The sequence below is a fragment of the Exiguobacterium sp. s161 genome, assembly GCF_018619045.1.
Taxonomy (GTDB): Bacteria; Bacillota; Bacilli; order Exiguobacteriales; family Exiguobacteriaceae; genus Exiguobacterium_A; species Exiguobacterium_A indicum.
In genome coordinates this window covers 688,266-745,936 of record NZ_JACSNH010000001.1, presented here as the reverse complement: position 1 = coordinate 745,936, position 57,671 = coordinate 688,266, and the positions used below count along the sequence as shown (strand labels likewise).

54 protein-coding genes, 1 other RNA gene, 1 pseudogene and 2 other annotated features (2 of these 58 cut by a window edge) are annotated in these 57,671 nt (G+C 47.8%); of the genes and pseudogenes, 6 read left to right on the top strand and 50 right to left on the bottom strand.

All coding sequences use genetic code 11. The annotated features are described in order from the left end of the window. The 4 genes in view from KNQ14_RS03565 to cymR are tightly spaced (at most 16 nt apart) and all read right to left on the bottom strand, a layout consistent with a single transcriptional unit that may run on beyond the window. Positions 1-219, bottom strand: partial view of a tetratricopeptide repeat protein gene (locus tag KNQ14_RS03565; protein ID WP_064299569.1) — the 5' portion only. Its footprint begins 447 nt before the window's first position; only the first 219 of its 666 coding nucleotides appear in the window; its start codon is at positions 217-219; the stop codon falls past the left edge of the window. Between the two features lie 13 nt (positions 220-232). Continuing rightward, complete coding sequence (mnmA, locus tag KNQ14_RS03560) at positions 233-1,354, bottom strand: tRNA 2-thiouridine(34) synthase MnmA (protein WP_214859647.1); 1,122 nt, start codon at positions 1,352-1,354, stop codon at positions 233-235. A gap of 16 nt (positions 1,355-1,370) precedes the next feature. Further along, a complete protein-coding gene (locus KNQ14_RS03555; RefSeq protein ID WP_214859645.1) occupies positions 1,371-2,498 on the bottom strand; it encodes a cysteine desulfurase family protein in 1,128 nt (375 codons plus the stop codon). Positions 2,499-2,511: 13 nt separating this feature from the next. After that, positions 2,512-2,919: a cysteine metabolism transcriptional regulator CymR gene (gene cymR / locus KNQ14_RS03550; RefSeq protein ID WP_029342236.1), complete on the bottom strand. Its 408-nt coding sequence runs from the start codon at positions 2,917-2,919 to the stop codon at positions 2,512-2,514. Between the two features lie 60 nt (positions 2,920-2,979). Here cymR and KNQ14_RS03545 point away from each other — a divergent pair, with 60 nt between their 5' ends. Next, entirely contained in the window at positions 2,980-4,317 is a 1,338-nt protein-coding gene (locus KNQ14_RS03545) for a replication-associated recombination protein A (protein WP_047393656.1), read from the top strand. An 11-nt stretch (positions 4,318-4,328) separates the two neighbouring features. Here the strand turns inward: KNQ14_RS03545 and KNQ14_RS03540 are convergent, their stop codons facing one another. From KNQ14_RS03540 to KNQ14_RS03445, 19 genes and pseudogenes are all read right to left on the bottom strand, one after another. After that, complete coding sequence (locus KNQ14_RS03540; protein ID WP_023468920.1) at positions 4,329-5,093, bottom strand: tRNA threonylcarbamoyladenosine dehydratase; 765 nt, start codon at positions 5,091-5,093, stop codon at positions 4,329-4,331. Positions 5,094-5,186: 93 nt separating this feature from the next. Continuing rightward, positions 5,187-5,376, bottom strand: a non-coding RNA gene (gene ssrS / locus KNQ14_RS03535) — 6S RNA. Positions 5,377-5,450: 74 nt separating this feature from the next. Beyond that, entirely contained in the window at positions 5,451-6,635 is a 1,185-nt protein-coding gene (locus KNQ14_RS03530) for a DASH family cryptochrome (protein WP_214859643.1), read from the bottom strand. A 290-nt stretch (positions 6,636-6,925) separates the two neighbouring features. Beyond that, positions 6,926-7,510 carry a DNA-3-methyladenine glycosylase gene (locus tag KNQ14_RS03525; RefSeq protein ID WP_214859640.1) on the bottom strand — a complete coding sequence of 195 codons (585 nt, stop codon included), beginning with the start codon at positions 7,508-7,510 and terminating at the stop codon, positions 6,926-6,928. A gap of 62 nt (positions 7,511-7,572) precedes the next feature. After that, complete coding sequence (gene aspS / locus KNQ14_RS03520; RefSeq protein ID WP_214859638.1) at positions 7,573-9,339, bottom strand: aspartate--tRNA ligase; 1,767 nt, start codon at positions 9,337-9,339, stop codon at positions 7,573-7,575. Then, positions 9,336-10,616 carry a histidine--tRNA ligase gene (gene hisS / locus KNQ14_RS03515; RefSeq protein ID WP_214859637.1) on the bottom strand — a complete coding sequence of 427 codons (1,281 nt, stop codon included), beginning with the start codon at positions 10,614-10,616 and terminating at the stop codon, positions 9,336-9,338. The genes aspS and hisS overlap by 4 nt, the downstream gene beginning before the upstream one ends. A 42-nt stretch (positions 10,617-10,658) precedes the next feature. Further along, positions 10,659-10,880 (bottom strand) — a binding site (T-box leader). Positions 10,881-10,925: 45 nt separating this feature from the next. After that, positions 10,926-11,375 carry a D-aminoacyl-tRNA deacylase gene (gene dtd / locus KNQ14_RS03510; protein ID WP_214859635.1) on the bottom strand — a complete coding sequence of 150 codons (450 nt, stop codon included), beginning with the start codon at positions 11,373-11,375 and terminating at the stop codon, positions 10,926-10,928. Positions 11,376-11,389: 14 nt separating this feature from the next. Further along, positions 11,390-13,588, bottom strand: a complete 2,199-nt coding sequence (locus tag KNQ14_RS03505) for a RelA/SpoT family protein (protein ID WP_023468927.1) — start codon at positions 13,586-13,588, stop codon at positions 11,390-11,392. 141 nt (positions 13,589-13,729) lie between these two features. Further along, complete coding sequence (locus tag KNQ14_RS03500) at positions 13,730-14,248, bottom strand: adenine phosphoribosyltransferase (RefSeq protein ID WP_023468928.1); 519 nt, start codon at positions 14,246-14,248, stop codon at positions 13,730-13,732. Beyond that, on the bottom strand, positions 14,227-16,536 hold the full coding sequence (gene recJ / locus KNQ14_RS03495) for a single-stranded-DNA-specific exonuclease RecJ (RefSeq protein WP_214859626.1): 2,310 nt from the start codon (positions 16,534-16,536) through the stop codon (positions 14,227-14,229). Before recJ ends, KNQ14_RS03500 begins: the two co-directional genes overlap by 22 nt. A 72-nt stretch (positions 16,537-16,608) precedes the next feature. Continuing rightward, a pseudogene (secD, locus tag KNQ14_RS16695) lies at positions 16,609-18,820 on the bottom strand (protein translocase subunit SecD). 153 nt (positions 18,821-18,973) lie between these two features. Then, the gene (yajC, locus tag KNQ14_RS03480) at positions 18,974-19,264 is read right to left on the bottom strand and encodes a preprotein translocase subunit YajC (protein WP_029342244.1); all 291 of its coding nucleotides are present in this window, start codon (positions 19,262-19,264) and stop codon (positions 18,974-18,976) included. Positions 19,265-19,336: 72 nt separating this feature from the next. Then, positions 19,337-20,482 (bottom strand): tRNA guanosine(34) transglycosylase Tgt, encoded by a 1,146-nt coding sequence (tgt, locus tag KNQ14_RS03475; protein ID WP_029342245.1) that lies wholly within the window; start codon positions 20,480-20,482, stop codon positions 19,337-19,339. Then, positions 20,482-21,522 (bottom strand): tRNA preQ1(34) S-adenosylmethionine ribosyltransferase-isomerase QueA, encoded by a 1,041-nt coding sequence (gene queA, locus KNQ14_RS03470; protein WP_023468934.1) that lies wholly within the window; start codon positions 21,520-21,522, stop codon positions 20,482-20,484. Before queA ends, tgt begins: the two co-directional genes overlap by 1 nt. A 4-nt stretch (positions 21,523-21,526) precedes the next feature. Next, positions 21,527-22,522, bottom strand: a complete 996-nt coding sequence (gene ruvB / locus KNQ14_RS03465) for a Holliday junction branch migration DNA helicase RuvB (protein WP_023468935.1) — start codon at positions 22,520-22,522, stop codon at positions 21,527-21,529. Between the two features lie 4 nt (positions 22,523-22,526). Then, on the bottom strand, positions 22,527-23,120 hold the full coding sequence (gene ruvA, locus KNQ14_RS03460) for a Holliday junction branch migration protein RuvA (protein ID WP_023468936.1): 594 nt from the start codon (positions 23,118-23,120) through the stop codon (positions 22,527-22,529). A gap of 163 nt (positions 23,121-23,283) precedes the next feature. Further along, positions 23,284-24,381, bottom strand: a complete 1,098-nt coding sequence (nadA, locus tag KNQ14_RS03455) for a quinolinate synthase NadA (protein ID WP_214746495.1) — start codon at positions 24,379-24,381, stop codon at positions 23,284-23,286. Continuing rightward, a complete protein-coding gene (gene nadC, locus KNQ14_RS03450) occupies positions 24,371-25,222 on the bottom strand; it encodes a carboxylating nicotinate-nucleotide diphosphorylase (RefSeq protein WP_371743320.1) in 852 nt (283 codons plus the stop codon). The genes nadA and nadC overlap by 11 nt, the downstream gene beginning before the upstream one ends. Continuing rightward, positions 25,137-26,606 carry an L-aspartate oxidase gene (locus KNQ14_RS03445; RefSeq protein ID WP_214859622.1) on the bottom strand — a complete coding sequence of 490 codons (1,470 nt, stop codon included), beginning with the start codon at positions 26,604-26,606 and terminating at the stop codon, positions 25,137-25,139. The genes nadC and KNQ14_RS03445 overlap by 86 nt, the downstream gene beginning before the upstream one ends. Positions 26,607-26,704: 98 nt before the next feature. On the opposite strand from KNQ14_RS03445, the gene KNQ14_RS03440 reads away from it, so the two are divergent. Further along, positions 26,705-27,787 carry a cysteine desulfurase family protein gene (locus KNQ14_RS03440; protein ID WP_214746501.1) on the top strand — a complete coding sequence of 361 codons (1,083 nt, stop codon included), beginning with the start codon at positions 26,705-26,707 and terminating at the stop codon, positions 27,785-27,787. A 24-nt stretch (positions 27,788-27,811) separates the two neighbouring features. Then, on the top strand, positions 27,812-28,354 hold the full coding sequence (locus KNQ14_RS03435) for a transcription repressor NadR (RefSeq protein ID WP_058713797.1): 543 nt from the start codon (positions 27,812-27,814) through the stop codon (positions 28,352-28,354). 41 nt (positions 28,355-28,395) lie between these two features. Here KNQ14_RS03435 and KNQ14_RS03430 read toward each other — a convergent pair whose 3' ends face one another. The 23 genes from KNQ14_RS03430 to KNQ14_RS03320 all read right to left on the bottom strand — a co-directional run bounded on the left by KNQ14_RS03430 (position 28,396) and on the right by KNQ14_RS03320 (position 49,060). Then, a complete protein-coding gene (locus KNQ14_RS03430) occupies positions 28,396-29,670 on the bottom strand; it encodes a hemolysin family protein (RefSeq protein ID WP_251055705.1) in 1,275 nt (424 codons plus the stop codon). Between the two features lie 53 nt (positions 29,671-29,723). Further along, complete coding sequence (obgE, locus tag KNQ14_RS03425) at positions 29,724-31,019, bottom strand: GTPase ObgE (protein WP_149427670.1); 1,296 nt, start codon at positions 31,017-31,019, stop codon at positions 29,724-29,726. A 15-nt stretch (positions 31,020-31,034) separates the two neighbouring features. Beyond that, complete coding sequence (locus tag KNQ14_RS03420) at positions 31,035-31,517, bottom strand: Spo0B domain-containing protein (RefSeq protein ID WP_023468944.1); 483 nt, start codon at positions 31,515-31,517, stop codon at positions 31,035-31,037. Between the two features lie 67 nt (positions 31,518-31,584). Further along, positions 31,585-31,863 carry a 50S ribosomal protein L27 gene (rpmA, locus tag KNQ14_RS03415; RefSeq protein WP_012370976.1) on the bottom strand — a complete coding sequence of 93 codons (279 nt, stop codon included), beginning with the start codon at positions 31,861-31,863 and terminating at the stop codon, positions 31,585-31,587. A 14-nt stretch (positions 31,864-31,877) separates the two neighbouring features. Further along, a complete protein-coding gene (locus KNQ14_RS03410) occupies positions 31,878-32,216 on the bottom strand; it encodes a ribosomal-processing cysteine protease Prp (protein ID WP_023468945.1) in 339 nt (112 codons plus the stop codon). A 3-nt stretch (positions 32,217-32,219) separates the two neighbouring features. Further along, positions 32,220-32,528 carry a 50S ribosomal protein L21 gene (rplU, locus tag KNQ14_RS03405; protein WP_012370978.1) on the bottom strand — a complete coding sequence of 103 codons (309 nt, stop codon included), beginning with the start codon at positions 32,526-32,528 and terminating at the stop codon, positions 32,220-32,222. Between the two features lie 15 nt (positions 32,529-32,543). Then, positions 32,544-32,613: a sequence feature (ribosomal protein L21 leader region), on the bottom strand. 74 nt (positions 32,614-32,687) lie between these two features. Continuing rightward, positions 32,688-34,028, bottom strand: coding sequence for a ribonuclease E/G (locus KNQ14_RS03400; protein WP_214746507.1), 1,341 nt, complete (start codon positions 34,026-34,028; stop codon positions 32,688-32,690). Between the two features lie 63 nt (positions 34,029-34,091). Continuing rightward, positions 34,092-34,895 (bottom strand): septum site-determining protein MinD, encoded by an 804-nt coding sequence (minD, locus tag KNQ14_RS03395; RefSeq protein ID WP_029342255.1) that lies wholly within the window; start codon positions 34,893-34,895, stop codon positions 34,092-34,094. Between the two features lie 50 nt (positions 34,896-34,945). Then, positions 34,946-35,620, bottom strand: a complete 675-nt coding sequence (locus tag KNQ14_RS03390; RefSeq protein ID WP_023468948.1) for a septum site-determining protein MinC — start codon at positions 35,618-35,620, stop codon at positions 34,946-34,948. Between the two features lie 3 nt (positions 35,621-35,623). Further along, entirely contained in the window at positions 35,624-36,127 is a 504-nt protein-coding gene (gene mreD, locus KNQ14_RS03385; protein ID WP_023468949.1) for a rod shape-determining protein MreD, read from the bottom strand. Then, positions 36,120-37,004, bottom strand: coding sequence for a rod shape-determining protein MreC (gene mreC / locus KNQ14_RS03380; protein WP_023468950.1), 885 nt, complete (start codon positions 37,002-37,004; stop codon positions 36,120-36,122). The genes mreD and mreC overlap by 8 nt, the downstream gene beginning before the upstream one ends. A gap of 14 nt (positions 37,005-37,018) precedes the next feature. Next, entirely contained in the window at positions 37,019-38,053 is a 1,035-nt protein-coding gene (locus KNQ14_RS03375; protein ID WP_023468951.1) for a rod shape-determining protein, read from the bottom strand. 162 nt (positions 38,054-38,215) lie between these two features. Then, positions 38,216-38,848, bottom strand: a complete 633-nt coding sequence (gene radC / locus KNQ14_RS03370) for a RadC family protein (protein ID WP_214747291.1) — start codon at positions 38,846-38,848, stop codon at positions 38,216-38,218. Between the two features lie 46 nt (positions 38,849-38,894). Then, a complete protein-coding gene (locus KNQ14_RS03365; protein WP_214859620.1) occupies positions 38,895-39,470 on the bottom strand; it encodes a Maf family protein in 576 nt (191 codons plus the stop codon). A 107-nt stretch (positions 39,471-39,577) separates the two neighbouring features. After that, positions 39,578-40,300, bottom strand: coding sequence for a hypothetical protein (locus KNQ14_RS03360; RefSeq protein WP_023468954.1), 723 nt, complete (start codon positions 40,298-40,300; stop codon positions 39,578-39,580). Next, positions 40,297-42,015, bottom strand: coding sequence for a type IV pilus biogenesis protein PilM (locus KNQ14_RS03355; protein WP_214859619.1), 1,719 nt, complete (start codon positions 42,013-42,015; stop codon positions 40,297-40,299). Before KNQ14_RS03355 ends, KNQ14_RS03360 begins: the two co-directional genes overlap by 4 nt. Before the next feature lie 18 nt (positions 42,016-42,033). Continuing rightward, entirely contained in the window at positions 42,034-42,789 is a 756-nt protein-coding gene (locus KNQ14_RS03350; protein WP_214746517.1) for a prepilin peptidase, read from the bottom strand. Between the two features lie 56 nt (positions 42,790-42,845). Further along, the gene (locus KNQ14_RS03345) at positions 42,846-43,316 is read right to left on the bottom strand and encodes a type II secretion system protein (RefSeq protein ID WP_214746519.1); all 471 of its coding nucleotides are present in this window, start codon (positions 43,314-43,316) and stop codon (positions 42,846-42,848) included. 137 nt (positions 43,317-43,453) lie between these two features. After that, positions 43,454-44,671, bottom strand: coding sequence for a type II secretion system F family protein (locus KNQ14_RS03340; protein ID WP_214746521.1), 1,218 nt, complete (start codon positions 44,669-44,671; stop codon positions 43,454-43,456). A 4-nt stretch (positions 44,672-44,675) separates the two neighbouring features. Beyond that, positions 44,676-45,710, bottom strand: a complete 1,035-nt coding sequence (locus tag KNQ14_RS03335; protein WP_200864060.1) for a type IV pilus twitching motility protein PilT — start codon at positions 45,708-45,710, stop codon at positions 44,676-44,678. Between the two features lie 8 nt (positions 45,711-45,718). After that, the gene (locus KNQ14_RS03330; RefSeq protein ID WP_214746524.1) at positions 45,719-47,383 is read right to left on the bottom strand and encodes a GspE/PulE family protein; all 1,665 of its coding nucleotides are present in this window, start codon (positions 47,381-47,383) and stop codon (positions 45,719-45,721) included. A gap of 8 nt (positions 47,384-47,391) precedes the next feature. Next, positions 47,392-47,706 carry a hypothetical protein gene (locus tag KNQ14_RS03325; protein WP_023468961.1) on the bottom strand — a complete coding sequence of 105 codons (315 nt, stop codon included), beginning with the start codon at positions 47,704-47,706 and terminating at the stop codon, positions 47,392-47,394. Between the two features lie 16 nt (positions 47,707-47,722). After that, positions 47,723-49,060, bottom strand: a complete 1,338-nt coding sequence (locus KNQ14_RS03320; protein ID WP_214746527.1) for a G5 domain-containing protein — start codon at positions 49,058-49,060, stop codon at positions 47,723-47,725. Between the two features lie 176 nt (positions 49,061-49,236). Between KNQ14_RS03320 and KNQ14_RS03315 the strand changes: the two genes are divergently transcribed. The 3 genes from KNQ14_RS03315 to KNQ14_RS03305 are packed head-to-tail and all read left to right on the top strand — an operon-like array spanning position 49,237 to position 51,937. Further along, the gene (locus KNQ14_RS03315; RefSeq protein WP_023468963.1) at positions 49,237-49,764 is read left to right on the top strand and encodes a type IV pilus modification PilV family protein; all 528 of its coding nucleotides are present in this window, start codon (positions 49,237-49,239) and stop codon (positions 49,762-49,764) included. Beyond that, positions 49,727-50,347, top strand: a complete 621-nt coding sequence (locus KNQ14_RS03310) for a PilW family protein (protein WP_023468964.1) — start codon at positions 49,727-49,729, stop codon at positions 50,345-50,347. The genes KNQ14_RS03315 and KNQ14_RS03310 overlap by 38 nt, the downstream gene beginning before the upstream one ends. A gap of 18 nt (positions 50,348-50,365) precedes the next feature. Continuing rightward, positions 50,366-51,937 (top strand): type II secretion system protein, encoded by a 1,572-nt coding sequence (locus KNQ14_RS03305; protein WP_023468965.1) that lies wholly within the window; start codon positions 50,366-50,368, stop codon positions 51,935-51,937. Between the two features lie 46 nt (positions 51,938-51,983). Here KNQ14_RS03305 and KNQ14_RS03300 read toward each other — a convergent pair whose 3' ends face one another. From KNQ14_RS03300 to KNQ14_RS03285, 4 genes are all read right to left on the bottom strand, one after another. Next, positions 51,984-52,670 (bottom strand): ankyrin repeat domain-containing protein, encoded by a 687-nt coding sequence (locus KNQ14_RS03300; RefSeq protein ID WP_023468966.1) that lies wholly within the window; start codon positions 52,668-52,670, stop codon positions 51,984-51,986. A gap of 18 nt (positions 52,671-52,688) precedes the next feature. Further along, on the bottom strand, positions 52,689-56,288 hold the full coding sequence (locus tag KNQ14_RS03295) for a DUF5057 domain-containing protein (RefSeq protein WP_214859618.1): 3,600 nt from the start codon (positions 56,286-56,288) through the stop codon (positions 52,689-52,691). Between the two features lie 83 nt (positions 56,289-56,371). Next, positions 56,372-57,604: a bifunctional folylpolyglutamate synthase/dihydrofolate synthase gene (locus KNQ14_RS03290; RefSeq protein ID WP_075642589.1), complete on the bottom strand. Its 1,233-nt coding sequence runs from the start codon at positions 57,602-57,604 to the stop codon at positions 56,372-56,374. 54 nt (positions 57,605-57,658) lie between these two features. Then, positions 57,659-57,671: the 3' end of a valine--tRNA ligase gene (locus KNQ14_RS03285; protein ID WP_075642590.1), read on the bottom strand. 2,624 nt of this gene lie beyond the right edge of the window; the window shows 13 of its 2,637 coding nt (coding positions 2,625-2,637); its start codon lies off the right edge, out of view; it ends in the stop codon at positions 57,659-57,661.

Sequence of the window (57,671 nt, the reverse complement as noted above, 5' to 3'; positions counted from 1 at the left end):
TGCATAATAGGCACTCGCAAACGTATTATCGATCATCAGTGCCCGGTCATAAAAACGAAGGGCACGATCAGCATCGTTCATCGATTGGAGTAATGTTCCAAGATTGACGTACGCTGTCGGATCTTTTGGATTTTCTTCGATCGCGTCGTTAAACGCTTGCGCTGCTAATTCATAATTTCCAGCTTCTAGATGCCGGAATCCTACTTCATTATAGTTCATCTTCTTTTGCTCCTTACGCTAGATACGCGAGGCGTTCGCCTGCTTTATAGGCTGCATCGATCGTCGCACCACCGAGGCAGATGTCCCCATCATAGAATACGACTGCTTGTCCTGGTGTGATTGCTCGTTGACGCTCGTCAAATAAAACATCGAGTCCATCTTCGAGGACACGAACCGTGACGGCTGTATCTTGTTGACGGTAACGGAATTTCGCCGTACAACGGAATGTCTCACCGACCGGACGCTCAGATGTCCAGCTGACATCTGAAGCAAGTAATCCTTCCGAATACAACAATTCGTTATGGAATCCTTGATCGACATAGAGGATGTTCTCCTCTAAATTTTTCCCGACGACGAACCAAGGCTCTCCGTCGCCACCGATACCGAGTCCATGACGTTGCCCCATCGTATAGTACATCAATCCATCGTGACGTCCCATGACGTTGCCGTCAAGTGTCCGCATCTCACCGGGTTGCGCCGGCAGATATTGACCGAGGAACTGTTTGAAGTTCCGCTCGCCAATGAAGCAAATGCCTGTCGAGTCTTTTTTCTTCGCCGTTGCGAGGTTCGCTTCTTCTGCGATCCGGCGCACTTCTGATTTTTCCATGTGCCCGATCGGGAACATCGCCTTCGCGATTTGCTCTTGCGACAATTGATTCAAGAAATATGTTTGATCCTTGTTTGCATCAACGCCTCGAAGCAATTTATGTTCTCCATCCTCATAGACGGCACGCGCATAGTGCCCTGTCGCGACGAAATCGGCACCAAGACGCATCGCGTGATCGAGGAAGGCTTTGAACTTGATTTCCTTGTTACACATGACGTCCGGATTCGGTGTCCGACCGAGTTTATATTCATCGAGGAAGTACGTGAAGACTTTATCCCAGTACTCTTTCTCGAAATTGACCGCATAGTACGGAATGCCGATTTGATTGGCTACCGCGATGACGTCTTCATAATCTTCCGTCGCCGTACAAAAGCCGTTCTCATCCGTGTCATCCCAGTTTTTCATGAAGATTCCGATGACGTTATAGCCTTGCTCTTTTAATAAATGAGCAGTCACAGAAGAATCGACACCGCCCGACATCCCAACGACGACTGTCGTTTCACTCGGGGCTTTCGCTCGTGTATTCATTTATTTCACCTCTTAGTTAATTCTGAAACGATTTTACGACATCTTGCAAGGCTTGTGCGAGTAGTTCGACTTGCGCGAGCTCATTTCCGTGACCAAAACTGATTCGGACCGATGCTCGTGTCCGTTCATCTTCGCCATACATCGCCGATAAGACATGCGAAGGTTCGACGGATCCTGCCGTACATGCACTCCCGCTCGATACGGCCATCTGGCGCATATCAAGCATGATCAAGAACGGTTCGATCTCAATCTGCGGGAAGTAAAGATTGAGGACATTCGGTAATCCTTCAACACCGTTAACTTCGTAAGTGACGCCACTTTCATCCAATCGCGTCAGCAAAACGCTGCGCAGCTGTTTGATGTGGTCCTGTTGTTGATCACGCTCTGCGATCATCAGTTCAAGCGCTTTCGCTAAACCGACGATTCCCGGTACGTTCTCTGTACCAGCGCGACGCTTGCGTTCCTGTTCTCCTCCGAACGTTTGAGGCGCTAACTTCACACCAGTCCGCACATACAACAATCCGATTCCTTTTGGACCATTGATTTTATGACCAGACGCGGATAAGAGATCGACCTGTAACGCTTCGACATCGATTGCTCGTTTTCCGAACACTTGCACCGCGTCCGTATGGAACAAAATACCGCGTTCTCGTAAAAATTGACCGAATGCCTCAATCGGTTGAATCGTTCCAACTTCATTGTTGCCGAACATGATCGAGACGAGTGTCGTATCTTCCCGTACCGCTTCTTGCAAAGCAGCCATTGAGACGACACCTGTATCTGGAACATCGAGATACGTGACGTCATAGCCTTGTTTTTCGAGCTCTTCGAACGCATGTAATACAGCATGGTGCTCAAACCGTGTCGTAATGAGATGACGCCCTTTTTCACGCGCCGCCTCAGCCGCACCGAAAATCGCATAATTATCCGATTCCGTTCCACCACTCGTAAAAATCAGTTCGGTTGGTTTCGCATTCAATTCTTGTGCGATCTGCCGGCGTGCTTTGTCAATTGCTGCACGAGCAGATCGACCAGCCGCGTGGACACTCGATGGGTTGCCATACTGTTCGAGCAAATAAGGCGTCATCGCCTCAAGGACTTCCGGACGCATCGGCGTCGTCGCCGAATGGTCAAAGTAATTCATTCGTTTTCACCTCTCAAATATAGAACATGTATCCTGTATCTTCTTCTTCCGCTAAGTCTTGTAGCGTCGTTGAATCGAGTACTTGATCGACTGCTTGCTGGATTTTATCCCACAGTTTTCGTTTCGTGACCTCGTCACACGCATCGCCTTCGACGACCACGAGTGGTCCTTCAAGCAGACGGATGATTTCACCCGCTGTGATGTTTTGCGCTTCACGACCGAGCTTATACCCGCCGTAAGCACCACGGACACTTTTGACGAGACCTCCATTACGAAGGGGTGCAATCAACTGTTCAAGATAATGCTCAGATAAGTCATACATCTGCGCGATTTTTTTTAGGGATAATGGTTTAGATTCAGCTTCTTTCGCGAGTGCGATCATGATCGTCAGACCATATCGCCCTTTCGTCGAGATTTTCATCATGCGAAGGATCATCCTTTCTAGTATAGTAGTAGCTAAAAGTGGAAGGAGCGTATGTGTATGGCACATTTATTTGAATCCCAGTCACCTGCCGGACCGCTCGCGAATCGAATGCGTCCGCAGAATCTGGATGAAATCGTCGGACAACGCCATCTGATTGGAGAGACGACGCTCCTGCGGCGTGCCATCTTAGCCGATCGTCTCGGAACCGTCATTTTTTACGGTCCACCCGGAACCGGTAAGACGACGCTCGCGCGTGTCATCTCTAGTTATACGAAATCAGCGTTCGAGCAATTGAACGCGGTCACAGCGAAACTGGAACAATTACGGGAAATTCTAAAAGCGGCCGAAGCCCGTCTTCAGTTCGAGGATCAAAAAACGATTCTCTTTCTCGATGAGATCCATCGATTCAATAAGATGCAACAAGACGCCTTACTGCCAGCGCTCGAAGCAGGTACGATCACGTTGATCGGGGCGACGACTGAAAATCCGAGTTTTGAGGTCAACGCCGCTCTCTTATCGCGGGCAACGGTTTTTCGTTTCGAACCCCCGACGGCAGATGACTTACGGATTGTCCTCGACCGGACCCTAAAAGACGAAGAGCGTGGTCTTGGCAAATATCCGATCACGATCACGGATGACGCGATCGATCATTACGTCAAGTTGTCGGATGGCGATTACCGGGCATTATTGAATGCGCTTGAACTCGCCGTCTTAACGACACCGGAAATCGATGGTCAGATCACGATCGATCTCGCTGTCGCCGAGGAATCGATTCAACAAAAAGCATTGAAGTACGATAAGGACGGCGATCGGCATTATGATGTCATCTCCGCCTTCATCAAATCGATTCGGGGTTCCGATCCCGACGCTGCGCTCTACTGGCTAGCTGTCATGATTGAAGCGGGCGAAAGTCCGCGCTTCATCGTACGGCGTCTCTACGTCCATGCGGCAGAAGACATCGGTCTGTCTGATCCGCAAGCGTTATTGATGGTCGATGCCTGCGCACGCGCGTGCGAGTACGTCGGTTTCCCTGAAGCAAGGATTCCGCTCGCTGAAACCGTCTTATATCTCGCGACTGCGCCGAAATCGAATGCTGTCATCTCAGCAATCGATCAAGCATTGACACTCGTTCGCCGTTCAGACGGCGGTCCGGTACCGCCGCACTTGCGCGATGCCCATCATCCAGGGGCAGCGGCACTTGGGAATGGCGTCACCTATCAGTATCCGCATGACTTCGAACATGCCTATGTGCCACAGAATTACTGGCCCGAGAACCTTGCCCGGACAAAACCGGTCTTTTATCGTCCAAGCCCACGCGGTTTTGAGAAACAACTGCAAGCTCGACTTGATTTTTGGAACAAACAAACAGCCACACATCAGAAAAAGCGACCATAAGGTCGCTTTTTTTAACGAACGCGTTCGATCGTCACGCCGGCTTCACGGACGATCTCGTTGATGACGTAGCTCGCTGCGATCAATCCACCAACTGATGGAACGAACGCATTTGAACTTGGCGGCATCTTTGCCTTACGAATTGCAGCCGCATCGTTTCCGACGACTTGACGGACTTCTTCGATGATCTTAACGGGCGGCTCATCAGAGAAGACGACAGGAACACCTTTATGGATGCCGGCTTTCCGAAGTTTCGTCCGAATGACCTTCGCTAACGGATCATAACTTGTATCTTTGATGTCAACGATCTTGATGCGTGTCGGATCCATCTTGTTCGCCATCCCCATGCTTGAGATGATCGGGATGTTGCGTTTCTTACATTCCTGAATCAAGTGAATCTTGAACGAGACCGTGTCCGATGCATCGATGACATAATCCGGCTGCTGTTCGAAGAACGACTCGAATGTTTCTTCATTGTAGAACATCTTCAAGCGAACGATTTCAAGATCCGGATTGATTAACGCAAGACGTTCTGCCATCGCATCGACCTTCGGTTGACCAACCGTCGGAAGCAAAGCATGGATTTGTCGGTTGACGTTCGTGATGTCGATATCGTCCTTATCGACAAGAATCAAACGACCTACACCACTGCGGGCAAGCGCTTCTGCTGAGAACGATCCAACACCACCGATACCCAGAATAGCGACGGACTTGGATGCCAATGCGTCAAGTCCAGTTTTACCGATTGCTAATTCATTACGCGAAAATTGATGTAACATCTCATAACCTCACAATACTCATACTGTTTTACTCGGAATTATATCATAAAAAAAAACGTCATGCGACGTGTCAAACAACAAAATAATAAGACGATGGGACCCGAAGTGCCGTGTCGATACCTTATTTTTGAACCTGCTGTGCAGGTGGGTGTCTTATCCGATTCCTATTCGTACGTCCTCCTGCTGTGTTACGAGGCATGTACTACTAGTTGGAACGTCAAACTCCCTATCAAAAAAGAGTGGCTCAAAGATAAAAGGCGGCTCTCGTACAATTCAGGAACCCCATCTGATGCATTTAATATAGCATCCTCCCCTCTGAAATGCAACTACTTCCCACTCCAGAAAAAGATGCTTTTTTCAGGTCCAATATTTCGTGAAGTGTTGATTCGGATCATACCTTTGTTGTTGGAATGCGGGATCGAATCGTGGTGTGCTTGTTGCATTCCCGACACCCGCGATGAACGCCCAGTTGCCATAGTTCGAAGCGACATCATAGTCGATCAACTGCTGTTCGAAATATCGTGCTCCGATGCGCCAGTCCTGCTTTAATTCATGAATCAGATAACTGGCAACGATCTGCCTGCCGCGATTCGACATCCATCCCGTCTCGCGAATCTCGTTCATGAAGGCGTCGACGAATGGCACACCGGTCTTTCCTTCTATCCAACGTTCGACAGCTAGCTGGTCCGCCTTCCACGTGTATTGTCCTTCTTGTAATCCACTCGACCGGAAAAGACGGCTTCCTGTCTCACGCATCGTCAAATGGAAGAAGTCACGCCATAACAGTTCGAAATACAACCAGTACGTCGATTCATTCGCTCCCCTTTTCCGCTCGGCTTCCTGCAATTCAGCCATGACGCGACGCGGCGAGAGTGACCCGTTCGCTAGCCAGGCAGACAGCTTCGAAGAATCATTTCGTAAGAACCCGTTACGTGTTTCTTTATAGGTGAATACAGGCTCAGCAAGATATTCCTGAAGGCGCGCTCTCCCTGCTGACTCTCCACCACGGAACGGGAACGCGATTTCGGGATCCGCTTCGACCGACTCCTCTTTTATTAGCTGAATACCGGTTGGTGGATCGAGTGGATCGTAGAAGGTCCCTTTCGCCTCGACACGTTTTCGAAATGCCGTAAAGACGCGCTTTAATTCATCGCTTCCGATATCTTCCCGCCGATGTAATGTCTGTGTCTCAAAAGAACGGACGGTATATCTGTCTTCGATATACTGCTCATTTGCCGCTTCTTCTGTTCCGGTCATCTTGTGGAAATAGACTGTATCATCCGCTTGCAGATAAGAATCGAGTGTCTCATTTGTCTCCCCTTCTACTATATCTAACGTAATCCCGATTTGAGACAGATGACTCGCTAAGTTCTCAAGTGTCTCTTGTTCGAACCGTGCTTGTCGTGCACCTCTTTTAAAATCTCGTTTCTTTTGGTCTTTGACATATATGGCACGAATGACGTCCTGTTCTTCACACGCACTCCGAAGTGCCTCATGATCATCGACACGTAAATCATGGCGATACCAAACAACTGCTCCCATATTGATCGACTCCCTTCTCTTTATACTATGACCCGACCAAGGCATATAGAAAACCAATCGATGTGCCGATGAGGTTTTAAGACGTTGTTTTCGTGGAATATGATTAGTACAACAAATCAGAGGAGTGAATGAATCAATGGCAGCAAAACGCGGTAAACTCAGAACACTAATGACGCTCGTAACGACGGTTGGTCCAATCGTCTATAAATTCTATAAAAAACAGCAGTCGAAAAAATCAATCAACAACCCTAAATAAAAAATGGACGTCTCCTTATCGGAGCGTCCATTTTTTAACGTTTACTGACACCTTCACTCGCCTCTACATAAAACCGCCATGGATAGGCTGTCGCTTCTCCTGCGTTCGGAATACCGATCCGTGTCGTCTGGACGATCGCATCGACCGGGTCAGCAACAAGTCGGAAACGGGTTTGATAGAGATCCTGACCTGAATCCGCTGTCGTGAGACCGAATCCTTGGCACAGTTTCGCTGGTCCATTGACGAGATTACGTCGTTGCACCGCTGTCAACTCTGCGTAGGAACAACCAAAACGACGTTCCGCGACGAGGTCGTGCCCACTAATGATTTCCGCACCTCGTAGCAACAGTCCGTATCCTTCCCCTTCGTGTCCACAAACGATATTCATGCAGTGATGCATACCATATGTGAAGTACACATAGAGATGCCCCGGCGGACCGAACATCGGTGCCGTCCGTTTCGTTGGTTTTCCGGAAAACGAATGCGCTGCTTGATCGTGAGGACCGAGATAGGCTTCGACCTCGACGATCCGCATCGTCACCTCATCGACTGTGATCTGTGTTCCTAAGAAATCTGGACCGACTTCAACCGGAGACCGTTCAAAAAAGTGTCGTTCCATCCGTTCACCCTCCTTCATGAAACAAGCGAACCTCCCATATCGGAAGATTCGCTTGTCGTATCTTAAGATTGTTTGACTGCTGTTCGAATCGAGAGATCGTTTAATTGCGCATCCGAGACTGGGCTTGGTGCTGCCGTCAACAGATCACTTGCTGATGCTGTTTTCGGGAAGGCAATCGTATCACGCAAGTTCGAACGTCCTGCGAGTAACATAACGAGACGGTCTAGACCAAGTGCGATACCCGCATGTGGTGGTGTTCCGTATTCGAATGCTTCCATCAAGAAGCCGAACTGCTCGTTTGCTTCTTCTTCTGTGAAGCCAAGCAACTTGAACATCCGCTCTTGGATATCCCGTTCGTAGATTCGTTGTGATCCACCGCCGAGCTCATATCCGTTCAAGACGAGGTCATACGCGACGGCGAGGACTTTTCCAGGATCCGTCTCGAGCAATTCGAGATCTTCACGACGTGGCATCGTGAACGGGTGGTGGTTCGCGTAGAAACGACCATCTTCTTCTTCGAACGTGACGAGTGGGAAGTCCGTCACCCAAAGGAAGTTGAAGACCGACTCATCGATCAAGTCGAGTTCCTTCGCTAACTTCTGACGGAGCGCACCCAAGCTGTCTGCTACGATCGATGCTTTTGCTGCGACGAACAACAATAAGTCGCCTGCTTCCGCATCTGTCGCCGCTGTCAGGCGAGCAGTTGCTTCTTCGTCGAAGAACTTCGCGATCGGACCGTTCAGTCCGTCCGCTGTCACTTTGACCCACGCGAGACCTTTTGCACCGTAGATCGCCGTAAATTCTTGTAACTTATCGATGTCTTTCCGCGAGAAGCGCTCAGCTGCACCTTTAACGTTCAAGGCTTTGACTTCGCCACCTGCTTCTAGTGCCATGTCGAATACTTTGAATCCTGCCCCTTTGACGGCTTCCGCGACATCGATCAATTCGAGACCGAAGCGTGTATCCGGTTTATCCGAACCATACCGGCTCATCGCTTCCGCATATGGCATCCGTGGGAATGGTGTCACGATATCTTTACCAAGCGTTTCCTTCATGACACGCGTCATCATCGATTCCATCATCGCATATAAGTCTTCGATGTCCATGAAGCTCGTCTCGATGTCGACTTGCGTGAATTCAGGTTGACGGTCTGCCCGTAAGTCTTCGTCACGGAAACAACGTGCAATTTGGAAGTACCGTTCAAAACCAGACACCATCAGCAATTGTTTGAACAATTGCGGTGATTGTGGCAAGGCATAGAACTCACCTGGGTGAACACGACTCGGAACGAGATAGTCACGTGCGCCTTCTGGTGTTGATTTCGTTAAGATTGGTGTCTCGACTTCCAAGAAGTCTTGCTCATCGAGGAAGTTCCGCATGATGTTCGATGCTTTCGAACGGAGACGGAATGTCTCTTGAAGCGACGGACGACGCAAGTCAAGATAACGATATTTAAGACGTAAATCTTCTGACGTCTGCTCTGCTTCTTCACTGATCGGGAATGGTGTCATCTTCGCTGCGTTCAAGATGACGACTTCATCCGCGACGACCTCGACTTGCCCAGTCGGGATGTTCGGGTTCGGATTCTCACGGGCGATGACGTGTCCTTTGATGTCGAGGACATACTCTGAACGAATCGATTCCGCAAGGCGATGTGCCTGCTCGTTTTCCGGTTGGAAGACGATTTGGACGATGCCACTACGGTCGCGGAGATCAAGGAAGATCAATCCTCCTAAATCACGTCGTTTTTGAACCCATCCTTTAAGTTGAACGTGTTGTCCGATGACTTCTTCTGTCACCTGACCGTTCATATGCGTGCGTCCGATCATTGTGCTTCCTCCTTTAATTTCGCGACGATCGTATCAGCGACTGCTGATAACGGAACGTCCGTCTGTTCCCCTGTAGCCATGTTCTTCAGCGCTGCTGCACCACGCTCAACTTCTTCATCCCCGAGGATGACCGTATAGCGTGCTTTCAAGCGATCGGCTGCCTTGAACTGTCCTTTGAACTTTCGACCGAGATAATCCCGATCCGCGACAAGTCCTTCGAGACGCATCAATTGTAGGAGACGTGTTGCTGTCTTTTCGACTTCGTCACTTCCTTGCGCGACGATGAAGACATCGATTTGATCGTCGACTGGCGGTAAGACGTTCTCATTCTCAAGTGCCATCAATAAACGCTCGATGCCGATTCCGAATCCGATTCCCGGTGTTGCCGGTCCACCGATCTGTTCGACGAGACCGTTGTATCGTCCACCACCACATAATGTCGTGATCGCTCCGAAGCCTTCTGCTTCTGACATGATCTCGAATGCCGTATGGTTGTAATAATCGATTCCGCGAACGAGCGTTGGATCAACGACATACTCGATGCCGAGTGCATCTAAGTGAAGCAGTACTTCATCGAAGTAGGCTTTTGATGCCGGGTTTAAGTAATCGAGAATCGATGGTGCCGTTGCCATACTCGGGTGATCGCGGTCGACCTTACAGTCAAGGACACGAAGTGGATTCGTTTCGAGACGGTTCTGACAGTCCTGACACAACTCGTGAACGACCGGTTTGAAGTGATCGACGAGTGCTGCCCGGTGTGCGGCGCGACTTTCGTTATCTCCGAGTGTATTGATGACGAGCTTGAGGTGCTTCAATCCGAATGAACGGTAGATGCTCATCGCGAGACTGATGACTTCCGCATCGATCGCTGGTTGTTCACTTCCGAGTGCCTCGACTCCATATTGGTGAAGCTGACGGAAACGACCTGCTTGCGGACGTTCATAACGGAACATCGGTCCAATGTAGAACAATTTCGTCGGTTGGTTCGGTGAACCGAACAGTTTGTTCGTCACGAATGAACGAACGACAGCAGCCGTTCCTTCTGGACGTAACGTCAACTGGTCTTTTCCGCGTTTCACAAGCATGAACATTTCTTTTTGAACGATATCCGTCGTCTCACCAACGCCACGTTTGAAGAGTTCTGTCTCCTCAAAAATCGGCGTCCGGATTTCCTTATAGTTGTAACGCTTACTAATGTCACGTAATTGTTGCTCGATGTACTGCCAGCGTTCGACTGTTCCTGGAAGGACATCAAACGTACCGCGTGGTAATTTCATCTCAAATTCCTCCTTTTTTGAATACAAAAAAGTCCTCGTCCGCAAAGGGACGAGAACTTGAAGATCCCGTGGTACCACCCTGGTTGTCAAATCACATTTGACCACTCGGTGCAGTTAACGCCTGCGTACGACCTTCCCTACTATCAGTTCAGGAAGATACCTCGGAAGGGTCTTTCATCGAGTTCGTCTGTTCGCCCTTCCAGCCAAGGGGCGACTCTCTAAGCAGACAAGGTCTTGATTACTCCTCTTCGTCTTCGGTCGTATGAATCATTTGGTTACGTCTAATATTGCCTCGTCTCTCGGTTCCTGTCAAGCGTTTGCTTCTTTTTCAAGAATCAATGTCACCGGTCCATCATTGACGAGCGCGATATCCATCATCGCACCGAACTGACCTGTCTCGACCGTCAGTCCTTGCGCGCGAAGACGTTCATTGAACGCTTCATACAACGCGTTGGCAAGATCCGGTTTCGCCGCTTCCGTGAACGCTGGGCGACGTCCTTTTTTGACATCACCATACAGCGTGAACTGCGAGACGGATAGAATCTGACCATCGACATCTTGCAACGAGCGGTTCATCCGTTCTTCTTCATCTTCAAACACGCGGAGTCCTGCGATTTTATCAGCTAACCAGTTCACCTGATCGATCGTGTCTTCGTGCGTAACACCGACAAGCAAGAGAAAACCTTGCTTGATTTGACCGATGACCTCCTGATCGACTGTGACACTTGCTTCTTTGACTCGTTGTAATACGACTCGCATGACTCATCCGCTCCTTACGTCATCATGACGCGATGCACAGCATACACGTCAGAGATTTGTTTGATCCGATCGACGACTTTTTGTAAATGGTTGACGTTGTTGATCGCGATCGTCATCGTGATTTTGGCTTGTTTACTGTCGTCGCCTTTCCCGCTGACGGCAACAATGTTCGTATTCGTCGCAGATACCGACTGCAGGACATCGTTCAATAATCCAGCCCGGTCGAATCCAGAAATTTCGATTTCGACGTTATAACTCTTAACGGCTTTGCCTTCGTGTTCCCACTCGACTTCGAGCAAGCGTTCTGGATTTTGTTCATGAATGACGTTCAAACAATCCGTCCGGTGAATCGAGACACCCCGTCCACGTGTGATGTACCCGACGATATCGTCCCCTGGTACTGGATTACAACAACGACTCATGCGAACGAGCATGTTATCGATTCCTTTGACACGAACACCTTCTGGATTTTCCTTCTTCGGACGATCAAACGTCTTCATCTCACTGATCGCTTCGTTCAGTTCAAGATTTTTGGATTCTTTGTCTTTGCGTAACTTTTCCGTCAATTTATGAGCGACTTGGGCAGCTGTCAGACCATGATACCCAACGGCAGCATACATGTCTTCTTCTTGCGCGAAGTTGAACTTCCGCGTCACGTCTTCGAGCGTCTTCTCATTGATGACTTCCTTTGGCTCGAATCCGAGTTTCTTGACTTCTGCTTCGATCAGTTCCCGTCCTTTAGAGACGTTCTCTTCGCGTTGCTGACGTTTGAACCATTGACGGATCTTGTTCTTCGCCTGACTCGACACACAAATCTTGAGCCAGTCCTTACTTGGACCATAGCTGTGTTTTGATGTGACGATTTCAATGATGTCACCTGTCTTCAGCTTATAATCAATCGGTACCATCCGTCCGTTGACTTTCGCTCCGATCGTTCGGTGACCGATCTCTGTATGAATCCGGTAGGCATAATCAATCGGAACAGAGCCTTTTGGCAATTCGATGACGTCGCCTTTTGGTGTAAAGACGTACAACATGTCACTAAAGAAGTCGACTTTGACCGATTCCATGAATTCTTCAGCATCCGCCGTATCCTTCTGTAACTCAAGGATTTCTCGGAAATGGGCAATCTTATCCTCAAAGCCTGATTTCGCTTCCTGTTCCTTGCCTTCTTTATACGCCCAGTGAGCGGCAATCCCGTACTCGGCAATAAAGTGCATGTCCCGTGTCCGAATTTGGACCTCGAGCGGCTCGCCTTTCGGTCCGATGACCGTTGTATGCAGCGATTGATACATGTTCGGCTTCGGCATCGCGATATAATCCTTGAAACGTCCCGGCATCGGTTTATATTGCGTATGAATGATTCCGAGAACAGCGTAACAGTCCTTGATTGAATCGACGATGATGCGCACAGCCATCAAGTCATAAATTTCGCTGAACTCTTTTTTCGAGTTTTGCATCTTGTTATAAATGGAATAAATATGCTTCGGACGTCCATCGACTTCCGCTGCGATTTGTACATCATCGAGTACTTCGTTGACCTCTTCAATGACCGAACTGACGAGCGCTTCGCGTTCCGTCCGTTTTTGTTTCATCATTGAGACAATCCGGTAGTACTGTTGTGGATTGATATAACGCAAACTGATGTCTTCGAGTTCCCACTTGATCGTCGAGATCCCGAGACGATGCGCAAGCGGTGCAAAGATTTCGAGCGTCTCTTCTGCCTTTTGCACCTGCTTTTCCTTGACCATATGTTGCAACGTTCGCATGTTATGCAAACGGTCAGCCAGTTTGATCAAGATGACGCGAATGTCTTCTGCCATCGCGATGAACATCTTCCGGTGGTTCTCAGCCAATTCTTCGCGTTTCGATTTATATTTGATTTTCCCGAGTTTCGTGACGCCGTCAACGAGCATCGCGACGTCGGGTCCGAATCGTTCCGTTAATTCTTCGAGTGTAATGTCCGTATCTTCGACGACATCATGAAGAAGCGCAGCGACAATCGTCGTTGCATCCAAACCAATATCGACTAAGATACCGGCAACTTGTACCGGATGAATGATGTAGGGTTCACCAGAACGGCGGAATTGCCCATCATGTTCGTCTTTCGCGAATTGGTAAGCCCGTTCGATGTCTTTGACTTCAGCTTGCGTCATGTATTCCGCACATCGAGCGAGAAGGTCTTCTACATTTACGATTTGTTTGTTTGTCATCCCTTTTCCTCACCCAGTCCCCGGGATCGTCTGCAACGGAATCCCTAATATATAGTTCTTATTATCGTGAAATCTTGAGAAGATGTCAAAATAAAAAGAAATACCCCCTTGGTCACCATCTACCAAGAGAGTATATATGCTTTAGTCTTCGTAGCGAATCAATGAGAGAACGTCGTATCCTTCGAGTTTCTCACGTCCACCAAGACCATCGAGTTCAATCAAGAATCCGATTCCGGCAACCGTTCCGCCTAATTTTTCAATCATTTGGATCGTCGCTTCGATCGTACCACCTGTTGCAAGCAAGTCGTCAAGGATGACGACGCGTTGTCCTGGTTGAATCGCATCTTCATGCATCGTCAAGACGTCTTTTCCGTACTCAAGACCATACTCGACACGGACTGTCTCACGTGGTAATTTTCCTTCTTTACGGACAGGTACGAATCCGATCTCCATCGCGTAAGCGGCTGGGCAACCAACGACGAATCCACGTGCTTCCGGACCCGCGATGACATCAGCACCTTTACTGCGCGCATATTCGACAAGTGCATCAACTGATTGTTTGTACACTGGTCCGTTTTGCATGAGTGATGTGATGTCTTTGAAGCTGATTCCTTCTTTCGGCCAGTTTTCGACCTCTTTTATATGCTGTTTGAACTCCATGTCTTTTCCTCCTGCTTCGCCGCTTCTACCAAAGTATCAAAACGCTCTTTCAACTGAGCGAGTGACGAATAAATGTATTGTTGCTCGAGCTCTTGACGCGCTTCATGACGCTGATACGTCGGAGCTTCCGTCAGATCTCGTTTTGCAGCATTTGGGTTCACACCCGGCAGCCCGTCCTCCATTGTAACAAGAAAATCAAGTTCCGAGAATACCGAATGCATAAAGTTAATCGATCGTTTCGTCCATTTTCGCGATTTCGACAAACGTACGAGACCAATCCGAAGCTCGTCACGTGGACATTTCGCAAAATACTGGAAGTAATGCTTGAAGTCCTCCCGCGACGGAATCGTCTCAAAATAATAGCCCTCATCCTTAAAGGCACAATAAATCCGCTCTGCCTGTTGGACATATGGATGAAATGCGTCTTCTTCTTCCGGTAGATCGAGAAAGACGATATTTTGACGGATCGGGCCGTTCAACGGACGTTCCGCGTACTTCTCTTTCACCTCATCAGTGAAGGCGACGAACGTCGTCGTCTCATGCGGTAAGGCGAATAGTTCGCTCAGCGGGCGCTTACCACCACGGTAATCAAATACTTGGACATCTTCGACAGCGACATCTTGAATCATCAATTGTGGTTTACGGAACCCATTCCACTCATTGATGTTCAGACTGCCCATCAAGTGAATCTCCGATAATGTCGAGACTTCATCGACAAGGTCGCCGAAGCCGAAGCCGATCGCATCGAGTTCCTTCCCGTCGCCTGATAATAGTGCTTTGACATGCGTCAAATCACGACCGATCCGTTTCATGTCACGGATCTTCGCTTGCTCGATGACGATTCGTGGCGCAGGATTTCCCATCCCGAACGGCGCGAGTCGCTGAATATCCTCAATCAACTGAATCGAGACATCGCTGACCTGTAGACGTAAATCGACATCAATTGTCGCGATGAAGGCATCGTCCGGCAACGTACTAGCCTGTTCATTCAAGCGTTGACGTAACGTCTCGACGTCATCGGAAGAGAGCGTCATACCAGCAGCAGCCGGATGTCCTCCGAAGTGCGGCAAGATATCTTCACATTTCGTCAGTTCAGCGAAGAGATCGAAGGCAGGGATTGAACGTCCAGATCCTTTCGCTGTTCCTTTTTCAGCATCGTGACACAGCATGATGACGGGACGATGATATTTTTCAACAAGTCGCGAGGCGACGATCCCGACGACACCTGGATTCCAGTCTGCCGCATCGACGACGAGCACGCGGTCCTCTTTAAAACGTTCTTCGACAAGCGCCGTTGCTTCTTCCGCAATCTGCTTGACGATATCTTGACGTTGTTTATTTTGTTGGTCGAGTTGTTTCGCGAGATGAAGTGCCTCGTCCTTGCTTTCCGCTAGTAACATCTCAAGCGCTGGCATCGCCGAATCCAGACGACCTGCCGCATTGATCCGCGGACCGAATGCAAATCCGACCGATTCTTCCGTCAGTTCGTCTTCCGTCAAACTACAGACGTCACGTAACGCAAGAATACCCGGACGTTCACTTGCATTCAGCGCCTCGATACCGCGAATCGCAAGCAACCTGTTCTCGCCGACGAGCGGTACGAGATCGGCAATCGTTCCGAGCACGGCAAGATCGAGTAATTCGACCGGTTCCCGGTCAAGCAGTGCATGTGCGACTTTAAAAGCAACGCCTGCCCCAGCAAGTTTTGAGAATGGATAATCTGAGTCGACACCCGGATGAATTAAGGCAAAGGCATCGGGTAACGTTTCTTTTGCTTCATGGTGATCGGTAATGATTAAGTCGACACCGAGTTCCTTGAGGACATCTGCTTCGTGGATTCCGGAAATCCCACAGTCGACGGTGATGACGAGGCTGAAGCCTTCTTCTGCAGCCCAGCGAAACGCGGCTTCGTTTGGTCCATAGCCTTCCGTGAATCGGTTCGGGATATAACACTCTGCCATTCCTCCGATTTCAATCAAGGCGTGCCAGAGAATCGCAGCGGAACTCACGCCGTCGACGTCATAATCACCATAAATCAAAATCATTTCGCCTTCGTTGACGGCACGTTGAATCCGTTCGACGACTTTTGGCATGTCTTTAAAAGCAAATGGATCATGGAATGTCATTTGATCCGTCTCTAAAAAATCACGGGCGGCTTCACGAGTCGTGAATCCCCGTTGGACAAGTAGTTGTGCGACGTGCGGTGAGATCGTGCCATCCGCCGTCAATTGTTCGATTTGTTCTGAATCGATGACTTTATCAAGCCATATTTTTTTAGCATGGTACATCTCAAACCCTCCAATCAACTTCCCCATTATAATAGAAAATCCGCACCAGCGATAGCTGATGCGGATACTCTTTTAAGAAGCACGTTTTGTCCGACCCAGTGTCCGACCTTTCATGACGAGCCAGAGTTGCGCGGCGATGAAGATCGAAGAATACATTCCCATGATCAACCCGACGAGCAGGGCGAGACTGAATCCACGGATTGCTTCGCTACCGAAGATGTAGAGTGCCGCTGCCGTCATGATGACCGTGACGACCGTATTGATCGAGCGAATGATCGTTTGTTGGATCGATTCATTGACGATGTGTGCCAATTCATCAAAAGAGACTTTCCGTCCACCTTTTTCAGCAAGTCCGAGATTTTCTCGTACCCTGTCGAAGGTAACGATCGTATCGTTGACCGAGTAACCGATGATCGTCAAGACGGCTGCGATGAAGTACAGATTGACTTCGATCTGGAATAGCGAGAAGAAAGCGATGATCATCAACGCATCATGTAGCAATGCGAGTACTGTCGCAATCCCGTAGAGCGGTTGGAATCGGAACGAGACGTAGATGACGATCCCGAGTGACGCAAGTAAAACCGCATAAATCGCGTTACGCGCGATTTCCCGACCGACTTGTGCCGAAACTGTCGAGATACTTGGTTCTTTTTTGTATTTGGCTTCAATCGTTTGTTTGATTTCAGAAATTTGTTCTTGGCTGAATTCACCAACGAACGTGACGTTCGCTAACTTTCCGCCTTGAGCGAATTGAATACCATCGATTTCTTCCGCATCAATCCCGGCATCTTCAATGACAGAGCGGACGTCCGCTTCCTTGATTTGATTCTCAGAAGAAATCTCGACGCGCGTTCCTTGCGTGAAGTCGATCCCGAGGTTCAGACCACGGAACGACAACAATAGGACCGACACGATGACAAGCGCGATCGTGATTGCGAAATAGATTTTACGATGTTTGACGTAATCGAATTTCGTAGGATTAAAGCTCACGGATTTCACTCTCCTTTACACCGAACCATGATTTCTTCTTATCGAACCATCGGCTACTGACAAGGAGTTGCATCAGGTAACGTGAGACAAAGACGTTCGTGACGAACGTGACGGCGATCGAAACCATCAACATGATGGCGAATCCTTTGACCGTACTTGTACCAAAGTAGTACAACACACCAGCAGAGATCAACGTCGTCAAGTTGGCATCAAGAATCGTACCGAACGAACGACGGTTACCGGCTTTGAATGCGGACAAGACGGATTTACCACTTCGTAATTCATCCTTGATCCGCTCAGCAGTGATGATGTTCGCATCGACCGCCATCCCGACTCCAAGAACGAGTGCCGCAATCCCCGGTAACGTGAGGACGGCATTGATCCCGTTAAAGAAGATCATGACGAGATAGATGTAGAACAGTAATGTAATGATCGAAACGAATCCAGAGATCCGGTAGAACAAGAGCATGAACAAGAAGACCGCAGCTACACCAATCGCTGACGCGAACAATGTTTGATCAAGTGCATCCTGTCCAAAAGCAGCAGAGACCGACGTCGAGTAAATCTCCTCGAGTTTGACCGGTAATGCGCCGGCGTTTAGGATCGATGATAATTGTTTCCCGTACTCGGCATCGATATCGCCACCAGAAATGATCGCTTTATCCGAATTGATCGGTTGTGTGACCGATGCATCCGAGACGATCTTCGAGTTTGCTTTTTGAATTTCTTTTTCATACGAATCGCCTTTCTCGTAATCGAGCCAGATGACGAGACGATTCGCAGGTGGTTGCATTTGTGAGACTTTTTGTGTCACTTCATAGAATTTCTCTTTTGATTTCATCGTCAACTCGACGAGTGGTTCATTCGTGTTCGGATCATACCCGACTTTTGCCCCTTTGGCTTTTAAGTCTGATCCATCAAGCAACAACTTATCGTTGATGTCACGGAATGACAATTGTGCTGTCGAAGATAGGATTTGACGCGCTTCCGTCTGATCCTTGACGCCAGCAAGCTGAACGCGAATCCGGTTATCGCCTTCGATCCGGATATCTGGTTCAGAGACACCGAGGACGTTGACACGGTTCTCGATTGCCGTCAGCGTCGCACTCATCGCATTTTGATCGATGACGTCTCCTTCTTTCAGCGGTTGTACTTCATACAAGACTTCGAAGCCACCCTTAAGGTCAAGGCCGAGCTTCGTATCCTTCAACAACCATGACGATGTCGTACCAATCAGTACGAGCAACGCGATGACGACGATGAAGAATGTGGCAAGTTTCCCTTTCTTGATCATGCTACATTGTCCTTTCTCTAGTTCCCAGTATATTTTCAGACAACTTTGTTCTCCTACCCTAGCTTACAAAAGAAATGGTAATCTTAGCAAACGTTTTTCTCATATATAAACAGAAAAGACGCTCCGGAATCCGGAAAGCGCCTTTTCAATGCCTTATTCGACAGTTTCGTCGTCCATGACAGTCGTTGATTTTTTCGTCACTTCTGCGACAGCACTTCGGTTGAATGTCAATTGTGCATTACCTGACTTCAATGTCACCGTCATGTCGTCAACTTTTTGGACAACCCCGTGAAGACCACCGATCGTAACGATCGAGTCGCCGCGTGAGAGTTCATTTTGCATCTGACGCACTTGCTTCTGGCGTTTGTTCTGTGGACGGATCAACAAGAAATAGAACACCACGAAGATCAAGATCATCGGGAGGAATGTGATTAAGCCTTCCATCTGATTCAGCTCCTTTTATCATTCAAATCACGTTCATTATACCGTGAAAGAATTGATTTGTCAGACGATTTGTTAGAAATTCTTTGCGTTCGGTAAATTGTAACCGTATTCTTCGAAAAATTCTTCCTTGAAATCGAGCAGACGATCCTCACGAATCGCTTGGCGAACGCCTTCCATCAACTTGACGAGGAAGTGAAGATTGTGTGTCGAACAGAGATGCAGACCGAACGTTTCTTGCGCCCGGATCAAGTGATGGATGTACGAACGCGAGTAATTCTTACACGCGTAGCAATCACATTTCTCATCGAGCGGACGGAAATCACGTGCATATTTCGCGTTCCGGACGACGAGACGTCCTTGTGATGTCATCAATGTGCCGTTTCGTGCGATCCGTGTCGGCAAGACACAGTCGAACATATCGATTCCGCGAATCGCACCCTCGATCAATGCGTCCGGTGAACCGACGCCCATCAAATAACGTGGTTTGTCTTCCGGCATGAGTGGTGTCGTGAATTCGAGCGCACGGTACATGACGTCTTTTGGCTCTCCGACCGATAGACCACCGACCGCATAACCCGGGAAATCAAGGGCAACAAGATCTTTTGCACTTTGACGACGTAAGTCTTCGTATTCTCCACCTTGGATGATACCGAACAGTGCTTGATCGTGTGGACGTTCGTGCGCAGCAAGACAACGTTCCGCCCAGCGGCTTGTCCGCTCGACGGATGCTTTCATGTACTCGTGAGAAGCTGGGTACGGTGGGCACTCATCAAACGCCATCATGATATCTGAACCGAGTGCATTTTGAATTTCCATCGCTTTTTCCGGTGACAAGAACAATTTGTCCCCGTTCAAGTGGTTACGGAAATGAACACCCTCCTCAGAAATGTTCCGGAGGTCAGCAAGTGAGAAGACTTGGAAACCACCTGAGTCCGTCAGAATCGCGCCATCCCAGTTCATGAATTTATGCAGACCGCCCGCTTCTTTGATGACATCATGTCCTGGACGCACCCAGAGGTGGTACGTATTCGCGAGGATGATGTTCGCGTTCATGTCCTTGATTTGTTCCGGTGCCATCGTCTTGACCGTCGCTTGCGTTCCGACCGGCATGAAGACCGGTGTCTCGAAACTACCGTGCGGCGTGTGGACGATTCCTAACCGCGCTCCGGATTGTTTACATGTTTTGATATGTTCGTATGTTACCGCGTGTTTTGTCATTAGTTTCGTTCCTCTCTCGTTAAGAACATCGCATCACCAAAGCTAAAGAAACGATAGCCGTTTGCGACTGCTTCTTCGTAGGCATGCAGAATGTGTTCCCGTGTCGATAACGCGGACACGAGCATGATCAATGTTGATTTCGGTAAGTGGAAGTTCGTGATCAATCCATCGATTCCTTTGACTTCCTGACCTGGGAAGATGAAAATGTCCGTCCAGCCCGTTGCTTCGACGAAGTCGCCATGGTCGCGAATGACCGTTTCAAGCGTCCGTGTCGACGTCGTCCCGACCGCGATGATCCGTCCGCCTTGTTTCCGTGTTTCGCGTAGCAGAGCTGCTGAACTTTCCGGCAGTTCGTAGTACTCACTGTGCATCTTGTGACTATCGACGTCGTCGACCGAGACAGGTCGGAATGTGCCAAGTCCTACGTGTAGCGTCAACGGTGCGATCCGGACACCCTTCGCTTTTAATGCTTCAAGCAATTCCGGCGTGAAATGAAGCCCGGCTGTTGGTGCTGCAGCACTTCCGCGTTCGCGAGCGTAGACCGTCTGATAACGATCTTGATCCTCGAGTTGTTCATGAATGTATGGTGGCAGTGGCATCGTTCCGAGTTGGTCGAGCACTTCATAGAAAATGCCGTCATAGAAAAACTTCAGGATTCGTCCCCCGTCTTCAAGTGCTTCGACACACTCAGCACGGAGTAATCCGTCACCAAACGACAAAATCGTTCCTGGTTTGACGCGTTTTGCCGGTTTCGCAAGTGTTTCCCAAACATCGTCACTCGTTTGCTTCAAGAGTAACAATTCGATCTTCCCACCCGTCTCTTCCTTCACACCAAAGAGACGTGCCGGTAAGACTTTCGTATCGTTGATGACGAGTGTATCGCCCTCCCGGAAGTGGTCGACGATATCATGGAAGTGCTGATGCTGAATCGCACCCGTCTCCCGATCGAGAACCATCAATTTCGAACTCGTCCGGTCGAGCAATGGCACTTGAGCAATTTGTTCTTCTGGTAAATGAAAATCAAATAAGTTTACATCCATTGGTTCAATTTCCTTCTTTCAGTCCTAAATGTTGGCGAGCGAACGGTGTTAAGACACGTCCGCGCGGAGTACGTTGTAAAAATCCTTGTTGCAGTAGATATGGTTCATATACATCCTCGATTGTCTGCGCATCTTCACCGATCGTTGCAGCGATCGTCTCAAGACCTACCGGACCACCGGCAAACCGTTCTGCAAGCGATCGAAGTAAACGATGGTCGACATCGTCGAGTCCAAGCGCATCGACATGTAAGCGATCAAGCGCACTTGTCGCGAGCACGGCATCGATCTCGGTTTGATGGGCGACTTGAGCAAAATCACGGACACGCCGTAACAACCGATTCGCGACACGTGGTGTTCCACGTGAACGAAGCGCGATCGCTTCTGCAGCCAGACGATCCGCTTCGAATCCGAACAATCGCGAAGTTCGGGTCACGATGGCAGACAACTCTGACATCGTATAATATTCAAGCTTCAGCGTCACGCCAAAACGATCACGAAGCGGTGCCGACAGCATCCCCGCACGCGTCGTTGCTCCGACGAGCGTAAACGGTGGTAAATCAATTCGGACGCTGCGGGCGAGTTCCCCTTGACCGATGACGATATCGAGACAATAATCCTCCATCGCCGGATACAGAATCTCTTCGATTGATCGACTCAATCGATGAATCTCGTCGATGAACAGGACATCACCCGGTTCCAGTGATGAGAGAATAGCAGCTAAATCACCCGGTCGTTCGATTGCAGGACCGGCTGTCGTCTTGATGCCGACCCCCATCTCGTTTGCGATGATCGTCGCAAGCGTCGTCTTCCCGAGACCCGGAGGACCGTAGAGAAGCACGTGATCGAGTGTTTCCTGACGAATTTTTGCCGCCTCGATAAAGACGCTCAAGTTTCCCTTAGCTTTCTCCTGCCCGATATATTGCTCGAGCGTCTGAGGACGCAGACTCCACTCTTCTTGATCTTCCGCATGGGCGGATTCTGACAAAATGCGCTCTTCCATGTCCTCACCTCACATTCAATAACAACTGGAGTGCCCGTTTGACATATTGATCCGTCGACAGGACTTCTGCCTGCAACGCTTTTTTGACTTTCTCGACTTCTCGGTCACTGTAACCAAGCGCCGTCAAGGCTTCACAAGCTTCATTCAGCTCAGCATTGCCTTGTGCGAACAAGCCTTCGCTCGGTACGTAATCCGGTGCGAGCTCGGCTAACTTTCCTTTTAGGTCGAGCGTCATTTGCTTCGCTGTTTTCTTGCCGACCCCCGGGAACTTGACGAGATAACTTTCCTTCTCTTGTTCAATTGCTTCAACGAGCGCATCGACATTCCCTGACGCCACGATCGCGAGCGCTCCTTTTGGTCCGATTCCTGTGACACCGAGCAACTTCGTGAACAAGGCACGCTCACGACGGGAACGGAATCCAAATAAGACTTCTTGGTCCTCACGGACATAATGATACGTATATACGATGATCTGTTCGTCTCCGGTCCGATAAAAAAACGGGTTCGGTGCTACGATCTTGTAGCCAATCCCGCCAACTTCTACCGTCACGAATTCCGCACAGACATAAGCGACTTCGCCGCGTACGAATTCTATCAATGTGGAACGCTCCCATCCTTAAACAAACTCTCGTGTTATTGTAGCATACATCTTCGTTTGGCTTCAAAGCGTTCTTCAGCAAAAATCAATACATATGTTCGCTCTCTCAATCCGAAGACAAAAAAGCGTGATCGTTCGCACGACCACGCTCTCCCCCTTTATTTTATGAACGCGCAAGCATCCGTTCGAGTGCCAACACGGCATGCCGCGTCGTCTCTGCATCGACCGTGATGATGTTGACCGGGTCACCTGCTTCGACTTGTTCGAGCGCCCACGCCAAGTGCGGTAAGTCGATCCGGTTCATCGTCAAACACGGACACATGAATGGATTGAGCGATACGATATCGAGTTCCGGATGCGTCGACGCGAGTCGATTGACGAGGTTCATCTCTGTTCCGATCGCCCACTTCGTTCCGGGAGCAGCCTGTTCGATTTGTTGAATGATGTACGCCGTTGATCCGTTGAGATCTGACGCCGTCACGACTTCATGCGAGCATTCCGGGTGGACGAGAATCTTTCGTTCCGGATCCGTCTTGCGGAACTGTTCAATCTGACCGACCGTGAATTTCTCATGCACCGAACAGTGTCCTTTCCATAAGATGACGCGGACGTCCTGGTCCTCCCCATCAAAAACGAGTTCGTCCTTGATCGGATCCCAAATCGCCATCTGTTCTAACGGAATTCCGAGTGCGTGCGCCGTATTTCGACCGAGGTGTTGATCCGGCAGGAAGAATAAGATGTCGCGTTCAGCAAGCGCCCACTCGACCATCTGGACAGCGTTCGATGACGTCACCGTCGCCCCACCGTGACGACCGACGAATGCTTTGATCGCTGCCGTCGAATTGACATACGTCAACGGTAAAATCGACTCCCCAAATCGTTCCGTCAAGATCGTAAAAGCACGCTCCGTTTGCGTATCATTCGCCATATCTGCCATCGAACAGCCAGCACGCATGTCAGGCAAAACGACCGTATGCGACGCATCGGTTAGCATATCTGCCGTCTCTGCCATGAAGTGGACGCCACAAAAGACTGTATATTCCGCTTCTGTCATCTGCTTCGCGACTTGCGCGAGCTGGAGCGAATCTCCCGTCGCATCCGCGAACTGGACAACTTCATCCTTTTGGTAGTGGTGGGCAGGTAAGAATAAGCGACTGCCCATCCGTTCTTTGACCCCTTCGATAATCGCGATCAAGTCTGCTTCTGATTGCTGTAAGTATGACGCCGGAATTCCCTCGTGACGTAATAGATCAAATGACATCTTTTTTTCCTCCTTCGATTTTCATGCTGATATCGAGTGCTGTTGCTGAATGAGTAAGTGCTCCAAGTGAGATGACGTCTGCTCCGCTATCCACGAAGTCCGATAATGTGTCTACCGTGATCCCACCGGATAGTTCGATTGTGATATGCGGTGGAATCAATTGCCGGAGCTGTTTAATTTCTGCTGGCGTCCGATTATCGAGCATGATGATATCGACTTCTGCAGCCACTGCCTCAAGCACTTCCGCTTCCGTCTCGACTTCAACTTCGATTGGTGTCGTATGTCCCGCGACACGTTTTGCTCGCATCACCGCTTCCGTAATCGATCCCGCGACCGTGATGTGGTTGTCCTTGATCATGACCGCGTCATCGAGTCGTCCGCGATGACTATAGCCACCACCGACGCGAACGGCATGTTTTTCTAGCATTCGTAATCCAGGGGTCGTCTTGCGTGTATCCGTGATTCGGATTCGTCCTGCTGCTACCTCGACCGCTTGACGTGTCTTCGTCGCGATCCCGGATAAGCGTTGCACTAGGTTTAAGGCGACCCGTTCTCCGCTTAAAATATCCTGTAACGAGCCAGACCACTCGGCAAGGAGTGTTCCTCGCGTGACGATCGTCCCTTCCGCTACATGAATCGTCACGTCGACTTGTAAGAGATGCGCCATCTCCTGAATGATGTCTACTCCGCAAAAGACACCGTCTTCCTTTGCTAAAAAACGACCGGTCCCGCGTTCTTGTCCCGTCAGACATCCTTCACTCGTGATATCCCACTGTCCGATATCCTCGATTAAAAATGCCTCCAGTTGTTGCCGTAACTGCCACTTGTTCAACGTTCTCATCCTCTCCTGTCAACCGACTTCGCGCCCCTTCAAGCAACAGACATGCCGTTACATGACGTAATCGATTCTCTTCCGCTTCCTGTCCGGATTCGTCTAATGTCCAGCTTTTTAACTCTTCTAAACTATCTTCTATTTGCTTAATATCCATTTCGACACCAATGACCTTTGATAGACGGTCTGTTACGGAACGAAGTGTTCCCGGGCGTCGTTTCACTTGTTTTACTAAAAGTTCCGGTAACAACTCGAGCTGTTCTGCTACTGCTTTCCCCATGACAACACATTCAAGGAGCGAGTTCGACGCCAGACGATTTCGACCGTGTAGTCCAATCGATGCCGTCTCACCGACCGCGTAAAGTCCTTCGACATGTGTCTGCCCCGTCAGATCCGTTTCGATCCCGCCCATCAAGAAATGAATGCCTGGTGCAATTTCAACGAGATCCGGATTTATGTTCAGTTTTTCACATTTTTCAACAAACGTTGGAAACCGTTTCGTCCGGTCGACGACGTTTGACGTATCGAGATAGACTGGTTCACATTTTCGCACCTCATGGATTCGTTTTGCGACTTCATCTCGCGCTGCTAAATCTTGCATCGGATGATCCGCCATGATCCGGTCACCATTTTTCGTTACAAGCGTCGCTCCTGCACCTCGTAGTGCTTCCGTGATCAAACCTTCCGAACGACCAGCATGAACGAGTACCGTCGGATGATGCTGGATATAACCGAGATCACGAATCGTCGCCCCCGCTTCAAAGGCGAGCGCAATCCCGTCTCCTTGAATCAAAGGATCATTCGTCGACGCCGCGAATAATCCACCCACTCCACCGGTCGCAAGAATCGTCGCGCGCGCCACAATCTCGATTGGCTCTCCCTCGCTATATCCGACTGCACCTACTACCTGCCCGTTGACTTGAATCAACTCCGTGATACACGTCTGCTCAAGAATCGGAAATGGTACTCGCGGCATCAACGTCTCCATGATCCGTTTACCAGTCTCGTCCCCGCCACAGTGATAAATCCGCGACAAACGATGCGCTCCTTCACGACCGAGCAAAAACTCTCCCTCGGATTGATCGAATGGAACGCCTTGTCGTAACAAGAATTCCATCGCCTCGGTTCCCGATCGAGTGACGTAATCGACGACGGACGGATTGAAACGCCCTTTTGCTGCTTGGCACGTATCTTCAAAGTGACCACGATGATTGTCTTCTGCATAAGCGGAAGCAATCCCACCTTGTGCTCGAACGGAATTTGTCTCAAACCGCGTACCTTTTGTGACAAGCAACGCTTCCGTTCCGGATGGAAGATGCAGAGCGACCGATATTGCGGCGAGCCCTGTTCCAATGATCAACACATCCGTCTCAAGTCTTTTATGTAAAGACATATGTTTTACACCTCTATATCTAAATGTTTACTATTGACTTGACAATAAGTTTGGCATACTTTTAGCTGAGTGACAAGACGAAAGGACAGGATTTTTTCATGATTTATCTCGATTACGCAGCGACGACTCCGCTGCATCCACAAGCACTCGATCATTATCAACAAGCCGCTCAGTCGTTCTACGGCAACAGTTCTTCTCTTCATGACATCGGTGGCAACGCTGAACGTTTACTCGAACGAGCCCGTCAGTATCTGATGCAACAATTGGCTCAACAAGAAGGAACCGTCATCTTTACAGGGAGCGGTTCAGAAGCAAACTATATCGCTTTGACCCATCTGATGCGACAGAGTAACAAATCAGTTGTCTTGACACTTCGATGTGAACACGACTCGGTCTTGCTTCCGCTTGCGCGCTGGGCACAAGAAACACGACACCTTTCTTTATTACCGGACGGAACGTTCGATTGGGAACAATTCGTCGCAGCTTGTACGGATGAAATCGGTGTTGTCTCGATTCAACATGTCAATTCGGATACGGGTTTTCGCTTTCCGGTCGAACGGATTGCAGCATACTGTCAATCGCGCGAGATTCTGTTTCATTGCGATGGTGTCCAAGGATTTTTAAAGGATGCAATCAACATCGACACTTTTGATGCCTACACGATGAGTAGTCATAAAGTGTATGGACCAAAAGGATTGGGTGCTTTGTATTTACGGCGTCCGCTCTTCAGCCCATATTACGAGGGACATCACGAATTCGGAATCCGTCCAGGCACAGTCGACGTTCCAGGAATTGCTGCGTTCATCGCTGCCTGTGAAGCGTCTCGCTTCGAAAATCCAGGAATCCAAGCTTCAAGCCGTCGATTTCGTGGTATGCTAAAAAAAACATTGTCTTCGTCTCGTTACACGATCATCGAGTCGCCGACGCAACTCGCTTCCATCTGCGCCATTCATACGAAGCAACGCGATGGTCAATACGCATTGCTCGCCTTGAATCGTGCTGGAATCGCGGTTTCCGCTGGTAGTGCTTGTCGTGCTGGAGAAAACGGTCCGAATGCGACATTACGTGCCATCGGCTTTGACGAATCAGCGGCTCATGGGTTGATACGACTCAGTTTTGGAAGACAGACGACGAACGAAGAAATCGAACAGTGCATTGATGTGTTGAACACGATCTCATGACACTGAAGAAAGGTAGGAGACATGATGGGGAAACGCATCTCCGGAGAAGAACGCCGGAAATCATTACTTCGTATGATTGAGGAAAGTGAGCAACCTGTTACAGGAACGGCACTGGCGAAACAAGCAGGTGTCAGTCGACAAGTAATCGTGCAGGATTTATCCTTGTTAAAGGCAAAAGGATATCCTGTCATCGCGACAGCTCGTGGCTATTTGATCAACGATCCGGAAGTCGACGGTTCAAAATTACGTCGCAAGATCGTTTGTCGTCACGGCATCGATCAATTAAAGGATGAGTGTGACGCCATTGTTGACGAAGGGGTCGTCATCCGCGATGTCATTATCGAACATCCCGTCTACGGCTTCATCACTGGAGAATTGATGCTAAAAAGCCGCCGAGACGTCCGTGTACTGCTAGAGCAGTTACATGAGACGCAAGCTACTCCACTCTCGAGCCTGACGGACGGCGTCCATATTCATACGCTTGAGGCGGATCATGAAGACGCACTGGAAGCCGCTATTGCTAAACTCGATCGTCTCGGAATTCTCGTTTCGGAGCTCGATGTCTGAACATAAAAAAACCGCCTATTCCTAAGGAATAAGCGGTTTTTTTATCGTTCAATCGGTTCAAGTCGTGTCTCCGGCATCGTAGATGGCGGATCGAACGTTGCTAAGACTTTGCGGACGCGTCGGTTTTCGATATGCAAGACGGTCAACGTGACACGTTCATAACGCATCGCCGTTCCGACGTCCGGCAATTGTCCGCTCTCCTCCATGATCCATCCCCCAAGAGACTGGGCGTCCGTGTCCGGCATCGTCAATTGAAATTGCTGACAGAAGTCTTCAATGTCATACTCCGCTAGACATTCGTATTGCTCTGGACCAATCCGTTTCGTGTATTCCAACGATTCATCGTGTTCATCCCAAATCTCCCCAACGATTTCTTCTAAAATATCCTCAAGGGTGATCAAACCTGCCGTCCCTCCGAACTCATCAAGGACGACTGCCATATGGGACTGCTTGACTTTAAGTTCCGGCAATAAATCCATCAATCGTGTCTGTGGCACGACGAACGATACCGGTCGAATCCATTCTCGGATATCAAGGGAGCCGTTCTTCACGTATGCACGCAGAAAGTCCCGCTCCGATAAGACACCGATGACGTGATCAATCGAATCCTTATAGACCGGTAGACGAGAATAGCCGCCCTTTTGGACTTCTGCAAGGATGTCTTCGAGCCGTGCATCGATATCAATCGCTTGAATATCCATCCGTGGCGTCAACGCATCCTCGACTGTCGCATGTTGAAAATCAACTGCTTGATGAACGAGTTCAGCCTCTGCAAGCCCCATGATGCCCTCTTCCTGACTGATATCAACGAGTGCCTTGAGTTCCTGTTCGGTCACGAGCGGTCCTTTCGGATCCGCTCCAATCAACCGTAGCGCCAATTGGCGTAAGCGGAGTAACAGGAAAACGAGCGGTCGAAAGCACAGTAAGAAGAAACGCAGTGGACGTCCGATCAATAACACGTAACGTTCCGTATGTTCACGAGCATACGACTTCGGTATCAATTCTCCGAACAACAGCAACAGGAAAAATAGCGCAAGAAAGGCAACGGTTTGTGTTGCGATCGTCTCGACGAACTGGATGATCCACCAGCCACCAAATAAGATAAAGGCGACGTTGACAATCGTATTCCCAATCAAAATCGACGTCAGTGTCTCTTCGTAGCGTTGAAGTAAGCGGAATACACGGGACGCACGCGCGTCCCCTGCTTCCGATTGATGCAACAACCGCAACCGGTTGACACTCGCGAGTGCCGTCTCGGCTGAGGAAAAGAATGCGGATAACATGAGAATCGGAATTAACCAAACGACTGAAATCATGGGCAATGGGTCCACGATGCTTTCACACTCCGTTTCCTAATGGAATGAACCGCTTAGAATGATGACTCGACGAATTCGAACTCGAAATCACGGATACGAACGACATCGCCGTCAATCGCACCAAGACGACGCAACTCTTCGTCGACACCCATTTGACGCAGTGTCCGAGCGAAACGTTTAATCGATTCTTCACGCATGAAGTTCGTCATCGTGAAGAGTTTTTCGATGCGTGGTCCTTTGATGACGAAACAATCGTCTTCATCTTTCGTAATCGTAAAGCCAGCTTCTGGTGCTTCGTAACCGTAGACGACACGTGGTGTCGCAGTTTTCTCTTCGAGTTCCTCAAGACCGAATTCTGGTGTTGCATCGACGAGGTCAGCGATTCGGAATAACAGATCGCGTAACCCTTGACGTGTTGCTGCTGAAATCTCGAATACTTCAAGCTCTGGGAAAGCTTCCTTGAAAGCTTCAAGATGTTCTGCCGCATCCGGCATGTCCATCTTGTTCGCGACGACGACTTGCGGACGCTCTGTTAAGCGCAGATTATAGTCCGCGAGCTCTTTATTGATGATGTTGTAGTCTTCGATTGGATCGCGACCTTCCATCCCACTCATGTCGATGACGTGGACGATGACTTTCGTCCGCTCGACGTGACGCAGGAACTGGTGACCGAGTCCGACGCCTTCACTTGCACCTTCGATCAATCCTGGCAAGTCAGCCATGACGAAGCTACGGCTATCTTCCGTTTCGACGACACCGATGTTCGGTGTGATCGTCGTGAAGTGATACGCGCCGATTTTCGGGCGTGCTGCTGAAACGACCGATAACATCGTTGATTTTCCGACACTCGGGAAACCGACGAGACCGACGTCTGCTAGCATCTTCAGCTCAAGTTTCAAGTATTTCTCTTCCCCTGGCTCACCGTTTTCAGCGTGCTCAGGTGCTGGGTTAGCTGGTGTCGCAAAACGTGTATTCCCACGTCCGCCACGTCCGCCTTTTGCGACGATTGCTTGTTGTCCGTGATGGACGAGGTCAGCGATGACCGCATTCGTATCGTCATCGTAGACGACCGTGCCCGGTGGAACCTTGACGATTAGATGCTCGGCTTTACGACCGTGCATCCCTTTTGACATGCCGTTTTCACCTTGAACCGCTTTAAAGTGACGTTTGTAACGGAAGTCCATCAATGTCCGAAGTCCTTCGTCGACTTCTAGGACGACGTGAGCCCCGTGACCACCGTCACCGCCGGCAGGACCGCCGTCCGGAACGTATTTCTCACGACGGAACGCTACTTGCCCACGTCCTCCGTCACCTGCTTTTACATAAATATTTACCTGATCGACAAACATGTCGGATCCCTCCTCTTACTTCTCTTCCTCAAACGGAAGACTTTCAATCTCAATCACACACTCATTTTCCGTCTGCGACTCGATTTCCATCGGCGTCACTAGATCCTCAAGGCGCGACATATCTAGTAGATCCCGATAGATCTCGATGGTCACGCCCTCGTGGAAGGTCACGGATACTTCTCCTACTCCTACATCAATCATGGCGATGGCTGCTTCGACGAGTTGCTTCAACCGCTCATCTTCCATGTGGGGTGCTCCGATGACATCATACGTCACAGTTTTGCCTGACCATTCAGCTTGCAGTAACGCCAGTGCGGTTTTCGGCAATCCGATTCGCGCTAGACGTCCTTCCCGAGATGCTTGCTCCCGGTACGCCGAACAGATCGACTCGACTGCTTGTTCGTCTCCGATCGCGCCATACGAACGGACGAGTTGTATCCGGTTCAACCACTCGTGACGAAGAGTCTTCAAAAGATCAAGTACCTGCTGTTCCTCCATCGGTCGTTCCCTCCTAAAAAAACAGACCCTAACCCTCGAAAGTGGCTAGAGTCTGCTTCGTCGATCCTTATGCTGGGTAAACGCTGACTTGTTTCTTGTCGCGTCCGAGACGTTCGAAACGAACGACACCAGTTGCAGTTGCGAAAAGTGTATCATCGCCACCACGTCCGACGTTCATACCTGGGTGAATCTTCGTACCGCGTTGACGGTAGAGGATTGAACCAGCAGAAACAGTTTGACCGTCTGCACGTTTCGCCCCAAGGCGTTTCGATTGCGAGTCACGACCGTTCTTTGTCGAACCTACCCCTTTTTTCGATGCGAAGAACTGAAGATTAAGTTTCAACATGTGGAATCCACCTCCTATACTTGTTCAAGTTGGATAAACTCACCGTAACTTTCAGCGATGGTACCAAGTTGGACCAAAGTCGCTTCCAATAACAATTGAGTGCGTTCACTGACATCCGGTGCTAAGTCAGCGTACGGTTCTACATAAAAGTAGCCACCCTCTTGTTGTTCTGCCATTTCAAGGAGCAGGACCTGCCCGAGTAATGCTTCTATGGCATTGTATGCCCCGAAGATCACCGACGAGACGCCGGCACAGACAAGGTCGAGACCTGGTTCTGCGAACTCGGCATGTCCTGTCACTTCGATGGAGCGGACGAGTTCCGCTTCATCTCGTCGAATCTTGACACGTATCATGGCTTACGCTTCGATTTTCTCGATGCGGACCTTCGTGTAAGGTTGACGGTGACCTTGCTTACGACGGTAGTTCTTTTTCGCTTTCATTTTGAAGACAGTGATCTTTTTCGCGCGAGCGTGTTTGATGACCGTTGCTACGACCTTCGCACCTTCTACGAGTGGAGCGCCGACTTTAACATCGTCACCACCAAGGATCAATACTTCACCAAATTCAACTGTGCTGTCGACGTCTGCGTTTAATTTCTCAACGTAGATTTCTTGGCCAGCTTCGACTTTGACTTGTTTACCACCAGTTTTGATAATTGCGTACATTACGTGCACCTCCTCTTAGGAACTCAGACTCGCCATCACGGGCAGCGGATGCTTTAAAACCCGGTCTGTGCGGTTGTAGTCATTTGGGTGCTTCCAAACGAACTAACGTTATTCAGAATACCAAACGTTCTTCCACCTTGTCAATGCTGTTCTGAAGGATTATTCCGATCGTTTAATGAAATCGAGACAGTCCTGTGACGACCCCGTGAACAGAACAGCTGGATCCCCTTCGAGCACATGGACTTCGAGTGGTTGACGGGAGATGAATTCGTCTTGCAACAGATGCCGTGGTGCACGAATCACGACTGCTTCCGCATAGGTCGCGATCTCAAGCAACTTCGGTTCAATCAAGCGATAGACGCTTAAACGTGTCCACTGACCGGATTCCTGTGAACGTTCCTGTAGCGATTTCCCGTGACGTTGTCGTGTCAGCTCGCATAAACCCATCTTCGTAAATCCATAGACTTCGATTTGTTTCGTCTCGAGCGCCGCCCGTTCTTTGAGGAGTTGGGTCACACGTGTCTGACCTTTACTAGAGCCACGGAGGAAATCGATTGCAATCATGCCACTGATGTTGCGCAACCGTAATTGCCGCATGACTTCGACAGCAGCCGCTTCATTGATTTGATCAAACGTCCGCTTTTGTTCCTTGACGGAGATCGTCTTCCCACTGTTGACGTCGATGACAGTCATCGTCTCAACCTCTTCAATCAAGAGATACGCTCCTCCGTCGAGCCAGACGACCCGTTGCATCGCTTTTTCGATTGCCCCGTCGATCGCTTCCATCTCGGGTAAGCGTCCTTTTCGTAGCGAGCGTTCGACGGACAGACCGAGCAATTCCAGGCGTTCCTTTTCCTGACGTGTCATGACGAGTGCATCGGTGACGTGTGGAAGTCGTTTCGCTTCTTGGACGATAAGTGCCTCATCTTGTTCAAGACGCGGCACCTGTAAAAGTTCTTTGTGACGTGTCCGTAATGACTGTAGCTCTTGTTTCAATTCATCGATTGATGCTTTCGCTGCTTCCGTCCGGTAAAGAATTCCTTCTTCTTCTGTCGTCGTCAATTGCTCCGCCAGTTGACGCTGAACGACGAGATCCAGCTTCCGACTGAAACGGATGCGGCGACCGTATGGAAAATAGACAAGATAACGTCCACCATAGGTGATATTCTGCGTCACCTTATGTTGTTTTGGTGCGACCCCTTCCTTGACGACCTGGACAAGTAACGTCTGTCCGACCTGGACGGCTTGTCCAATCGTTGGTACGTCCGGATAGCGGCGAAGTGCTTCCACCGTCTCATTTAGCGGTAAATAAAGCGGTGTACCGTCAGTCGCGATCAAAAAGGCTGCCCCGAGCGTCGGATGCAACCGATCGACCTTGGCATAGACGAATGTGCCGACCCGGATCTCGTCACGCATCCGTTCATGATATTCAATCAATCGACCGCCTTCGACCAATGCTAATCGTTCAAGCGAAGCGGTCTGTTCACTAATCCATCGCATACTGATCCCTCCAAAAAAATTAGACTAGGCACGACGCTGTCGTCCTAGTCTAATTTCCCATTCTTATTTCATCCCAAGCATCTTCTTCAATTTGACGAAGAAGCCTTTTTGCGGTTGTTCGTTTAAATCAAGCAGTGGCACGGATTCTCCAAGAATCCGGCGGGCGATGTTTCGGTATCCGAGTCCAGCCCGGTTATCTGGATTCATCGTCACAGGCACACCACGGTGGGAAGCGGCGATGACTTCTTCATCATCGATGATCAGACCAAGTAGATCAATCGAAAGAATACGCATGATCTCATCGATGTCGAGCATATCACCTGATGCCATCATGTGTGACCGCACCCGATTAATGACGAGTTTCGGAACGATGTTACGTTCTGAGCGCTCGAGCATCCCGATGATCCGGTCCGCATCCTGAACGGCTGCTTTTTCCGGTGTCGTCACGACGACGGCTTCATCGGCTCCTGCGATTGCATTCATGAAGCCTTGTTCGATTCCGGCAGGGCAGTCGATCAAAACGAAGTCGTATTCAAGTTTCAGTGTATCGATGATTGCCTTCACCTGTTCGGGTGTGACGGAGGACTTATCCTTTGATTGAGCAGCAGGCAACAGATACATCTCTTCAAAACGTTTATCGCGGACGAGCGCTTGGTGCAACTTACATTGCCCCGTCACGACGTCAACGATGTTATAGATACTCCGGTTATCGAGACCAAGCACGATATCCAGATTGCGTAACCCGATATCCGTATCGACGAGACAAACGGAATGTCCCATCAATGCAAGTGCTGTTCCGATGTTCGCAGTCGTCGTTGTCTTACCGACACCACCTTTACCGGATGTGACGACGATGGCGCGTCCCATGTTCGTCTTCGCCTCCATATGTACCTGTTCTTTCACTTGTTCCATATCCGTCACCCTCTTTCACTATCAATCGCAAACTGATCCATCCGCGCGAGCGGAACGGTTTGAAGGCGGGAGAATTCGACCCCGTCTTCACCTAAAAATGCACAACCCATATCGAGAGCAGGAATCGGTGCGTCCTCCGGTTCCTCATGGACGGTGCCAGCGACCGCAATCCACTTCGGTTGCAACACGCTCGCCGCGATGACGGCTTCCGTATTGCCACCTTTCCCGGCATGAACGGTCCCCCGTAACGCACCGAGACAATAGATACTTCCTGTCGCATGGACGACCGCTCCCGGATTGATATCTCCGATGATGACGATCGAGCCTTCGACGTCTAATACGTGCCCACTGCGTGCCGTGCCACCGAAATAGTGGAACGTTCGCTCTCCGTACAAGGCTTTTGCCTCGTCCTTCGTGATGCACTCACTGTCATAACCTTTGAAAGAGAAGGAATCATGTCGCGCGACGATAGATTCGACGGCCGTCAACACCCCTTCATCGACATAACGTCGACCGAAGAAGAAGGTGATCGGTACGGCGCGTCCGTTCTCGACGGATTTGTCCGCAAGCGTCAACTCTAAATCGTCAAGAAATTCATCCACACTGCACCTTTCATTCACATAGACGGCGAGGCCACCACGATGACCTTTCATCGTTACATAACGTTTACGCTCAATCATGACTCATCCTCTTTTCTCGTCAAGGGTCGACTGCACGAGTCGGGTCATCGGATAATACAGGATGATGATCCCGATCAACTGCGCAACCAGACTCCTTGGAATGATCTGTGTCGCGAGTTCCTGGAAGGAGACTCCGACACCCACGACCGAAGCCGTGAAGAAATATATATCGAGTTCATACAAAATGGCACTGAACGTGAACGTGACAAGAATCGTTAATACGTTCTCCTTTACATATTTTAGCACGAAGCTACTAAAAAGCGGAATGGCGGATAACGCAAATAAGTAAATGCCGATGATATCCGAATAGACGAAATCATACAACAATCCGAAGACGAGTCCGAATCCGAGTGCCTGTTCGAGTTTTCCATATCGACCAAGGAACATCAATCCGATCAATGTCGCATGAATGACATATGGCGATCCATCTCCAAGAGGTCCTGCGAACAGCGTTCCTTCCAAGATGAAAAGAAGGAACACGGCGAAAAACAACTTAACGTTATTCACGAGTGTCCCCTCCCTTATCGGTCTCAGCGAAAGGTTCCTTCGCTTCGCGTTCAATCACGAAGACATGACCGAACTGTTCGAAGTCTGCTGCCGGTTTGACGTATGCGATTTTTGAAGCCCCATACTGATCGGATTTCACTTCCGTGATTTTTCCGATGACGATTCCACTCGGATACTTTCCACCAAGACCTGACGTCGTGACGGTCTGCCCTTTTTTCAGTTTCGCGTCGTTCGGAATTTTCGTGAACTTGAGTAATTTCGTTTCTTCATCAAACCCCTCGATCGTACCGAAAACACCTTTTCCCTTCGTATCATCAGCCGTTGCCGAGACGTTATTCGTGCGACTCGTATCCGACATCAACTGTACGAGAGACGTATAGGCGCTCGCTTGGATGACGCGACCAATTAGTCCGTCTGCTGTTACAACGGCCATATTCGCCTTAACACCCTTTTGTTCACCGATGTTGATCGTCACGAACCGTTGCCATTCAGATGCCGTCCGACCAATCATCTCTGCCGGTAACAACTTGTAGTCACGGATCGATCCGTTCAGGTCGAGCATATCCTTCAATTCTTTATTCTCACGCTCAAGATCACGGACTTTGACCGCATTACCAGCATAGTCATTCAATCGTGATTTCAAGTGTTCGTTCTCTTTGTACACGTCACGCACTTCTCTAATCGAAGTGACCGTATCATCAATCCAGCCAATCGGTGTCGCGAAAAGGCGTTGACCGACGCCCGCGGTATCACGCACGAAGCTTTGATACCAGTGGGATTGGTTACGCCCTTGCAGCGAAATGCCGATCAAAATCACCAAAAGGAGAAAACTAAGGAGTGTGATGAGCAGTTTTCGATTGTTTAAAAATCGCTTCATCGCTCATCCCGTCCTTATCTTTTTTGCGAGATGCCTGATTTCGAACGAAGAACATTCATCATCTCGAGTGATTTTCCTGTACCGATTGCGACACAATCGAGTGCATTTTCTGCAACGAGTGTCAAAATACGTGTTTCGTCTTCGATGACAGCATCGAGGTTCTTTAAGAGAGCCCCACCGCCAGTCAGAACGATACCGCGGTCCATGACGTCTGCTGATAATTCAGGAGGTGTCTGCTCAAGCGTGTGCTTGACACCCGCAAGAATCGCATCGACCGTATCTGAAAGTGCATCACAAATTTCGGCACTTGTGACTTCAATCTGTTTTGGAAGACCTGTCACGAGATCGCGTCCACGGATCTCCATCGTTTCATTTTCTGATTCTTCATCGATGCGTGCGTAACCGATTGTCATTTTCAACGTCTCAGCTGTCCGCTCCCCGATCATCAGGTTGTATTTCGACTTGATGTAACGAATGATGGATTCATCCATCTCGTCTCCACCGACACGAATCGATTGACTCGTGACGATACCACCGAGTGAGATAACAGCAACTTCCGTCGTACCACCGCCGATATCAACAACCATCGAGCCTGTTGGTTCTGAAACCGGAAGACCTGCACCGATTGCTGCTGCAAATGGTTCTTCAATCGTGTACGCTTCACGCGCTCCGGCAAGTTTCGCTGCATCTTCAACCGCACGTTTTTCGACCGATGTGATCCCACTTGGTACACAGATCATGACGTTTGTTTTTGAAGAGAACAAACCTTTTTTCTTCGAAGCTTGATCCATGAAGTATTTGATCATCGTAGCGGTTGTTTCATAATCCGCGATAACCCCGTCTTTCATCGGGCGTCGTGCTGTCACGTTACCCGGCGTACGACCGATCATGTTTTTCGCTGCGTTACCGACCGCTTCAATTTTTCCTGTATCCGTACGGAAAGCGACGACGGACGGTTCGCGGACGACGATTCCTTGCCCCTTTACATACACGAGCGTGTTAGCCGTACCTAAGTCAATGCCGATTTCACGGCTGAATGATCCAAACATTATTCAAAAAACCCCTCTCTGAGAATACACTTCACTAATTATAACGGAAAAGCCTTCATTGGAAAGCGTTAAAACGTTACAGCTTGTTTACAGTTCGCCTTAGAAAACACACAAAAAAACGTCTGATGGAAAGAAACGAAACTTTCCCTTCAGACGTTATTCTTACATAAATCCGCGCTGTTTCATACTAATATATTGTCCGTGCCCGATGATGATGTGGTCAAGACAACTGATTCCAATGAGCCGTCCTGCCTCAACGAGCCGCTCGGATACCTCGATATCCTCTCGACTCGGTGTCGGATCACCCGACGGATGATTATGCACAGCGATGAAATTCGCAGCCGAGCAGCGAATCGCTTCCCGGAAGACGTCACGCGGGTGGACGATCGACGTGTTCAATCCTCCAATGAATAACGTCTTTTTCGAAACGACCTCATTTTTCGTATTCAAATACAGACAGATGAAGTGTTCTTGTTGATAAAGACGCATCTCTTCTAACAACAGCTCCGCTGCGTCTTCCGGTGAACGAATCGTTGGTCGCACCCACTTCGGTTCGGTGACGAGACGACGACCCAGTTCTAGTCCCGCCATGATTTGTAATGCCTTCGCCTTTCCGACCCCTGGTGCTTTTTCGAGTCCTCCGACTCCCGCCGCCTCGAGTTCGATCAGCGAAGGATAGATATGCAGTAATTCTTCCGCGATTTCAAGCGGTGTCCGGTCCCGTGTCCCACTTCGGACAAGACACGCGAGCAGTTCGACTGTCGTCGCTTGTGCCAAGCCTTTCAACTGAACCATATCCTTCGGCCATTCAATCACAGCATCCGACCTCTCTGTTTCAGAATTACGCAAACATCGGCTTGATTTTAAACGACGCGAGACGTTTCGTGATCTCGTGTATGGGCAATCCAACGACATTATAATAATCGCCCTCAATCGCCTCGACGAATAGCCCTCCCATCGCTTGGATACCATAGCCACCCGCTTTATCGTAAGGCTCGTTCGTCGCGATATACCCTTCGATCCACTCGTTTAACAATGCACCAAAACGAACGTGTGTCGTCACGTCGAACGTCTCCTCCTTTTCACCAAAGCGAATCGTCACGCCTGTCACGACTTCATGAGCACGTCCTGACAGACGCGCAAGCATCGCCCGTGCCTCAGAACTATCTGCTGGCTTCTCAAGAATCATGTCGTCAATCGCAACGACCGTATCCGCAGCCAAAATGACGCCGTCTACCGTAATCGCTCGCGCTTTCTTTTGCGATAGATAACGGACGTACTCATGCGGTGACATCGGAAATGGTGCCTCTTCGACGACATTCGCAGGTACGACTTCGTGAGGGATTCCAATTTGCTTTAGAAGTTCCGTCCGGCGTGGTGAAGCCGAGGCAAGGATCAAGTGTGGTTGCGTTACCATTAGTATCACGTTCTTTCCCATTAATTTCGAATCGGATAATTCGAGTCATCGTTTAGTCTAACAAAAAATAAGCGGTCCCTAACAGAGTAGGAACCGCCAAACTCATCTTAATTTCCTGTCACATCGACAAATGGATCTGACTTTGGTGTTTTTTCTTTAAGCGGCGTCTGTTTATCAGGCGTCAACTTCGTTAAATCCGGACGGTAATACGATTCGATTTCGACTGTGAAAGATAGCATTTCGTTTTCCAATTGAATTGCGCCACCGCCAGGTCCTTGTTCTTCTGGACCAGTCAACTGAATCTGGCGAAGAATCGTAATGCGATCTGTTCGCTCAATTTGTTTCAAGAAGGCCATCAGTTCAAGATATGACGGCGCTTCAATCGTCAAGGAAGCTGGTAACGGTGTCGCATTTGCTGCGGGAGTAGTCGCTGTAGGCGTTGTCGCTTGATCCGATTCGGTCGCCATCGCTCCATCAACAGCTGGTGTTGACGTTACGGGAGATTGTGGTGTCGTCTCTGTCGATTGACCGAAAGTAATCGACTGCACTTTTACTCCAGCAATCTGACTTGCTGCGTTGATCGCATCGATGACATCATCATTCGATGCCGTCACCGGAACTTTTTGCTGTAGGAAACTCGATTCTGCCACGTCCACTTTTTGCTCATTTGCTTTTGCTTGCTCTAACGCCATTTGTTCTCGCTTGAGTGTCGCTTCTTTTTGTTGCAAGGTTTGATGTGTCATATACGTCGTATATCCAAAATACCCAATGCCACCTAAAACGATGAGGATTGATAAAAAGAGAAGGAGGTAGCTACTATATCGCTTCAATTTTCAGGCACCTCCTCAACTTCTGTCGAGATGACTTCTCCCGAAGGATCATCCGGTGTTTGACCGTCCCCTTCAATTTCTGGCTCAGATGGCTTATCTTCTTTCGGTACTGCCAGGTCTGCCTCATTGGTCTCTCCCTTAACAACCTCCTCAGGATTGACATTCATAGAAAACTGACCGATATATCGCGGTTCTTCTGTCTTCGTGTCATCATTCGGAGTAATTTCCGTCGTTGGAATCTCTTGACCGGTCGCCGGATCAACCGTTGTCGTTGTCACGACATCCGTTTTTTCATTCATCGTTTTTGTCGTCACGCTTGCCAGCGTCGTACCGGAGAACACTTTATCGGTCAGCAACTCTCGGTAAAAATCATTCAGCTCATCGAGTGTCTCAAACTGAGCCGTCATAGCAACGGTATCATCCGCTCCATATGCGTACTGAAGAATGTACCCGCGTTCCGGTAAGTAACGTGTGATCCGCTCAAGTGTTGGAACAGCTGGCTTAGGTGCTTCTTCTAGCGACTCGACCGTCTGTTTCAATTGAACGACTTCTTGTTTAGACGACTGATCGGATTCGGATTGTAATTGTCGGACGATTTGAATCTGATCGTCTACGGATTCCACTCGGTTAGCGAACTGATCCGTTTGCCAATATAAATAACCACCAATCAATCCACCAAATAATAATAAAATCAGCGAAGCGACAAGCGGATATTTCGGTGCCTCGTCACTTTCCGGTAAAAGGTTGATTCGATCTGGTCGCGCAGTGGCTAGACCAACGATCGGTAAGTAAATGCGTGGAACCGATTGACTATCGATTGTCATCATGTCCGGTACTTCATCTAACTGAAGATCAAAGTTCGTTCGGAATCGTGTCGCTAATTCATCTCGAAACGGGAAGTCTCCCGCAAGGACAACTGTCTTGATTTCGCGGCTTTCTCGAGCGAGCGAGAAACGGTAAAAGTCTAGCACACGCGAAAATTCTAACAGCATTTCATCCAAGACGAGTTCAACTGTCTGATCATCCGATCGATAGCGATAATGCAATTGATCCTCGATCACGTCTACATCCCAAGCATCTGCCGAAAACGTATCCACTGAGCGAATCAGGCGTGGTACACGGTCTTCGATGATAATCAATTGATGGTTCGTTGCGTTTGCATTCCAAATCAGTAGCGTATCGGTATCTGCTGCTGGATAATGCGCTTCAAGACCGAAGTAGGTAGACAGTGGTTGCGGTTCCGCTGCCACTAATCGAAGATGCTTTTGTTTAAACAATTGCGTATATTGTTTCAGTGCTTCGTTCGGTGCCGCATACAGCATGATTTCACGCTTTTCACCGTCTTCAAGGACAGTGTAGTCGAAGTATGGTTCTTCAAAAGGAAGGACAATGCTATGACCAATCTCCATGAATAGATAACCCCGGATCTGATTCGTCGCAATCGTCTCCGGAATATCGAGTTTCCGCGCAAGGACGAGTGAACCATCCAGCGCAAGAACGGCTTTAGATCCGCGAGGAACTTTCAACTTCGTCAATAGACTATCAAAAATCAGATCGAGCGACGCTTCCGGTTGAAGCCATCCACCCTGTAACGTACCTGCTGGAAGAGATACGACAGCACGTCGTTTCAAGACCCCTTTTTTGACAACCGCACCAAAAATAGCGACGTCCGTAAAATTAAAATAAACATATGTACCTTTACGCCGTTGCGTCATATGTACGTTCTTCCTTTCTTAAAGCAGTAAATCGAGGTACCACGACACCCAATCATCCGCAAAATAATATGTAAGTAATGTCCCGATCGCAATGGAGGGAACGAATGGTATCGGTTGTTTTCGTCTGACGCGTCCCGTTCCGAGTAGCGTCAGCCCGATCACTGAACCAACAAATGCTGAAACAAACAACGCGATGACGACGTGAAGCGGTCCAAGGAAAATCCCGAGTAAACCGAAGAGCTTGACATCTCCCGCTCCCATACCGCGTCGTGATGCAAGAAAAATGACGAACAATAGAACGAATCCGACAATTCCTCCAATAATTGGATTATACCAGTTTTCAAGTGGAGAAAGGTAGCGCACAATCAAGGCAATTGGTAAAAAGAACAGTAAAATTTTATTCGGTATGAGCATATAGGCAAGATCAGACATCGTAAGAATAAACAAGAGACTAGTTAGAGTGAGTGTCAACGCAAATTCCATCGACCAACCGAACTGCCAAAAGGCATACGCATAGAGCATTCCACCGAGTAGTTCAAGCGCTGGATACTTGATTGAAATCGCCTGTCCACAGGAACGACATTTCCCACCGAGTACTACATATCCGAGTACTGGCGTCAGTTCGAGCGGTCCAAGCACATGTCCACAGGTCGGACAATGGGAACGTGGATGAACGATCGACTCCCCGACCGGAACACGCAAACCGACGACATTCGTAAACGATGTGATCAACAAACCTAACAAGAAAAAATATACCGTGAAGACGATCGTCATGACACGACCTCCCTTTCAAAAAAGTTCAGAAAAAAACCCCCGAGGAGGGGGGACGATTACCAACGTTTTAGTTCAGATGGACCTTTATTTGCAAAGTAATCTTCCTCACCTTTAAGGGTTACAGAGTAAGTATACTTCCCACCAGTTTCTGTTACAGATACAAATGCATCTTTATATGGTTTAGGAGAATCGAATGGGTCCTCCATGCTATCGATATATTTATCGAGCACTACACCGTCAGTTGTAGCAAATTTCTTTCCAGCTTTCTCAATCCCCATTACAACCGTTTCTCCTGCTTTGATCGGATTCGAAGAAGTATATAACTTCGCAGCAGATACCAATTGCTTCGCATCCGAAACAACTGCATCTTTACGTGAGTTCTCAATCAATCCACCGATTGCGACGACAGCGATTGCTGCGATGATACCTAAGATAACGACGACGACAAGTAACTCGATCAATGTCAGTCCGCGCTCATCGCGCATTTGTTTTGCATCTAACCAGATTTCTTTTAACCGTTCGATCATTTCATTATGCCTCCCTAGTGCTTTTTTACTGTTCTTGGTTAGTAAGACTTACTATCCAAACGAATACTATTATAGTAGCACCACATTTTTTGTAGTTTATGTCTTTTTTTAACAACAGGTAAATGTTTTTACAATTGTCAACCTGCCTGAATGTCGGAGTAAATCTTAAACATCGGTACGACGACAGCGATGACGATGACACCAACGATTGCGGCTAAAACAACAATCAACAATGGTTCGATGATCGATTTCAAACGATCCGTCGTCGTTTCCACTTCGGTTTCGTAGAAGTTCGCGACTTCCGTCAACATCGAATCGAGCCGACCTGACTCTTCCCCAATAGCAATCATCTGTGTGACAAGGGGCGGGAAATATTTATTTCGCTCCAAAGGTTCGTGCATCGGAATACCGCGCGACATCGCTTCGTTCGCACCAGCAATCCCTTTACGAATGATCCGATTCGTAACGATTCGTTCAGTAATATCAAGTGAAGCTAAAATTGGTACTGACGCATTGAGCAATACAGATAGACCACGTGTCATCAGCGCGATTTGTGATTTTTGAATCAGCGGTCCGAAGACTGGAATCATTAACAAGAAACGGTCAAAAAAGAGACGCTGTCGCTCATTCTTGAGGTTAAAATACAACAGTCCGATCAAACCAAACGCAATTAATAGTAATACCCACCAATAGGCGACAAAAAAGTCGGAGACAGCGACGACGAGTTTCGTAATCAAAGGCAACTCACTACCTAATTGATCAAAAATTGAGGCAAAAGTCGGCACGACATTCATCATTAGGAAGACCACGACGCCGATCGCGACAATTGAGACGACCGCCGGATAGATTAAAGCGGAGATGACTTTTCGTTTGATCTCATATTGTTTTTGCAGCTGTGTCACGATGTTATCTAACGCCTCTTCGAGATTACCACTCGCTTCCCCCGCCATCGCCATACTAACGAAAAACGTATCAAATACACGAGGATGCTTTTCGATTGCCTGGGAAAACTGAATCCCACTACGCAAATCATCTTCCACCTCGACAAGCGCTCGCTCGAGTGGTTTTGATTCTGTTTGTTTACGTAAAATTTCGGTTGCCCTAACAATCGAAACACCGGATCGAACGAGCGTCGCAAACTGACGCGCGTACATGACAAGATGCTCGATTTTCGGTTTAGCACTTAAAAACGTAATCTCGGTATTTAACCCTTTTGATTCTTGTTTCTCAAGCAATGTTACGGCGATTTGATCCGTCCGAAGCCGTTCTGCTGCCTCGCGCTTCGTCAGCGCAGTAATCTTGCCCTTCTTTCGTTTTCCGGCCATCGTTCGACCTTCGTAAATGAATACTGCCATCCCTTCACCCCGATATGTATGGTGTTGCAGCAGATGCCGGGATCAAACCGCGACTGACCAAATCCTGTAAGGCCATCTGCATCGTTTGCATGCCATATTGTTTACCCGTCTGTAAGACGGATTGAATCTGATATTCCTTACCTGTCCGAATCAAGTTGGAGACAGCTGGTGTATCAACCATGATTTCTAAGGCAGCGACACGTCCTGTCCCATCCGATCGTGGCATGAGTCGTTGTGAGATGACACCCGCTAGGACGTTCGCTAGCTGTGCCCGAATCTGATCTTGTTGCTCCGACGGAAATACATCGATGATGCGACTGACCGTTGAAGCTGCTGTTGCCGTGTGCACCGTCGCAAAGACAAGATGACCGGTTTCAGCAGCCGTTACCGCGGTAGCAATCGTCTCAAGGTCGCGCATTTCTCCCAGTAAAATCACATCCGGATCTTGGCGAAGCGCTGAGCGCAATCCTGTCGAAAAACGTGGCGCATCAATTCCAATCTCCCGTTGATCAATTAAGCTCTTTCGATGACTATGTAAGTATTCAATCGGGTCTTCCAGTGTGATGATCCGTTTATACATCGTCTGATTGATTTCGTTGATCATCGCAGCAAGCGTCGTCGACTTCCCGGAACCTGTTGGACCCGTGACAAGGATGAGACCATGTGGCTTCGTCAAAAATCGTTTGATGACTGGAGGAAGTCCTAACTGTTCAAGCGAAGGCACTTCTGTCGGGATCGTTCGAAAGGCCATCGATAATGCACCTCGCTGGTAAAAACAATTGACCCGATATCGCGCTACACCTGTCACACCAAACGAAAAATCAATATCTCGATCCTGCTTCAGTTGCTGATACATGTCTTCCGTGATCAACGAACGAACGAACCCGTCAATGATGACTGGTTTCATCTTCTCAGATCCATATGGTGTCAGTGTTCCATTGATCCGAAACACAGGAGGGGATCCGGCAGTCAAATGAACATCGGATGCCCCTCGTTCCTTCGAGGAACGAAGAATATCTTCGATTTGGGCACGTTCCATCGTTTGATTCATTCTGAAATCACCGTCCGTAAAATTTCTTCTGTCGTCGTGATACCGTCAGCTACTTTCGATAGACCATCAGCTAGAAGGAAACGTTGTCCTTGCGATTTAACGTACGCTGTGATGTCACTTTCCGTCGACTGGTTCATGATCATGCGCCGTAAGACTTCGTCAATCATGATGACTTCCTGAATCGCGACACGACCTCGATATCCGGTCATATTACAAGATGAGCAGCCACGCCCTCGCATGACAGTCGTCGCCTCGATTCCTTCTTGATCAAACAGCTCCTGTTCCCGCGTTGAGAGTGGATGGACTTCTCCGCAGTCCCGACAAACACGGCGGACGAGTCGTTGTGCGATCAACCCACTAAGCGAAGCTGCAACGAGAAACGATTCAACGCCCATATCGATTAATCGTGTAATTGAACTAACTGCTGAGTTCGTATGGAGCGTGGATAGAACTAAGTGTCCTGTCAAAGAAGCACGGATCGATATTTCTGCTGTTTCAATATCGCGAATCTCACCGACCATGACGACGTTCGGATCCTGACGGAGAATCGATCGAAGACCACTCGCAAACGTCAAACCGATCTTCGCATTCACTTGGACCTGATTGATGCCATCGACCTGGTACTCAACTGGATCTTCGACGGTGATGATATTGCGTGACTCGTCATTCAACTCATTTAAGGCTGCATACAATGTCGATGATTTCCCTGAACCGGTTGGCCCGGTAATCAAAATGATACCGTTCGGTCGTTTTAACATTTCTCGGAACTGTGTTTCATTCCGTGAGCTGAAACCAATTTTAGAGATAGAAATATTTGAGTTGGAACTGTCCAAAATTCGAATAACGACTTTTTCCCCGTATACGGTAGGTAGTGTAGAAACACGGAAGTCGTAAGCTAGTCCATTAAACACATATTTGATTCGTCCATCTTGCGGTAAACGAGATTCTGTAATATCAAGCTCACTCATGACCTTGATTCGTGTTGTTAAAATACTTTGAATCTGCTTCGGATAATTATTTTCCGTTCGAAGTTCTCCATCGATTCGAATTCGAATCGTCATCGATGTTTCCTGTGGATCCATATGAATATCGGATGCCCGTTGCGCAATCGCATTTTCTAAGATTTGATTAACGAGACGAATGATTGGCGCATCTTCACGTGTCACCACGTCGCGCGACTGTTCCATCTCCGTCATATCATCTGACTCCAACAAATCGCGCAACGATGAATCGATATCATAATACTTCAAGATCGTTCGTCTGATTTCGTCCCGTGTCGCAATACCTACGTCAATCACTAGACCCGTCTGCATCCGTAAATCATCGATTGCGATCAAGTCCATCGGATCCGCCATGGCAATAAATAAACGATTCCCTTCACGGTAGACCGGAACTAACGTATGTCGCTGTGCTAATTCTTTTGAAATCAATTTCGTTACCGCAACATCGACTGGATAATTATACAGTTGAATGATCGGAATCTTTAATTGATGATGGAGCGCTTCTAGTAACTGTTGTTCCGTCAAATGACCGAGGCGGAGTAACGCGTCACCCAATTTTTCAGTTGGTCGTTTTACAGAAAGTGCTTCATCGATTTGACTCTCTGTCACTAAGCTCTCTTCGATTAACATTTCACCGAGTCGTTTTCGCTTCATCGCCATTTAGTCCGTCATCCTTCCGCATGCCATGATTCGTCTTCAATCATTACAGTTCGCTTTTGTTTCTTTTCATCAATCAGACTCGTAACGCCTCCCGTTACGACACACAGTAATACCATCCCGATCGCTACAAAGGGATTACTAATCCAATCCAACTGAACACTAAAATAGATCAGTGTCACCATGATAATCGCTGCGATGGATAATACTGACTTCGCCTGAATCGAGGTTACATATGGAATCGTCACCGCAAACATCAATCCACAAATGATTGTCGCAAGTCCGATGATAATTCCAAGCTCAATTGCAATCGTCGTCCAATTCATACTCTTCCCTCCTCGTTTAACCGACCGCTTTACCTGTCGATTCATCGTCTACTGGTGAAGCCGGATCCCCTTGATTGTCCTCGTCTGGTACCGTTGGTGAATCTGGGCTGTCCGGTGAAGTAGGAGAATCTGGCGTTTCGACCGTACCGTCCGTTTGCGAATCCTCAGGGTTCGATTCATCCGGCGTTTCAGAATCCGTTCCGTCCTCAGATGGTGTTTCTTCGGTTGGTGGAACCACGATAGGCGCTTGTTCTTCTTGACTACTCTTTGTAATGACAGCTGGGACCGCCGCATAAAAATCTAAGGAAAGTAGCTTTTTCTTTTCGCCTTTAGCTGTTTTCATTACACGGTAGACTTCAATCGATTTTCCCTCTTCACCGGCTTGTGTATCGTTTGTCGTCCCGGCTGAAAGCGTAGCTGAGTAACGAGTAATGGTTCTAAATGGGATTGTCTTTTCTCCTTCCATCACAACAGTCACTGCTTCTTTTATTGGGGCTCCGCGCAGTTCAATCGTTACGTCGCTTCCCTCTTGCGTAGCGACGAGGCGATACACCGATGCTTGCGTATTTCGAACAGCAAAATCTGTTTTTTCGTCAATTTTGACATCGTAACCTAGTGTAATATCATCTGGGAGTGTCGCATGTGGCATGCGTTCCACGATTTCAAATGGTGTTTTTGCGAACAATTCGTATAATTTACTTCCAACGTAAGAAGCAGCGATTGGATCCATACCATACGTTTTCACATTCATTAATTGATCTGGCTTGATTTCGACGTTTGCCATGCCTGTAATCATCTGTTCTTCTGCTGCTGAACGTGTTGAAAACGTGATACTTGATACGACCTCACCTTCAGCAGACGACTCTGATGTTTGTGAAGGATCAAAATTCCCTTCAGCTAATGTCTTGCTTGTATTCGTTAACCATGTTTTAAACGCTTCCGTTTGTTCTTGTGAATAGCTGACAGGTTGCGTAGATAGAAAACTTTGTAGCATTTCGTCATCGATTGAGAGAATTAAGTCTCCTCCCGTTTTCAGAGACGCTTTTTTAACAGATTCCTCAGAATCAAATGTCACCAATTCAGTTGGTACCGGTAACGTTTCTTCTCCTGTACCCGTCGTCAACGGTGTTTTTTTGGACCATTCCGTAATCGCTTTTTGGACTGCGGATTCAGCTTCTTTACGACTCATCCCGCTTACAGGAACAGATCCAACTTTAGCCGTTTCAGAAAAAGTCGTCTGTTCAGTCGCCTTTCCGGTAAAGGAAATTAAGGCGAAAGATGGCACATAAATCAAAACCACGAGTAAGACGAGTAAAAGTGTATGTACAGCAAAACGCTTTGTATTGAGCATCATCTGTTTCCTTTCTGTATGAATTAATCATTTCAGGTGCCTAGTATTTCCATTATAATGAATATCATGATGAAACATAAGTCTATCCTGACAATTCTTTTCTCTAACTGTGAATGTCTGTAGGTTTTTGAACTTCATCCAATTGATGTTTTTTCCGATAGAAATGAAGAGGTGAGCATATGCAACACAAACAAGATGGATTTTCATTAATCGAGGTCCTTGTCAGTATTACGATTCTGTCGATTATCTCTGTCTCATTGATCAGTATCTTTTCGCAATCTCTTTCAGCATCACGCACTAGCACGGAATTGACGTTTGCGAACTATTTAGCTAAAAATGCTACTTCTTACATAAAGCGAGAAGCGATTGAAGCGACAACGAATGAAGCCTTTTCTTTTGTTTCATTATCTCAAGAAGCACTGAAGGCCGTTTATCTGAATGGAAATTATGTGATTCCAGAACCCGCCACTCCTTCTTGTGGTGTATCGGCTATTTGTACGTCAATTTTTACTGATCCTGAAATCAACAATATTTCATTTGATGTGAAGTACAGTGTGACACCTCATAAAATGGAAGGTGAAGTGAATCCGAATCTACTCGATCTTTATGTATACGTGTATGTAGAAGGAACGACTGAACCGATTACGACTTTGAAAGGATCGATTACGAATGCGACGCTCAACCAAAGTTTTCCAACAACAAAGTGAAGGATTCACACTCGTCGAACTACTTGTCTCAATCGTCGTTGCTTCTATTTTCAGTGCTGTCATCTTGACGGTATTCATTTCCGGAACGAAAAGTTTTCGAGCAACTGGTATCATTAGTGAATTACGTAGTGAAGCGGATAGTCGGATCGGTATCATTTTAAATGAGGTCAGTGGCTTTGATGCGATTCGCATCGATGAATCTAAAACACTCTCTTTTTATAAAAGAACGTTGCCTACGCTAAACAATGAGACGGGATTACTTGAACGAGCTAGTGGATTTCAACCGTTCAATGCAACAGAAGAAGCTTCAGCATCCGCCTCTACCGTGAAGCCTGTTACATATACATTCCTGACCGAACAGCAACAAGGCGATAAACTCGTCTATACGTCAGAGCCACAATCAATCGATGAGCAATCCGAACTTTTTCAAACCTTCACATTATCTAGTCCTGAATATCAAACGATCACTGGAAGTACGTATCCTGGTCGTTATGTCATCCATGGTATTTTGACCATCACGACTCGAATCCAGTCAACTGATCAAGAAGAAGTACAGACCTTCACGAGTACGATTGGATTTTAATTCAGAAAGGAACTAATCATGCGTAAATCTGAACAAGGCTACACCTTATTATTCGTACTCGTCACGCTAACGGTACTTTCCGTTCTTGCCATAGCCACGATTGGTATCAGTCTACAGTCCACACGATTAACTGAAATCCGTGAAACGGATATAGATGTCGAGACATCCACTCAAAATGATTTGGATCAAGCCGTTGCTGCATTACAGCAAATCGTCGTCAAGACGACGGGCACTTCACCTACGACATCTTCACAAGCACTATTCAGTAATTTGAATAGCTCAATTATCTTACCTTTAAAATCCATCGTCCCGAGTGTCTCGGTCGAAGTAAACGAGACCGCCTCGAATATCCGAGTTAAAGCATTAGATTTAACCGCAACAGTCGAGAAACAAAAGGGTGATCAGCCTGTGATTCGCAAGACATATCGCCAACGCGTGTATCTGTCTGCTATTCCAAGCTTCTTGTACTATACGCTTGGTTCGGATAACCAAGTCATTATCAAAGGTGCGCCCTTCATCGAAGGTAATATCTTCTCGCGAAATCCTTTAAAAGCAACCGCTACTCCTTATTTTAAATACAATAATGAAAATGGGACGTTCACAAATACACAAGCACTTCCTTATGTCGCTGGTCAAATTCGGGTGTTCCAAGAAAAAAATCTACCTTTGCTGCAATGTGAAGATTATTTATCTTGTGACCGTAGCATTTTTGATCCAAAAGGATCAACGGACCTCGTCTCAACGAAAGAGGCGCTTGTTCCATTCGACTTCAACTACGCTTTGAATGACTTTTTAAAGCTGCCGGTGAATACACCGATTACACAAATTACTACCTCCTTAAAGGACTCGGCTATTCCAAAATCGGTCTTAACAGGTCCGTTTCTGACGGCACTTGATACGAAACGACAGATGATTAGCCCGGCACCGAACACAAATAATACGATCACATTGACGGATGATTTAGTACAAGAGACGCTCGAGCCTTTGATCATCAATGGGAATCTGACAATTTCTTCACTGAATTCCGTTGATCAGCCGTTAGAAATCAAACGGCCGCTTGTCGTCCTAGGTAACCTCCTCGTTCGAGGGAATGTCGGTTTTGCGACAACGATTTATACGACAGGTACAAGTCGTCTCGATGATGCGAATATTCAAGGTCTCACTTCCTCAACGAAACAAAACACGTTAATTCTACTCAGTAAAGGAACACTCGTCATCAACCGGGTGAATAAATTTTCAACACCCCGAACGACTACGCCTGACTTAAATGCTTTCCTTTACAGCGATGACGATCAAATCAATACGATCTACTCTGTCGGGTCGACGATGAACGTACGTGGTGGCATCTTTACGAAAGGGAAACTAGAAGTAAACGCCTATCGTGGAAAACTCGATTTAGCAGAGAATCAGTTCCCTGCCAATGTGAGGGATTTAGAACGACTCATGATTGCCAATAAATCTGCGGATGCTGAGGCTTCTCGATTACGCATGGCCTATGATGCAACCGTTTTGAAAAATCCAACTTCCTTATTACCTTTAAATCGTTCTGTCCAAATGTATGTCGAAACACCAAAACGTATTCAACAGTAATCAGAAGAGCCCCTCATCAACTCGATGAGGGGCTCTTCGTTATTGCTTAGAATGTCGTAGCACGATACATTTTTGCAATCTTCTTTACTTGTTTCGTTTCTACCTTTGCCTTGTGCTGTTTCAACAATTCAAATAAATCTTTTCGATTTTGTTTGACTGTCTCATAGATCGGACGTTCTTTTCCTAAGTTCGGATTGGCACCAGCCCCTAAAAGTAACTCGATGACTGTCTCATTTTGATCAAGTGTGGCATAAAACAAAGGGGTATGACCGTACGCATCGATTCGATTTAAATCTTTAGACGTTGCGCGCTTGACGAGTAAAGCATACGCATCACTGGAACGATTCACACTTGTTGCCACATGAAGAACAGATTGTTTCTTCTGATTTAACTGATTCACTTTTGCTCCCTTTTTTAGCCAAGTAGCCACTGTATCCCGAGGAGCAAACTGCGCCGCATAAAACCAATTCATTTGATTTTGAGATGTCTTAGAATCTAATAGCAATTCAGCCTTTTCAAATGCAAGCGTCTCTTGAAAACGACCAATATAACGATTTTTTTCCGATGTAGACATGTCTGAACTTTTTAACGCGGATGCTAATTCCATAGGCTTTTCTGAACGTAACGCCTGTTCTAGTTCAGTTTTTCGATTCGATTGAATGACGTAACTTGTAACTCCGACTCCAGTCAAAATCACGATCAAAAGGATGACAACGATGCGTTTTCGTTTCATATCCAACTTCCCCACTTTTTAATATACATCTCCATCCAAGTCGGTTGATCCTGAATCTGAACCAATCGTCACCTTGAATGTTGTACTCAAAGGTGTTTTCTTATCATTTTTCAAGACTTCCAACACATCTTTATTTTCTTTTAGCACAGTGACTTTAATGCGAGCCACACCAGGACGTAACGGTTGCAACGCTTGGCCCGTCGGATCGATTTTGACGTACTCTTTCCCTTGCGTCACTTCCATCCGGTAAAATCGTTCAGTCGTCGTTTCCGGGAACCACCCTAAGAGTGGTCGTTTGTTTTCATCCTTCATCGTCATGATTAAATCATCAGCTGTTACGCTGGTCGGGTTCTCACGGACTCGAACGAGTGTCTTTGCTACCGTATCTGGGAAATCCGTCAACGTGAGTAATGCTTCGACAGCTCCATTTGGAGTACCGGTCTTACCTGTAATCGTATAACCGTTCGCTGTTGGTATCAGTTCAATCGCACTACTCAACGTAGACGTCGTAAATGATAACGGGTAATTCGGTTTGAATGTTGCCGTCACATCTTGTGTTGATCCGACCCAGAGTTCAAGATTACTTGGGGCGACCGAAAGTTCCGGTAGCTTCACTTGAATTGTATAGGTCGTAGACTGGGCAAGGTATGTCGAACTTCCTGCTTCTGCCGGAACGACAGCTTTAACTGTGATCGTTCCAGGTGTTTTCCCGGTCAAATCTAATGTGTTTTTCGATAAACCATTCGTTTTGACATGCGAATCATTCGTGATGATCCATTGAATCGGTGTCTCGTTTCCTGAAATCATCGAAGCGAGTCCCGTCATGGATTTCGTTTCACCAACGTACAGTGTATCCGGTACGTTTCTTACAATCAGTCCACCAAATACATCATTGATCACGAGATCAGATGTCGTCGTGAGTTCTTTTCCATTACCTACAGGAACGACTAATTTGATTTGTGTCGTACCGACTTTTTTCGGTTTAATGACTCCTGCTTCATCGATTGAGGCAATCGTCGGATCGACGATCGACCATTTCAACGTTCCGTATTGGCTACCTGTCGGATTAATTTCTGGCAAGACTTTATACGATGGTGTCGTGATATCCATCTTGACGGATGGAATCTTCGCACTTGTCGCAAATGCCGGTGTCAATGCGTAGCCAAGTGTCGGAAATGCTTGTGGATCATTATTTACTGTCGTTAGTTTATCTGAACGATTTGTTTCATTTTTATAGACATTTTTAGTTGATGTTAGCACATTATCTTTTTTATCGAGCGTGTAAATGCCCGCAGATTCTTTAGCTTTTACTTTTACTTTAAATGTTATTTCTGATTGTTTAGCTACCCACTGCCCTTGGTAAATGCCATCAAGTGCTTCATCGTATTCAATGTTTGGTGCGTAGCCTTTTATAGACTGTCCAGAAATAATAGCATCCTTTAACCCACTAGTTGAAACCACTTCTAAATTACTCGGTAATTTTTCATTGAACAGTATATTTTCCATCGTCACAGAAAATTTCCCTTTGATATAGCCATTCTCCCCAATAGCTTCTTGTTGCTTCATAGGTGTTGTTTTAATGGTATATGAAATTTCAGCCGTCTCACCATTAGGAATAGTAGCCGGATCAATAGAACGAGATAATACGAAAGGAGCAGAAACAGCAGGTCGAACAACTTGAACGGTCCGTGTCTCGATTGCCTTAGCTCCCCGCTGATCCTCTGCTTCGATTCGAATCGTAACACTTGTTTTACCTTTTAATTTTGATTCGAAGGATTGACTGACGAACGAGTTATTCTTCAACTTATTGTTTTCAAAGACTTTCTCATTATCAATATAGATCCGTGTCTTTAGCTCACGGTCTTGCAGATCATAGTCGTTGACTTGATACGAGATCGTCAACGGCTCATTCTCAAGATAGCTCGATTTGTCCGTTGGCAAGATATTCTTGATTAATGGCTTGTGGTTCGCACCGATGAAAGCACGATACATCGTATTCGAGAACAATTCTTTTTCTTGTTGTTGATCAAATTTTGTTGTGTGTCCTGCTCCAGAATACGTAACGTTCCCTTTTGTGTACATATAGTAGTGGTTGCGTGCGTCCCCAATCGTTCGACCTGCAGCCTGGTTCGAGGTATTCAGATCTTTTTCACGGATGTTATACCACGGAATAAGGTCCGGTTGCTCAAGATCCAAGCCGAAGTATTGATTGTGGGTCGTTGCTATCGCTACTGTATCTGCCAAAGCAAATGGATAAGAAGTCATGACTCCGGCATTTTGTTTGACTGCCTGCCCTGATGGTCGTTGCGCCCCGTATCCCATATTCGTAAAGTTCTTTTGACCAGCAAGATCAACAAATTTCGTTTCCCAGAATAATTCAGGTTTATCGGTTTGAGCTGGTCTGAAAATCGTGTCGTGTGTCAACATCAATCCTTGACCAGTATTCGTAAAATCAAGGATTGCATTCGATGCAGGATCGCTTAGTGCAGCAGCACCATATGAATCTTGAAACCCGAAAATCAACATGTCATAATTTGTATTTAAATTTTTCTTTTGAAAGTCCGAGTTGAATGTTGTTGCAGATAATACTTCGACATTAAAGTCATATAATCCGTCTTGTTTCAACAATGTACCCGACATGAATCCATTAATAGAGCCGGTTGATCCCGAACGCGTGACTTGTAAAATCTTCGCTTGGGCTACCTGATCCTTCATTAAGAAGCTACCGATCTTATAATCCGAAAGTCCATCTTCACTTACGACTTTAATCATCCAGTTCCGTGGTCCTGTATAACTCGGTGCATCAAATTGATAGGACAAGGAGCCAGAAATCGTCGCTGGTTTTTCATCGACCTTTTCGGATTCCTCAAACTGGTCATTACTATTGAAATCAATATACAATTGAACGCGTGTATTAGCCGTAGTTTGATCAAGCGTAAAATTAAAATCAATTGGTTTATCTGGTGAAGCCGGTGCTGCTTTATCCACCGATGTTAACGATTGACCAGCCTGCGAAACCGCTACTTTGCTTAAACGAGGTCGTTCAATTTTTTCGGATTGTAATCGGGAGACGACCTGTTTTGAATCCGTATAGGCAATCGCAGCACCAGACGTCATGCTTGGCTTAAAAATCGAAGTGAAATTACTCGTTGCATGTGTTAACACATCAGCGTGTAAAAAGACTGGTAATCCTTTTTGAATGTAATTCTTCAAAATTTCATTCGCTTTTAACTTCGTAATATCATTTTCGATGTTACTGGTATTATGCTGTTTGGATTTCGAATCAGATACTGTAATCGAATAACGGTCTGTTCCTGTAAAAATAGATGGATCAAAGACGATCGCATCAAATGCACCATCAAGTGAGAAACGAGACGCATTCAACTCTTTGACCGTCATCATCTTGATTTCGTATTGACTGGTATTCAACTCTTTTAACAATGATAACGACGTGATTGTCGTTCCCGGATCAATCCGGTTCGTCGCCGACCAATCATCACGAATCTCTAAAATCTTGAACTTCTCGCCTGTCGCCGCTTTTGAATGCGGTTCATGTATATACGTAAAGCTTGAAAAAATCAGTAAGCTTGCTACTAACAAACGGACCCACTGTCTCATCGCTCATCGTCTCCTCATCATGTCTTTGAAATCCGGGACTATACTTCCCCAATTTCATTATAACGAGCGAAATCGCATTTTCCCTATTTTGTAAAAGAGTTTGTGTACATTTGACGCACTTCACTGATGAAATAGAGTGATCCCGTCACGACATATGTTCGATTTGCGCTTAAGTGACCTAAGAATGCTTTGACCGTCGTTACGTTCGCGCCCTCTTGCTGCAACTCCTCTCGCGTCCGAGCTCGTGGGAAATCAAACGTCGTCTCGTAAATATCCGGTGTAATGCTACGTAACTGCGCTAGCATCGCTGTCCGGTCTTTGTCACGTAAAATCGAACAGAGCAACGTCACCGGTTTTGATTCCTCTTTTAACCGTTCAACAAGTGCCGTGATCCCTTCCGGATTATGCGCACCATCGAGAATGATCCGTGGTTTGCGTGAGATGATCTCAAACCGTCCCGGATGTTTTGCCTCCCGTAGCCCTTTTCGGATCGCCGCTTTCGACCATCCAAGTCGTCGCGCACAAATGACGGCGTTCGCTGCATTATGGACTTGATGATGACCTTCGAGACCTAAGCGTGTCTCCGGAATCCCATCATATGTCGCCCAAGTTCCTGTCTCTTTCAGACGGTAACGGATGATCGCTTCCTGACTCCATTTCAACGTCGCATTTCGGTCACCGCAATACGCCATTAACGGTACCGTCAGCTCTTCCTGCAGTTTTCCGGCGATGACCGGTGTCCCTTGTTTGATGATCCCGAACTTCTGTAAAGCAATCTCTTGGAGCGTATCTCCGAGAATCGCTTGATGATCGTGCCCGATCGACGTGATGATCGCTGCGACCGGCTTCTTGAAGACGTTCGTCGAATCATACAATCCACCGAGTCCGACTTCATAAATGACGAAATCGGGACGAATCTGATTAAAATAATAGAAAGCAAGTCCCGTTAATGCCTCGAACTCAGTGACCGTACCGAGTGCCGGATCGATATGCTGGATGGCAGCTTGAACAGCGATCGCAGCGGCGACGAGATCATCTTCTGCGATCGGTACCCCGTTCAACATAATCCGTTCCTCGAACTGAATGATATACGGCGACGTGAACGTCCCGATGCGTAATCCTTCCGCAATTCCCATCTCACGTAAGAACGCAACCGTCGATCCTTTCCCGTTCGTGCCAGCGACATGAATCGTCGGAATCGCGTCCGGGTCAATCTGTAATTCCAGTAACATCGCCTGCATCCGTTCAAGACCTGGTTTGACGCCAAATGCTAGTAAGCTCGATAACCAATCCAATACATCTTCTCGCGTCCTCATGTTGTTCGCTCCTTTAAAAAAAGTGGCTCAAGGAAACTTGAGCCACTGCTGTAATTAGTGTGAGAGT

Bases quoted from the DNA above. Each gene is read 5' to 3' on its own strand.
- mnmA (WP_214859647.1), bottom strand. From the start codon at position 1,354: ATGAATACACGAGCGAAAGCCCCGAGTGAAACGACAGTCGTCGTTGGG.
- KNQ14_RS03555 (WP_214859645.1), bottom strand. From the start codon at position 2,498: ATGAATTACTTTGACCATTCGGCGACGACGCCGATGCGTCCGGAAGTC.
- cymR (WP_029342236.1), bottom strand. From the start codon at position 2,919: ATGAAAATCTCGACGAAAGGGCGATATGGTCTGACGATCATGATCGCA.
- KNQ14_RS03545 (WP_047393656.1), top strand. From the start codon at position 2,980: ATGGCACATTTATTTGAATCCCAGTCACCTGCCGGACCGCTCGCGAAT.
- KNQ14_RS03540 (WP_023468920.1), bottom strand. From the start codon at position 5,093: ATGTTACATCAATTTTCGCGTAATGAATTAGCAATCGGTAAAACTGGA.
- KNQ14_RS03530 (WP_214859643.1), bottom strand. From the start codon at position 6,635: ATGGGAGCAGTTGTTTGGTATCGCCATGATTTACGTGTCGATGATCAT.
- KNQ14_RS03525 (WP_214859640.1), bottom strand. From the start codon at position 7,510: ATGGAACGACACTTTTTTGAACGGTCTCCGGTTGAAGTCGGTCCAGAT.
- aspS (WP_214859638.1), bottom strand. From the start codon at position 9,339: ATGATCGGACGCACGCATATGAACGGTCAGGTGACAGAAGAAGTCATC.
- hisS (WP_214859637.1), bottom strand. From the start codon at position 10,616: ATGAAATTACCACGCGGTACGTTTGATGTCCTTCCAGGAACAGTCGAA.
- dtd (WP_214859635.1), bottom strand. From the start codon at position 11,375: ATGCGAGTCGTATTACAACGAGTCAAAGAAGCAAGTGTCACAGTCGAT.
- KNQ14_RS03505 (WP_023468927.1), bottom strand. From the start codon at position 13,588: ATGACAAACAAACAAATCGTAAATGTAGAAGACCTTCTCGCTCGATGT.
- KNQ14_RS03500 (WP_023468928.1), bottom strand. From the start codon at position 14,248: ATGGAGTTCAAACAGCATATAAAAGAGGTCGAAAACTGGCCGAAAGAA.
- recJ (WP_214859626.1), bottom strand. From the start codon at position 16,536: ATGTACCATGCTAAAAAAATATGGCTTGATAAAGTCATCGATTCAGAA.
- yajC (WP_029342244.1), bottom strand. From the start codon at position 19,264: ATGGAAGGCTTAATCACATTCCTCCCGATGATCTTGATCTTCGTGGTG.
- tgt (WP_029342245.1), bottom strand. From the start codon at position 20,482: ATGACAAAACACGCGGTAACATACGAACATATCAAAACATGTAAACAA.
- queA (WP_023468934.1), bottom strand. From the start codon at position 21,522: ATGGATGTAAACTTATTTGATTTTCATTTACCAGAAGAACAAATTGCT.
- ruvB (WP_023468935.1), bottom strand. From the start codon at position 22,522: ATGGAAGAGCGCATTTTGTCAGAATCCGCCCATGCGGAAGATCAAGAA.
- nadA (WP_214746495.1), bottom strand. From the start codon at position 24,381: ATGTCATTTGATCTATTACGTCACGAGGGAATTCCGGCGTCATACTTA.
- nadC (WP_371743320.1), bottom strand. From the start codon at position 25,222: ATGAGAACGTTGAACAAGTGGCAGTTACGGCAACAACTGGAGGCATTT.
- KNQ14_RS03445 (WP_214859622.1), bottom strand. From the start codon at position 26,606: ATGTCTTTACATAAAAGACTTGAGACGGATGTGTTGATCATTGGAACA.
- KNQ14_RS03440 (WP_214746501.1), top strand. From the start codon at position 26,705: ATGATTTATCTCGATTACGCAGCGACGACTCCGCTGCATCCACAAGCA.
- KNQ14_RS03435 (WP_058713797.1), top strand. From the start codon at position 27,812: ATGGGGAAACGCATCTCCGGAGAAGAACGCCGGAAATCATTACTTCGT.
- KNQ14_RS03430 (WP_251055705.1), bottom strand. From the start codon at position 29,670: ATGATTTCAGTCGTTTGGTTAATTCCGATTCTCATGTTATCCGCATTC.
- obgE (WP_149427670.1), bottom strand. From the start codon at position 31,019: ATGTTTGTCGATCAGGTAAATATTTATGTAAAAGCAGGTGACGGAGGA.
- KNQ14_RS03420 (WP_023468944.1), bottom strand. From the start codon at position 31,517: ATGGAGGAACAGCAGGTACTTGATCTTTTGAAGACTCTTCGTCACGAG.
- rpmA (WP_012370976.1), bottom strand. From the start codon at position 31,863: ATGTTGAAACTTAATCTTCAGTTCTTCGCATCGAAAAAAGGGGTAGGT.
- KNQ14_RS03410 (WP_023468945.1), bottom strand. From the start codon at position 32,216: ATGATACGTGTCAAGATTCGACGAGATGAAGCGGAACTCGTCCGCTCC.
- rplU (WP_012370978.1), bottom strand. From the start codon at position 32,528: ATGTACGCAATTATCAAAACTGGTGGTAAACAAGTCAAAGTCGAAGCT.
- KNQ14_RS03400 (WP_214746507.1), bottom strand. From the start codon at position 34,028: ATGCGATGGATTAGTGAACAGACCGCTTCGCTTGAACGATTAGCATTG.
- minD (WP_029342255.1), bottom strand. From the start codon at position 34,895: ATGGGACGCGCCATCGTCGTCACATCCGGTAAAGGTGGTGTCGGTAAG.
- KNQ14_RS03390 (WP_023468948.1), bottom strand. From the start codon at position 35,620: ATGATTGAGCGTAAACGTTATGTAACGATGAAAGGTCATCGTGGTGGC.
- mreC (WP_023468950.1), bottom strand. From the start codon at position 37,004: ATGAAGCGATTTTTAAACAATCGAAAACTGCTCATCACACTCCTTAGT.
- KNQ14_RS03375 (WP_023468951.1), bottom strand. From the start codon at position 38,053: ATGTTTGGATCATTCAGCCGTGAAATCGGCATTGACTTAGGTACGGCT.
- radC (WP_214747291.1), bottom strand. From the start codon at position 38,848: ATGGTTCAGTTGAAAGGCTTGGCACAAGCGACGACAGTCGAACTGCTC.
- KNQ14_RS03365 (WP_214859620.1), bottom strand. From the start codon at position 39,470: ATGGTAACGCAACCACACTTGATCCTTGCCTCGGCTTCACCACGCCGG.
- KNQ14_RS03355 (WP_214859619.1), bottom strand. From the start codon at position 42,015: ATGACGCAACGGCGTAAAGGTACATATGTTTATTTTAATTTTACGGAC.
- KNQ14_RS03350 (WP_214746517.1), bottom strand. From the start codon at position 42,789: ATGACGATCGTCTTCACGGTATATTTTTTCTTGTTAGGTTTGTTGATC.
- KNQ14_RS03345 (WP_214746519.1), bottom strand. From the start codon at position 43,316: ATGATCGAACGGTTAAAAGAAATCTGGTTAGATGCAAAACAAATGCGC.
- KNQ14_RS03340 (WP_214746521.1), bottom strand. From the start codon at position 44,671: ATGGCAGTATTCATTTACGAAGGTCGAACGATGGCCGGAAAACGAAAG.
- KNQ14_RS03335 (WP_200864060.1), bottom strand. From the start codon at position 45,710: ATGGAACGTGCCCAAATCGAAGATATTCTTCGTTCCTCGAAGGAACGA.
- KNQ14_RS03330 (WP_214746524.1), bottom strand. From the start codon at position 47,383: ATGGCGATGAAGCGAAAACGACTCGGTGAAATGTTAATCGAAGAGAGC.
- KNQ14_RS03325 (WP_023468961.1), bottom strand. From the start codon at position 47,706: ATGAATTGGACGACGATTGCAATTGAGCTTGGAATTATCATCGGACTT.
- KNQ14_RS03320 (WP_214746527.1), bottom strand. From the start codon at position 49,060: ATGATGCTCAATACAAAGCGTTTTGCTGTACATACACTTTTACTCGTC.
- KNQ14_RS03315 (WP_023468963.1), top strand. From the start codon at position 49,237: ATGCAACACAAACAAGATGGATTTTCATTAATCGAGGTCCTTGTCAGT.
- KNQ14_RS03310 (WP_023468964.1), top strand. From the start codon at position 49,727: ATGCGACGCTCAACCAAAGTTTTCCAACAACAAAGTGAAGGATTCACA.
- KNQ14_RS03305 (WP_023468965.1), top strand. From the start codon at position 50,366: ATGCGTAAATCTGAACAAGGCTACACCTTATTATTCGTACTCGTCACG.
- KNQ14_RS03300 (WP_023468966.1), bottom strand. From the start codon at position 52,670: ATGAAACGAAAACGCATCGTTGTCATCCTTTTGATCGTGATTTTGACT.
- KNQ14_RS03295 (WP_214859618.1), bottom strand. From the start codon at position 56,288: ATGAGACAGTGGGTCCGTTTGTTAGTAGCAAGCTTACTGATTTTTTCA.
- KNQ14_RS03290 (WP_075642589.1), bottom strand. From the start codon at position 57,604: ATGAGGACGCGAGAAGATGTATTGGATTGGTTATCGAGCTTACTAGCA.